The sequence below is a fragment of the Pseudarthrobacter woesei genome, from assembly GCF_055412745.1.
In genome coordinates this window covers 1-57,671 of the sequence record NZ_JBVAYU010000005.1, presented here as the reverse complement: position 1 = coordinate 57,671, position 57,671 = coordinate 1, and the positions used below count along the sequence as shown (strand labels likewise).

The 57,671-nt window shown below is 68.6% G+C and carries 37 protein-coding genes and 1 pseudogene (1 of these 38 running past the window's edge); 9 read left to right on the top strand and 29 right to left on the bottom strand.

Annotated features, from left to right (window positions below):
* A protein-coding gene (gene tdh, locus ACZYZE_RS09060; protein WP_459319609.1) for an L-threonine 3-dehydrogenase crosses the window boundary here: on the bottom strand, positions 1–547 show its 5' portion. It extends 500 nt beyond the left edge of the window; only the first 547 of its 1,047 coding nucleotides appear in the window; it begins with the start codon at positions 545–547; its stop codon lies off the left edge, out of view.
* A 146-nt stretch (positions 548–693) separates the two neighbouring features.
* Here tdh and ACZYZE_RS09055 point away from each other — a divergent pair, with 146 nt between their 5' ends.
* Entirely contained in the window at positions 694–1,599 is a 906-nt protein-coding gene (locus ACZYZE_RS09055) for a LysR family transcriptional regulator (RefSeq protein WP_459319610.1), read from the top strand.
* Positions 1,600–1,702: 103 nt separating this feature from the next.
* Here ACZYZE_RS09055 and gatB read toward each other — a convergent pair whose 3' ends face one another.
* The 23 genes and pseudogenes from gatB to ACZYZE_RS08940 all read right to left on the bottom strand — a co-directional run bounded on the left by gatB (position 1,703) and on the right by ACZYZE_RS08940 (position 42,617).
* A complete protein-coding gene (gene gatB / locus ACZYZE_RS09050) occupies positions 1,703–3,208 on the bottom strand; it encodes an Asp-tRNA(Asn)/Glu-tRNA(Gln) amidotransferase subunit GatB (protein WP_459319709.1) in 1,506 nt (501 codons plus the stop codon).
* Positions 3,208–4,773 (bottom strand): Asp-tRNA(Asn)/Glu-tRNA(Gln) amidotransferase subunit GatA, encoded by a 1,566-nt coding sequence (gatA, locus tag ACZYZE_RS09045; protein WP_459319710.1) that lies wholly within the window; start codon positions 4,771–4,773, stop codon positions 3,208–3,210. The genes gatB and gatA overlap by 1 nt, the downstream gene beginning before the upstream one ends.
* A gap of 4 nt (positions 4,774–4,777) precedes the next feature.
* Positions 4,778–5,074, bottom strand: a complete 297-nt coding sequence (gene gatC, locus ACZYZE_RS09040; protein WP_056432749.1) for an Asp-tRNA(Asn)/Glu-tRNA(Gln) amidotransferase subunit GatC — start codon at positions 5,072–5,074, stop codon at positions 4,778–4,780.
* 189 nt (positions 5,075–5,263) lie between these two features.
* A pseudogene (locus ACZYZE_RS09035) lies at positions 5,264–5,530 on the bottom strand (citrate:proton symporter); the annotation flags it as partial.
* Between the two features lie 111 nt (positions 5,531–5,641).
* Complete coding sequence (locus ACZYZE_RS09030) at positions 5,642–6,145, bottom strand: GNAT family N-acetyltransferase (RefSeq protein ID WP_463907396.1); 504 nt, start codon at positions 6,143–6,145, stop codon at positions 5,642–5,644.
* An 89-nt stretch (positions 6,146–6,234) separates the two neighbouring features.
* The gene (locus tag ACZYZE_RS09025) at positions 6,235–7,077 is read right to left on the bottom strand and encodes an inositol monophosphatase family protein (protein WP_463907395.1); all 843 of its coding nucleotides are present in this window, start codon (positions 7,075–7,077) and stop codon (positions 6,235–6,237) included.
* Positions 7,074–9,368 (bottom strand): NAD-dependent DNA ligase LigA, encoded by a 2,295-nt coding sequence (ligA, locus tag ACZYZE_RS09020; protein ID WP_463907394.1) that lies wholly within the window; start codon positions 9,366–9,368, stop codon positions 7,074–7,076. The genes ACZYZE_RS09025 and ligA overlap by 4 nt, the downstream gene beginning before the upstream one ends.
* 119 nt (positions 9,369–9,487) lie before the next feature.
* Complete coding sequence (locus ACZYZE_RS09015) at positions 9,488–9,751, bottom strand: hypothetical protein (protein WP_459319714.1); 264 nt, start codon at positions 9,749–9,751, stop codon at positions 9,488–9,490.
* Between the two features lie 231 nt (positions 9,752–9,982).
* Positions 9,983–14,428, bottom strand: coding sequence for a type VII secretion EssC family protein (locus tag ACZYZE_RS09010; protein WP_463907393.1), 4,446 nt, complete (start codon positions 14,426–14,428; stop codon positions 9,983–9,985).
* Positions 14,425–15,201 (bottom strand): hypothetical protein, encoded by a 777-nt coding sequence (locus ACZYZE_RS09005; protein ID WP_463907392.1) that lies wholly within the window; start codon positions 15,199–15,201, stop codon positions 14,425–14,427. Before ACZYZE_RS09005 ends, ACZYZE_RS09010 begins: the two co-directional genes overlap by 4 nt.
* Positions 15,202–15,226: 25 nt before the next feature.
* The gene (locus tag ACZYZE_RS09000; RefSeq protein WP_463907391.1) at positions 15,227–16,864 is read right to left on the bottom strand and encodes a serine/threonine-protein kinase; all 1,638 of its coding nucleotides are present in this window, start codon (positions 16,862–16,864) and stop codon (positions 15,227–15,229) included.
* Positions 16,861–18,612, bottom strand: coding sequence for a hypothetical protein (locus tag ACZYZE_RS08995; RefSeq protein WP_463907390.1), 1,752 nt, complete (start codon positions 18,610–18,612; stop codon positions 16,861–16,863). Before ACZYZE_RS08995 ends, ACZYZE_RS09000 begins: the two co-directional genes overlap by 4 nt.
* Positions 18,599–19,639 carry a PP2C family protein-serine/threonine phosphatase gene (locus ACZYZE_RS08990; protein ID WP_459319719.1) on the bottom strand — a complete coding sequence of 347 codons (1,041 nt, stop codon included), beginning with the start codon at positions 19,637–19,639 and terminating at the stop codon, positions 18,599–18,601. The genes ACZYZE_RS08995 and ACZYZE_RS08990 overlap by 14 nt, the downstream gene beginning before the upstream one ends.
* Entirely contained in the window at positions 19,636–21,207 is a 1,572-nt protein-coding gene (locus ACZYZE_RS08985; protein ID WP_463907389.1) for an RDD family protein, read from the bottom strand. The genes ACZYZE_RS08990 and ACZYZE_RS08985 overlap by 4 nt, the downstream gene beginning before the upstream one ends.
* On the bottom strand, positions 21,204–23,768 hold the full coding sequence (locus ACZYZE_RS08980) for a transglutaminase-like domain-containing protein (protein WP_463907388.1): 2,565 nt from the start codon (positions 23,766–23,768) through the stop codon (positions 21,204–21,206). The genes ACZYZE_RS08985 and ACZYZE_RS08980 overlap by 4 nt, the downstream gene beginning before the upstream one ends.
* The gene (locus ACZYZE_RS08975; protein ID WP_463907387.1) at positions 23,765–25,096 is read right to left on the bottom strand and encodes a DUF58 domain-containing protein; all 1,332 of its coding nucleotides are present in this window, start codon (positions 25,094–25,096) and stop codon (positions 23,765–23,767) included. Before ACZYZE_RS08975 ends, ACZYZE_RS08980 begins: the two co-directional genes overlap by 4 nt.
* Before the next feature lie 74 nt (positions 25,097–25,170).
* The gene (locus ACZYZE_RS08970) at positions 25,171–26,142 is read right to left on the bottom strand and encodes an AAA family ATPase (RefSeq protein ID WP_463907386.1); all 972 of its coding nucleotides are present in this window, start codon (positions 26,140–26,142) and stop codon (positions 25,171–25,173) included.
* Positions 26,143–26,233: 91 nt separating this feature from the next.
* Positions 26,234–32,302 carry an Ig-like domain-containing protein gene (locus ACZYZE_RS08965; protein WP_463907385.1) on the bottom strand — a complete coding sequence of 2,023 codons (6,069 nt, stop codon included), beginning with the start codon at positions 32,300–32,302 and terminating at the stop codon, positions 26,234–26,236.
* Positions 32,303–32,489: 187 nt separating this feature from the next.
* Complete coding sequence (locus ACZYZE_RS08960) at positions 32,490–38,657, bottom strand: Ig-like domain-containing protein (RefSeq protein ID WP_463907384.1); 6,168 nt, start codon at positions 38,655–38,657, stop codon at positions 32,490–32,492.
* Between the two features lie 141 nt (positions 38,658–38,798).
* Positions 38,799–40,121, bottom strand: a complete 1,323-nt coding sequence (locus ACZYZE_RS08955; protein ID WP_459319729.1) for an adenylate/guanylate cyclase domain-containing protein — start codon at positions 40,119–40,121, stop codon at positions 38,799–38,801.
* Positions 40,111–40,716, bottom strand: coding sequence for a PH domain-containing protein (locus ACZYZE_RS08950; RefSeq protein ID WP_459319730.1), 606 nt, complete (start codon positions 40,714–40,716; stop codon positions 40,111–40,113). Before ACZYZE_RS08950 ends, ACZYZE_RS08955 begins: the two co-directional genes overlap by 11 nt.
* Positions 40,709–41,653 carry a biotin--[acetyl-CoA-carboxylase] ligase gene (locus tag ACZYZE_RS08945; protein WP_459319731.1) on the bottom strand — a complete coding sequence of 315 codons (945 nt, stop codon included), beginning with the start codon at positions 41,651–41,653 and terminating at the stop codon, positions 40,709–40,711. The genes ACZYZE_RS08950 and ACZYZE_RS08945 overlap by 8 nt, the downstream gene beginning before the upstream one ends.
* Positions 41,654–41,726: 73 nt before the next feature.
* Complete coding sequence (locus tag ACZYZE_RS08940) at positions 41,727–42,617, bottom strand: SDR family oxidoreductase (RefSeq protein ID WP_463907383.1); 891 nt, start codon at positions 42,615–42,617, stop codon at positions 41,727–41,729.
* Positions 42,618–43,078: 461 nt separating this feature from the next.
* Here ACZYZE_RS08940 and ACZYZE_RS08935 point away from each other — a divergent pair, with 461 nt between their 5' ends.
* From ACZYZE_RS08935 to ACZYZE_RS08920, 4 genes are all read left to right on the top strand, one after another.
* Positions 43,079–44,662 carry an acyl-CoA carboxylase subunit beta gene (locus ACZYZE_RS08935; RefSeq protein WP_459319733.1) on the top strand — a complete coding sequence of 528 codons (1,584 nt, stop codon included), beginning with the start codon at positions 43,079–43,081 and terminating at the stop codon, positions 44,660–44,662.
* Positions 44,659–44,910, top strand: a complete 252-nt coding sequence (locus ACZYZE_RS08930; protein WP_459319734.1) for an acyl-CoA carboxylase subunit epsilon — start codon at positions 44,659–44,661, stop codon at positions 44,908–44,910. The genes ACZYZE_RS08935 and ACZYZE_RS08930 overlap by 4 nt, the downstream gene beginning before the upstream one ends.
* Positions 44,911–44,991: 81 nt before the next feature.
* On the top strand, positions 44,992–46,686 hold the full coding sequence (locus ACZYZE_RS08925) for a DUF885 domain-containing protein (RefSeq protein WP_463907382.1): 1,695 nt from the start codon (positions 44,992–44,994) through the stop codon (positions 46,684–46,686).
* 187 nt (positions 46,687–46,873) lie between these two features.
* The gene (locus tag ACZYZE_RS08920) at positions 46,874–48,337 is read left to right on the top strand and encodes a dicarboxylate/amino acid:cation symporter (protein ID WP_463907381.1); all 1,464 of its coding nucleotides are present in this window, start codon (positions 46,874–46,876) and stop codon (positions 48,335–48,337) included.
* Positions 48,338–48,417: 80 nt separating this feature from the next.
* Here ACZYZE_RS08920 and ACZYZE_RS08915 read toward each other — a convergent pair whose 3' ends face one another.
* Positions 48,418–48,996, bottom strand: coding sequence for a hypothetical protein (locus tag ACZYZE_RS08915; protein ID WP_463907380.1), 579 nt, complete (start codon positions 48,994–48,996; stop codon positions 48,418–48,420).
* 217 nt (positions 48,997–49,213) lie between these two features.
* Between ACZYZE_RS08915 and ACZYZE_RS08910 the strand changes: the two genes are divergently transcribed.
* From ACZYZE_RS08910 to ACZYZE_RS08900, 3 genes are all read left to right on the top strand, one after another.
* On the top strand, positions 49,214–49,684 hold the full coding sequence (locus tag ACZYZE_RS08910; RefSeq protein ID WP_459319738.1) for a YbjQ family protein: 471 nt from the start codon (positions 49,214–49,216) through the stop codon (positions 49,682–49,684).
* A 98-nt stretch (positions 49,685–49,782) separates the two neighbouring features.
* Positions 49,783–50,508, top strand: a complete 726-nt coding sequence (locus ACZYZE_RS08905; protein WP_463907512.1) for a TetR/AcrR family transcriptional regulator — start codon at positions 49,783–49,785, stop codon at positions 50,506–50,508.
* A 1-nt stretch (position 50,509) separates the two neighbouring features.
* Positions 50,510–53,089 carry an MMPL family transporter gene (locus ACZYZE_RS08900; RefSeq protein ID WP_463907379.1) on the top strand — a complete coding sequence of 860 codons (2,580 nt, stop codon included), beginning with the start codon at positions 50,510–50,512 and terminating at the stop codon, positions 53,087–53,089.
* A 194-nt stretch (positions 53,090–53,283) separates the two neighbouring features.
* Here the strand turns inward: ACZYZE_RS08900 and ACZYZE_RS08895 are convergent, their stop codons facing one another.
* The 4 genes from ACZYZE_RS08895 to ACZYZE_RS08880 all read right to left on the bottom strand — a co-directional run bounded on the left by ACZYZE_RS08895 (position 53,284) and on the right by ACZYZE_RS08880 (position 56,627).
* Entirely contained in the window at positions 53,284–54,726 is a 1,443-nt protein-coding gene (locus ACZYZE_RS08895; RefSeq protein WP_463907378.1) for an HNH endonuclease, read from the bottom strand.
* A gap of 559 nt (positions 54,727–55,285) precedes the next feature.
* Complete coding sequence (locus tag ACZYZE_RS08890; RefSeq protein WP_459320392.1) at positions 55,286–55,630, bottom strand: type II toxin-antitoxin system PemK/MazF family toxin; 345 nt, start codon at positions 55,628–55,630, stop codon at positions 55,286–55,288.
* Entirely contained in the window at positions 55,627–55,872 is a 246-nt protein-coding gene (locus ACZYZE_RS08885) for a ribbon-helix-helix domain-containing protein (protein WP_459320393.1), read from the bottom strand. Before ACZYZE_RS08885 ends, ACZYZE_RS08890 begins: the two co-directional genes overlap by 4 nt.
* Positions 55,873–56,105: 233 nt before the next feature.
* Complete coding sequence (locus ACZYZE_RS08880; protein WP_463907377.1) at positions 56,106–56,627, bottom strand: winged helix-turn-helix transcriptional regulator; 522 nt, start codon at positions 56,625–56,627, stop codon at positions 56,106–56,108.
* A 52-nt stretch (positions 56,628–56,679) separates the two neighbouring features.
* Between ACZYZE_RS08880 and ACZYZE_RS08875 the strand changes: the two genes are divergently transcribed.
* Positions 56,680–57,324 carry a maleylpyruvate isomerase family mycothiol-dependent enzyme gene (locus ACZYZE_RS08875; RefSeq protein WP_459320395.1) on the top strand — a complete coding sequence of 215 codons (645 nt, stop codon included), beginning with the start codon at positions 56,680–56,682 and terminating at the stop codon, positions 57,322–57,324.
* The last annotated feature ends 347 nt before the right edge of the window (positions 57,325–57,671 follow it).

Below are 57,671 nucleotides of genomic sequence, written 5' to 3'. Positions count from 1 at the left end.
CGGCGATTGCCATCAGGCCGATGGGGCCGGCACCGGTGATCAGCACGTCTTCGCCGACCAGCGGGAAGCTCAGGGCAGTGTGGACGGCGTTGCCGAAGGGGTCAAAGATGGCGCCGAGCTCCGGCGTCACGGAGGGGTCCTGGTGGACCCAGACGTTGGTCTCGGGGATCACGACGAACTCGGCGAACGCGCCGTCGCGCTGGACGCCGACGCTGACGGTGTTGATGCACATCTGCTTGCGGCCGGCGCGGCAGTTGCGGCAGATCCCGCACACGATGTGGCCCTCGCCGGAGACGCGGTCCCCGACCTTGACGTCCAGGACGTCCTCCCCGATCTCCACGACCTCGCCGTAGAACTCGTGGCCGGCGATCAGGGGTGCGTTGATGATGCCCTGCGCCCAGGCGTCCCACGACTGGATGTGCAGGTCCGTGCCGCAGATTCCGGTGGTCATGACGCGGATCTTGACATCGCCTGCGCCGGTTTCCGGCTCCGGGCGGTCGACCAGTTCGAATCCTGCGTGGGCGCCGGCCTTGTAGAGAGCCTTCATGACTTTCCTAACTGTGCGGTTTGACCTGCCGTTTGGGGCAGGCCGTGTGGGACAACCCACCCTATTAGACCGGGAGTAAAGCATTAGCACAACCGGGATTTTCTCAATCGACGATTTAGCTTTTACTTGCGCTTAGAATGGTCGGCATGGAAATCCACCAGCTTGAGATGCTCCGGGAACTCGGGGCCCTCGGCAGCGTCAAGGCCGTCGCCGAAACCCTGCTCGTCACGCCCTCGGCGGTGTCCCAGCAACTTGCCGCCCTGCAGAAGACTGTGGACGTGCCGCTGACCCGCAAGGAGGGCCGCAACCTGGTCCTGACCGAGGCCGGGCAGGTGCTCGCGGACGCCGGGGCCGCCGTCGTCAGCGCCATGGCGGATGCCCGGACGGCGATCGGCGCGTACCACGGCTCCCCCGTGGCGCCGGTGACGCTCAGCGGCTTCCACAGCGCGGGGCAGGCACTGTTTGCCCCGCTGGCCCGGGCCCTGGCCGGTCCGGGCCAGCCGCGGATTCTGCTGTCCGACGAGGACGTGGCCCAGCAGGACTTCCCGGCGCTGACCGCCCGCTATGACCTGGTGTTGGCGCACCGGATGGACCACAGCCCGCGCTGGCCCCAGGAACGCGTCGCGGTGATCCCGCTCGCGCACGAACCGCTGGATGTGGCGCTGCCCGCAGGGCACCGGCTGGCCGGCCAGCGGACGGTGACGGCGGACGACGTCGTCGGCGAACCCTGGGTGACCAGCCACGCCGGCTACTCCCCCGCGGATGTGCTCTCCGCCGTCGCCGCCGTCGCCAGCAAGGAACTGAACATTGTCCACCGGATCAACGACTACTCCACGGTGGCCGCGCTGGTGGCAACGGGGGGCGTGATCGGGCTGCTGCCGCGGCACACGGCCCGGCCGGTGCTGAACCCGGACATCGTGCTGCGGCCGCTGGAGGGCATCAGCACCCGGCGCCGGATCGACATCCTGGCCCGGCCGGAGAACCTTAAACGCACCTCGGTCAGAAAAGTCTGCGACGCGCTGCAGACCATCATGACCGGGCTGGTCACCTGACCCGTCCGTTAACCCAACTGGCTCGCAGCAGGGGCCGTTTTGGGGGCTCAAAACGGCCACAACTGCGAGCCAGTTGGGCAGGTCGGGGGCGTCAGCCTTCGACTTAGCCTTCGACGCCGAGGCGCTCCAGGATCAGCTCGCGGACGCGGCCGGCGTCGGCCTGGCCGCGGGTGGCCTTCATCACGCCGCCCACGATCGCGCCGATCGCCTGGATCTTGCCGCCACGGATCTTGTCCGCGACTCCGGGCTGCGCGGCGAGGGCCGCGTCGATGGCCTCCAGGAGTGGGCCGTCGTCGGAGACCACTGCGAGGCCGCGCTTGGCCACGATTTCCGCCGGGGTGCCTTCGCCGGCGAGGACGCCGTCGAGGACCTCGGTAGCCATCTTGTTGTTGATCTTGCCGTCCTCGACCATCGTGTTCAGTTCCACGATGGTGGCCGGTGCGACGCCGAGCTGGCCGGGGTCGACGTCGGCGATTTTGGCGCGTCCGACGATCTCGCCCATCCACCATTTGCGGGCCACCGTGGCGGTGGCGCCGGCGGCGATGGTTTCCTCGATCTCGTCCATAACGCCGGCGTTGACGACGTCACGGAACTCCAGGTCGGAGTAGCCCCAGTCGGCCTGCAATCGTTTGCGGCGGGCAGCCGGCGGCTCGGGCAGCGTGGCCCGGAGCTCCTCGACCCATTCGCGCGAGGCGACGATCGGCACCAGGTCCGGTTCCGGGAAGTAGCGGTAGTCATCGGCGTCGGACTTGGGCCGGCCCGAGGTGGTGGTGCGGGTGTCCTCGTGCCAGTGGCGGGTTTCCTGGATGATGGGCTCGCCGGCGTCCAGCACGGCGGCGTGCCGCTGGATTTCGTAGCGGACGGCGTGTTCGACGGCGCGCAGCGAGTTGACGTTCTTCGTCTCGGAGCGGATGCCGAAGCGTTCACGGCCGTGCGGGCGCAGCGAGACGTTGGCGTCGCAGCGGACGTTGCCGCGTTCCATCTTCGCGTCCGAGACGCCGAGGTTTTTCACGATCTCGCGGACGGCGGCCACGTAGGCCTTCGCCAGCTCGGGTGCGCGGCTGCCGGCGCCCTCGATCGGCTTGGTGACGATCTCGACCAGCGGCACACCGGAGCGGTTGTAGTCCACGAGGGAGTAGTCCGCGCCCTGGATCCGGCCGGTGGCGCCGCCCATGTGGGTCAGCTTGCCGGCGTCCTCCTCCATGTGCGCTCGTTCGATTTCCACGCGGAAGATCGTGCCGTCGGAGAGCTCGACGTCGAGGTAGCCGTCGTACGCGATGGGCTCGTCGTACTGGGACGTCTGGAAGTTCTTCGGGGTGTCCGGGTAGAAGTAGTTCTTCCGGGCGAAGCGGCAGGTCTCGGCGATCTTGCAGTTAAGCGCGAGGCCGATCTTGATCGAGGACTCGATCGCGGTCTTGTTCACCACGGGCAGCACGCCGGGCATGCCGAGGTCCACCTCGTTGACATTGGTGTTGGGCTCGTCGCCGAAGACGTTCGGCGCGGAGGAGAACATCTTGGTCCTGGTGTTGAGCTCCACATGGACCTCGAAGCCCAGGACGGGATCGTACTTCTCCATCGCCTCTTCGAAACTGAGGGTTGCATCAGACATTAGTGGGAACCTCCGTGGCTCGCGACGGCGTCATTAAGGGCAGAGTCCGTCAGTGAAGGAGCACGGTCCAGCAGCGGGCCGCCCCACTGCGCCTCGAGCAGGGATTCGAGGACCGCGCCGACCCGGTACAGCCGGGCGTCCCGGCGGGCCGGGGCCAGCAGCTGGATGCCGACCGGCAGCCCGTCCTCGTCGGCCAGGCCGCCAGGCAGGGACAGCCCGGGGACGCCGGCCATGTTGGCGGGGATGGTGGCGACGTCGTTGAGGTACATCGCCAGCGGATCGTTGAGCTTCTCGCCGAGCTTGAACGCCGTGGTGGGCGCCGTCGGGGAGATCAACACGTCCGCCTTGGCGAACGCGGCCTCGAAGTCGCGCTGGATCAGGGTGCGCACCTTCTGGGCCGAGCCGTAGTAGGCGTCGTAGTAGCCGGCGCTCAGGGCATAGGTGCCCAGGATGATGCGGCGCTTGACCTCGTCGCCGAAGCCGGCGGCGCGGGTGGCCGCCATGACGCGTTCAATCGTCATCGGGCCGTCTTCGGGGAGCACCCGCAGGCCGTACCGGACGCCGTCGAACTTGGCCAGGTTGGAGGAGGCCTCGGAGGGCATGATCAGGTAGTAGGCGCCCAGGGCGTACTTGAAGTTGGGGCAGGAGACCTCGACGATTTCTGCGCCGGCGCCCTTGAGCAGCTCGAGGGATTCGTTGAAGCGGTTCTCGACGCCGGCCTGGTAGCCCTCGCCGTGGAGTTCCCTGATGATGCCGATCTTCATGCCGTCGACGTTGCCGATCGAAGCGGCGGCAACGAGGTCCTCCAGCGGGTCCGGCAGCGAGGTGGAGTCGCGCGGATCGTGCCCGCCGATGACCTGGTGCAGCAGGGCGGAGTCCAGCACCGTGCGCGAGACCGGGCCGATCTGGTCCAGCGAGGAGGCCATGGCGATGGCGCCGTAGCGGGATACCCCGCCGTAGGTGGGCTTCACGCCCACGGTGCCGGTGACGGCGCCGGGCTGGCGGATGGAGCCGCCGGTGTCGGTACCGAGGGCCAGCGGGGCTTCGAAGGCCGCGACGGCGGCAGCGGAACCGCCGCCGGAGCCGCCGGGGATCCGGTCCAGGTCCCACGGGTTGCGGGTGGGGCCGAAGGCGGAGTGCTCGGTGGAGGAGCCCATCGCGAATTCGTCCAGGTTGGTCTTGCCCAGGATCGGCATCCTGGCGGCGCGCAGCCGTTCGACGACGGTGGCGTCGTAGGGGCTGTACCAGCCCTCGAGGATCTTCGAGCCGGCCGTGGTGGGCTGGCCAATCGTGACGATAAGGTCCTTGACGGCGATCGGCACACCGGCGAGGGTGTGCAGCTCGTCGGCCGCGGCGCCGCCGGCGGCGCGGATCGCGTCCACCTCGGCTGCGACGGCGAGCGCCTCGTCCGTGTTGACGTGCAGGAAGGCATGGACCTGGCCGTCGACGGCGGCGATGCGGTCCAGGTGCGCCTGGGTAACCTCGACGGCGGAGACTTCGCGGGCGGCCAGCTTGCCGGCGAGCGCTGCGGCAGAAGAGCGGATCAGTTCGTTGTTGTCAGTCATGTTCTTAGCCCTCATCCAGGATTGCCGGGACCTTGAAGCGGCCTTCATAGGCGTCGGGGGCGCCGGAGAGTGCCTGCTCGGCCGTGAAAGTGTGGCCCACAACGTCTTCGCGGAACACATTCGTCAGCGGGATCGGGTGGGACGTTGCCGGGACGTCGTCACCGGCGGCTTCGCTGACGGACTTCACCGAATCGACGATGACGGCGAGTTCGCCGGCCATCCTGTCCAGCTCTTCAGCACTCATCTCGATGTGCGCGAGACGCGCGAGATGCGCGACGTCGTCGCGGTTGATCGCAGCCATGGATCTCCCCTGCAGGTTCGGATTATTTTCCGTCCCAGTCTACGTGTCCCAAGGCCTGCCGCCGTCCGGCGCCGGGAGGGACGATCCGTTGGCTGCCCGCCCGTCCCACCAAGCAACGCGGGGTCACTTACGGCCCATCCGGAGGGCCGGAATGGGCGGTAAGTGACCCCGCGTTGCTCTGTCCGGGTGCTAGCCGATGCCGATGGCTCCGGTGAGTACTCCCACGGCGAGCATAACTAGGGAGATTACGGCGGTGCGCCAGAGGACCTTTTTGTGGTGGTCGCCCAGGTCCACCTTGGCGAGGGAGACAAGGAGCAGGATCGCGGGGACCAGGGGGCTCTGCAGGTGGAAGGGCTGGCCGGTGATCGAGGCCCGGGCCATATCCGCGGCGCTGACCCCGTAGTGGCCGGCGGTTTCGCTGAGCACGGGGAGGACACCGAAGTAGGAGGCGTCGTTGACATCCAGCTGCGCTACGGCACCACCGGGCGGCCCGAACACCGCTACGGGCTGCCGCCGGCCGCAAACGGCTGAGCTGCGCCCGGGAAAAGACGCGGCCGGGAAGATCGGCTAGACGTCCTGCCGGTACACGAGCAGTTTGATGTCGGTGTCCGGCACTACCCAGTCGCGCTCGGGGGCGCGCTGGAATCCGGTCTTGAGATAGAGTCCGTGGGCGCTTTCCCAGGTCAGGCCGGTGGTCAGCGCCACGGCGCGGATACCGGGCAACGACCGGGCATGGTCGAGGATGGCGTGGACCATGGCTTTGCCTGCACCACTGCGCTGGACGGCCGGGTCCACCACGAGCATCCGGAATTCCAGCTCGTCGCCCTGGGCGATGTCCGCGTAGGGTTCGCCGGCGACGGCCAGGGTTACGGAGCCCACGACGCGGCCCGCGCGTTCCGCCACCCAGATGGTGGCGTGCGCAGCGCGCAGGTCCACGTCCTGAATCTGCCGCATGTACGGGTGGTCGGCGCTCGCAAAGTAGCCCGCGGCCAGATAGGCGTCCCGGGTGATGCGCGCGATGGCGTCGTAGTCGGCCGGAGCTGCGGGGCGGATGAGGATCTGGGGATGCACCTGTCCATGCTACGGGCGGGTACGCCGACGGGATCACGGAACGGCGCTTTCCGTGACTGAACTATCAGAACGGGCCTGACTGGCCAGTGTCAGAGCGGGAACTTACCGGAGAGTTCCAGCGTCGCGGCGCAGGTCCACGCCGAGAGGCGTTCGTCGTCGGACGGGCCGCCGGCCAGCGGGCTGGTCAGCCGCGGACGGCGCACCCAGCAGCCGGCCTCCTCGGCGATCAGGGCGCCGGCGGCGAAGTCGTGCTCGTTGAGGCCCCGTTCACCGTAGGCGTCGTGGGTGCCGTCCGCCACGAGGCAGAGGTCCAGGGCGGCGGAGCCGAGCCGGCGGACGTCGGCGAAGCCGTCCATGAGGCTGCCCAGCCCGGCGGCCTGTTCGGCCCGGACGGCCGGGTCGTAGCTGAAGCCGGTGGCCAGGATCTGCCCGGTGCGCCCCGCGGCCGGTCCGAACAGCTGGGTCCGCCGCCCCTGCTCCTCGAGCCAGGCGCCGTTGCCGCGTGAGGCGTAGTAGGTCCGGCCCAGGGCCGGGGCGTTGACGACGCCGGCCTGCCAGACGCCGTCGGGATCGGCGACCGCCACGGAGGTGCCGTAGTAGACGATGTTGCGGATGAAGTTCGTGGTGCCGTCGAGCGGGTCGACGGACCAGCGGTAGCCGCTGGGCGACGCCGGAAGGACGGTACCGCCTTCCTCGCCCGTAATGGTGTCGAACGGCCTTGCCGCGGTAATGACGTTCCGCACGGCGGTTTCCGCGGCGAGGTCGAAGGCGGTGACCCAGTCCCCCGAGTCGCCCTTGTTGCTGACGTCCAGCCCGGCCGTGTTCCGGCCGGCCAGGACGGCCGCCCCGGCCGCTGCCGCCGTCCGCGCCAGTTCCAGCAGCGCGGCCAACTCCGGCCCGGCGTCCAGCGGGGCGGTGGGATCGGCGCTCATTCGGTCACCACTTTCTGGTGGTCTTGGTCGGCATCCTCAAGAGCGCCGGCGTCGGCGTCGTTCTGGTCGGCTGATTCCCCGGAGGCGTCCCCCGCCCCGTCCCCCGCCCCGCCCGCCGGGCCGTTGGCCAGCAGTGCGCGGAAGCCATCCTCGTCCAGGACCGGCACGCCGAGCTGTTCGGCCTTGTCCAGCTTGGTGCCCGCGTTCCCGCCGGCCACCACATAGCTGGTGTTCTTCGAGACCGAGCCGGCCGCCTTGCCGCCGCGGATCAGGATGGCTTCCTTCGCCTCGTCCCGGCTGAAGCCCTCCAGACTGCCGGTCACGACGATGGTCAGTCCCTCCAGCGTGCGCGGCATGGACGCGTCGCGCTCGTCCTCCATCCGGACGCCGTCGGCCGCCCAAGTGTCCACGATCTCGCGGTGCCAGTCCTCGGCGAACCATTCGGTCAGGGCAGCGGCGATCACCGGCCCGACGCCGTCGACGTTGGCGAGTTCCTCTTCCGATGCCTGCCGGATGGCGTCCATGCTGCCGAACGCGGTCGCGAGGGCGCGGGAAGCCCGCGGGCCGACGTGCCGGATGGACAGCGCCACGAGCACGCGCCACAGCGGCTGCGTCCTGGCCTTTTCCAGTTCCCGGAAGAGCTTGACCGTGGTGGCCGTCGGCTTCGACGGGGTCTTGGCGGTGCCTTTGCTGTAGAAGTACGGCACCAGCTCGAACTCGCCGGTGGCCACCCCCTTGGACCGCTTTTCCCGCCGGATCCGTACCTCGGCGAGGTCGGCGGGGGCGAGCCGGAAGAGCTTCGCTTCGGTGGTCAGCGGCGCATTTTCCGGCTCGGCCGGCTGGGTCAGGGCGATGGCCGCTTCCCAGCCGAGGGCCTCTATGTCGAAGGCGCCGCGGCCGGCGAGGTGGAACACGCGTTCGCGCAGCTGCGCCGGGCAGGAGCGGGAGTTGGGGCAGCGGATGTCCACATCCCCCTCCTTCGCCGGGGCCAGGGGCGTGCCGCAGGCGGGGCACTCAGTGGGCATCACGAAGTCGCGGACCGGCGGGTCCTGCTGGTCCCGCAGGGCCAGGACCGGCCCGACGATTTCCGGGATGACGTCTCCGGCCTTGCGCAGCACCACGATGTCGCCGATCTTCACGCCCTTGGCCTTGACGACTTCCTGGTTGTGCAGGGTGGCCATTTCCACGGTGGAGCCGGCGACTTTGACGGGTTCCATCACGCCGTACGGCGTGACGCGGCCGGTGCGGCCCACGTTGACCGCGATGTCCAGCAGCTTGGTGTGGACTTCCTCCGGCGCGTACTTGTACGCAACGGCCCAGCGCGGCACCCGGGAGGTGTAGCCGAGGGCCCGCTGGGTGGCGAAGTGGTCCACCTTGACCACAATGCCGTCGATTTCGTGGCTGAGGCTGTGCCGCTTGTCCCCGTAGCGGGTGATGAATTCCAGCACGTCCTTGAGCCCGGGCAGGACCTCGAAGTACGGGCTGGTGGGCAGCCCCCACTCGGCGAGCTGGCGGTAGGTGTCCGATTGGCTGGCCGTTTCGAGTCCTTCGCGGGCGCCGATGCCGTGCACGTACATCCGCAGCGGCCGTTTCGCGGTCTCCGCCGGGTCCTTCTGGCGCAGCGAGCCGGCGGCGGCGTTGCGCGGGTTGGCGAGCGGCGCCTTGCCGGCCTCGATCAGGGCCTCGTTGAATTCGGCGAAGGCCTTTGAGGGGATGAAGACCTCGCCCCGGACCTCCATCTCGGCCGGGAAGCCGTGGCCGTTAAGCTGCTGCGGGATTTCCTTGATGGTGAGGACGTTGTGGGTGATGTCCTCCCCCGTGGTGCCGTCGCCGCGGGTGGCGGCCCGGATCAGCACGCCGTCGCGGTAGAGCAGGTTGACGGCCAGGCCGTCGATCTTGAGCTCGGTCAGCCACGCCGCCGTCCCGTTGCCGAGTTTGGCGATGTTGGCTTCCGCCTTGGCGACCCAGGCCTCCAGCTCTTCGAGCGAGAAGACGTCCTCGAGGCTGTACATGCGCTGCAGGTGTTCGACGGCGGCAAACGCCGCGGACACTTCGCCGCCCACCTCTTGGGTGGGCGAATCGTTGGCCACGAGTTCCGGGTGCAGTGCCTCGATCGTTTCCAGCCTCCGGTAGAGCTCATCGAACTCGGCGTCGGAAATGATCGGCGCGTCCTCCTGGTAGTACGCGAAGCGGTGCCTGCGCACCTGCTCAACCAGGTTCTCGTACTCTTCGCGGATGTCCTCGGACGGGGTCTGTGTTTCGGTGCCTGCGGCAGTCTTCCCTGTGCTCACAGACCTATCCTGCCTTAGATCGCCGACATTGTCCGGTCAGGATTGTGGGCCCGGGACGCCGGAGTTAAACAGCCTTGGCCCGGACACTGCTGCGTCCGGGCCAAGGCTGTGATCTCCGTCTAGCGCGAAGCGCTTTCCTGCTCGGACGCGTTGCGGCTGGCCTGCTTGCCGGCCTCCTGCAGCGCCTGGGAAACCTTCGCCAGCGACGCGACGTGCTGGCCGTTCCACTCACTGCGGAACTTGTCCGCGTCCGGGCCCTTCCAGTCGGTGCCCTCGAGCACCTTGGTCAGCAGCGACTTCTGCTTGTCGATCTCCGACGAACCAGCCTGCAGCTTCGTCCCAAGAGTCTTGAGCTGAGCAATGTCTGCACCCCAAATAGCCATACGAAAATCTCCTCAATAATAGAAACGGACCCGATCCAGGCCGGCGTCCCCCAAACGGCCCCCGGCTGTTCCGGAAGATCCAGTGCCTAGAACCTATCCCGCCCGGCAAAAAACTGTCGATGGGCACCGCTCCCCATCCACCCGCCGTCGGACCCAACTAACTCGCAGCAGGGGCCGTTCTGAGCCTCCAAAACGGTCCCTGCTGCGAGCCACTTGGGAGGGACAGGGTGGTTAGTTCCGGTTTTCCGGCGGCAGGGCGATCTGGAGCTTGCGGACCTTGCCGCGGCCCACGATGTAGCCGCGGCCCGGGATGAAGTCGGTGCTGATCCGGCCCAGCGGGGTGCTGAGCAGGCTGTCGCCTTCGATGTCGCCGGGGTTAAGTAGCAGCCCGCGACGGCCGGATTTGAACGGCTGGGCGAGGGACCAGGCCGAGGACCAGGTGGAGGTCTCGGATTCGCCCACCACCCACTGTTCGGCCTTGATGGAGGCCGTGACGAGCCGCTCGATCCCGGACTCCGCGCCGGTGTCAGTGAACTCGGTCAGGCCCTCGATGAAGATCGCCAGCTTGCCCGGCGTCCCCGTCGAGTAGTCCACCAGCCCGTCGATCGCTTCCTCGACGTCGTCCGCGCCCACCACGGAACGGTCCCAGATCTTGAGCGCCGCCGCGGCGGAACGCCGGGAGCCGACGTAGATCAATTCGACGCCGGGGTTGGACCGCCGCAGTGCGTACGCCAGGGTCACCAGGGCCACGGTGCGGCCGGAGCCCGGCGGACCGGCGAGCAGGAGCGGGCCCTTGGCCAGGATCTCGGCCGGCTGGAGCGTCTCGTCGTCGACGCCGATCACCGGCAGGTCCGGGCTGCCCGCGGGCAGGATGTCGAGGTCGATCTGGTCCGGCAGGCGTTCGATCTGCGGGGCGCGTTCCACACCCTGGCGCAGCATGGCCTCGCTGAGCTTGTGCACCTCGCGGGCCTGCACGGCCAGGTTGGAGTTGCCGCCGAGGACGGCGAGCTGCACCTCGAGGTTGCCCAGCAGGCCCCGGCCCGGAGGCGAGGCCTGGCCCAGGACGTCCTTGGGCACGTCCATCGACAGGTAGTCATCCTCGGAGGAGAGCCGGAGCACCAGCCGGCGCTGGATCGAGGCCAGCAGCGACGCCGGCACCGAGTTGGGCCGGTCCCCGCTGACCACGAGGTGGATGCCGAGCGGCCGGCCGTCCGTGGCGAGCTGCAGGAAGATGTCCCACAGCGCCGAGAGCCTGCTGTATTCGTAGGCTTCGCGGAAGGCGGACATGCCGTCCACGAGCACGAAGATCCGCTTTTCCTCCGGCCGGTGCGCCAGTGTGCGGTACTCCACGATGGTGGACGCGCGGACTTCCGAGTACCGTGCCGAACGGTCGTCGGCGAGCTCGCGCAGCCAGCGCAGCAGCCGGCCGACGCGTTCGACGTCGTCGCCGTTGATGATCTCGCCGACGTGCGGGAGCTCGTCGAGCATCTTCAGCCCCGAGGAACCGCAGTCGATGCCGTAGACGTTGACCGGGCCGCCGCGCGGGGTGACCGCGGCGGCGATCGCGATGCCTCGCAGGGCCGCGGACTTGCCCGAACCGCCGGTGCCGTAGACGGCCATGTTGCCGTCCCGGTCCGGCTCGTAGAACACCGTGGGCTGGTCCTGGTGCGCCGGGTCGTCCGCCACACCGAGCAGGAGCCGCTCATCGGTGCGGGGGTTCGGCAGCCGGGAGAAGTCGTAGCTCGTGGCCAGTTCGTCCAGCCAGGGTTTGCGCGGCGGCTCGATGGAGAGCACATCGGCGGCCTTGATGATGTTGGCCGTCATCCGGGCGATGTCGTTCAACCCGGCAGGTTCTTCCTTGACCGGAGTCTCGGGCGCCGGGGCGGCCCAGGCCGGACCGGAGCCGAACGCCATCTCGACGATTTCGATCTGCGGCCGCTGCGGCTTCTCCGTGGTCCAGCCGCCGGCGTAGCCGGTCTGGAAGCCCTGGATCCGGCCGGGGCCGGTCTTCGCCGCGCCCCGTCCTGGAATCGACGGGTCGAAGTAGGCGGCGGTGGGCACACCCAGGATGTCGATCGCGTCGTCCTCATCGGCCATCCGCAGCGCCACCCGCAGGTTGGTGTTGGCGCGCAGGCTTTCCTTGATCACTCCGGCCGGGCGCTGGGTGGCCAGGATCAGGTGCAGGCCCAGGGAACGGCCGCGGGCGGCGACGTCCACGACGCCGTCGACGAACTCGGGCACTTCGGTGGCCAGGGCAGCGAACTCGTCCACGATGATGATCAGGTACGGCGGCGCTTCGGGGTCCGCCTCGCGCTGGAGTTCCAGCAGGTCCTTGGCCTTCTTCCGGTTGAGCAGGCGCTCCCGGTAGTGCAGCTCGGCCCGGAGCGAGGTCAGGGCGCGGCGGACGAGGTGCTGGGAGAGGTCGGTGACCAGGCCCACGGTATGCGGCAGCTGCAGGCAGTCAGCGAACGCGGCGCCGCCCTTGTAGTCCACGAACAGGAAGCTGACCCGGTCCGGGCTGTAGGCCGCGGCCATGCCCATCACCCAGGACTGCAGGAACTCGGACTTGCCGGCGCCGGTGGTGCCGCCGACCAGGGCGTGCGGACCCTCGTTTTTCAGGTCGAGGTAGAGCGGTTCGATGCCCTTGGACCCGACGAGCGCCCGGAGAGTGCCGTTGTCCTTGCGGTTGGGCACGGCGGAGGCGCGGACCGAGTTGTTTTCGGTCCAGCGCTCGGCCACGGCGGCCGGGTTGTCCAGGAAGTCCTTGCCGATCAGGGTCGCATAGGAGACGGCGCGCGGCAGGTCCGAGTCATCCTCCAGCGGCTTGCCGACGTCGACCACCGGCGAGAGCATGCGGGCCAGCTGGGCGGCGAGTCCGGCGTCGAGGCTTTCGCAGCTCACCGGGAAGGTGTGCCGGGCAAGCCGGACCTGCCCGGTGGTGGTGCCGTGTTCGCCGTCGACCGCCATGAAATCCCGGCACGCGGCCGGAAGCTGCTGGACGGAGGTGGCCACCCACATGACGTGCACGCCGGAGTCCGGGCCGCGCTCCAGCATCCGGGTGAGCCGGCCACGGTCCACCGGGGCGTCATCCTCGACGACCACCAGGACGGCGGGCAGCAGCGGCGCCGGAACCTCGGCGGAGAGCGGGTCGACGCCGGGCCGCAGCACCGGGCGCTGCCCCGGGGCGGCCGCCTCGCGCGTCTCGATCAGGTCCTCGAGCCGGGACAGCAGGGCGGACCCGCCCGCGGGTCCGGAGGCAAGGTGGTCGCCGCTGAGCGGGCTGTGGCCCGAGCCCACGTGCGGGAGCCACTGCAGCCATCCCCAGCGTTCCCTGGACTGCGCCGAGGTGATGGCAGTCAGGACCACTTCCGCGGGCGAGTGCAGCCCCACGAGCTGCAAGATCATGCCGCGCGCCACGTCGTCCACCAGGCCGCGGGAGCCGGCGAGCCCGAAGGAACCGGCGGAGCGCAGCTGCGAAACAACCGGCACCCCCTCGACATCCCGGAACTGCGCCATGCACTCCTGGATTTCCTGCATGTACTCGGCTTCGGTGTCGTTGCTGTTCGGCTCCTCCAACAGGATCCGCGACGGCGAGGTGCCCAGGCCAAACCGCAGGCCCAGGAAGCCGGCGTGCTCGGGACGGTGCGTCCAGAGCAGCGGCCCCAGCTTGTAGATCGAGTCCACGGTGTCGCTGACCGAGGGCGCTTCCTGCAGCCGGACCGAGCGTTCCACATTCTGCAGCCGCGTGATGTCCTGCCGGAACGCGGCCATCGACTCGCGGAACTGCTTGAGCTGCTGCTTGCTCTCCCGCTTGGCCTGCAGCTTCTGGTCCACGTAATGCCCCACGATGAACAGCGGCATCATCATCATGAACACCACAGAGAGCACGTTCTGGGTGACGGCGAACAGGATGCCGCCCATCATGAGCGGCGCGAGCAGCATGATGTACGGGAAGGCGTGGGGATCCTGGCGCTTCGGCCCGGCCGGCAGCATGCGTTTCTGCGGCTCGAAGCGCGGCACCACACGGGGCGAGCGGTTGAAGTCGATCAGCGGGGAGTTCGGGGCCGAGCTGTGCCCGGTGCCAAGCGAGACCACGGAAACGGTGGTGTCGCCGAGCGTCACGGTGTCCGAGGAATTCAGCGTGGCACGGCTGACGGGGAGCCCGTCCATCAGCAGGCCGTTGGCCGAATTCGTGTCCACGATCTCCACCGTCTCGCCCACCGTGATGCGGGCGTGCCGCTTGGAGGTGAGCGGGTCCGTCAGCCGGAGGTCGACGTCGTGGTCCCGGCCGATGTAGCTGGTGCCCGACGGCAGCGAGAATTCGCGTCCGACGTCGGGGCCGGACAGCACGCGCAGCGTCGCCGCCGCAGGACCCCGGTTCGCGCCGGGCGTCCCGAACTGTTCACTCACCTGGGTCAGGGACACGATGGACCCCGGGCGCAGCCCGGATTCCAGCAGGTTGTCCTTGCGGTCCAGGATGCTGCCCTTCATGCCTCCGGCGGCGAAGGCCTCCTCAATGCTGAGGGACAGGGTGGACGGCGGCGGGGTCCCCCGCCGTGCCGGGTCGGCCGCCCAGAGCTGGGTGGCGATGTCCGCAACGGTGGCGAGCCCGTCCACGGTCACGGCAAGGTCTTTGGCAGCGGCGGGGTCGCGGCGCAGCGTCAGTCGGATTCTCACGCTTCGTCGGTTCCGTTCAGTTCTTTGGCGGCGTGCTTGTCAGCGCGCTTTTCAGTGCTGTGCTTTTCAGTGCTGTGCTTTTCAGTGCTGTGCTTTTCAAGCAGGTGCAGGTCAGCGGCCGTCACCAGGTGCGAGGTGACGGCATGTTCCACGAGCCGTGCGCGGCGGTTGGTGGCGAGTTTCCCGCCGCCGCCCCGCAGCCCGGCCACGCCCACCCTGTCGAGCTTGTCGCACACGTTGTCCAGCTTTCGGTTGAACCGGGTCAGCGCCCAGCCCAGTGTCCTGGCGGCGTCCGCGGATGAGGGGATGGCGCTGAAACCGGTCCCGTCGCGGCGCAGCATGGGTTCGGCGAGGGCCACGATCAGGGCCTTCTGCGAGTCGGTGAAGACCACCGGGCCGATCGTGGTGTCCCCGCCGCTGTCCTCGTCCCGGACTTCCTGCCGGAACGCGGGCGTCCGGAGGTGCACGGCGAACTCGTACGTGGTGGGGCCGGCGGTGAAGATGACGTTGGTGTGGCTGAAGACCAGCGGGATCCGGGCGCCGGGCGAGAGCCAGGCCTGCATCCCGCCGGAGGCATCGGCGATGGTCGCGCAGAGCATGCTGCCGACGTTGTTAAGCCACCAGATGCCGTCATACCGCGCAATCTGCAGGAACTGCCGGTGCAGGTACGGGTTGTCGTCCACCTCGAGGTCGCCTTCGCGGCCGATGCTGAAGACGTCCTCGTCCGAGGGCTCATGCCACTCGCCGCAGAAATCTATTGCCAGATCCCCCATCAGACGTGCCTCCCTGAATCGATACTCATTTGCTGACGCAGCCGATGGAGTCTTCACCCAGCGGGGAGGATGCCCCGTCGCTGCGGACGATCATGACCTGGATGCAGCTGGGCTCCGCCGGGTTGGCCGCCATTTCGGCTTTCGGCTCGGCGGTGGCCTGGTACGTGCCGTCGCCCTTGAGCGTGTGGACCCGCCACTTGTAACTGTCGCCGGGTTTCGGTTGCGGGTTGGTCCAGCTGAACAGGATCTTTCCCGAGGGCCCGGCCACGCCCACGAGGTTCGCGGCGTCGGGAACGGTGCCGCTGTCCAGGGCATCCGCCGGCGGCTTGCTGACCTGGTCAGCGGCCTTGGGTGCCGGCTCGGGCCGCGTGGTGCCCGCGACGATACCCAGCACGACGGCGACCACCAGCACGGTGCCGCCGACGATGGACAGCATCAGGTTCCGGCGGCCGCGGCCGGCCAGGCGCTCCGCCGCCCCCTTGTCCCCGTCGCGTGCGGGAGCCGCCGCGCTCGAGCGGTTGACCGTCGCGGCGAGGTCGTCGCCGGGGGCGGCCGTGCCGGCGGCTGTCCTGGGAGGTCCGGGCACGTCGAAGGCGGGCAGCGCCGGGGGGCGCTTGATGGTTGCGTGGTTGTTGGTGGTGTTGCTGTCAACGGTGGAGCCGGCGGAGTCGCCCAGGACCCGGGCAGGGAAGGTGGGGGCGTGGCCGGTGGCATCCGGGTCGATCGAGGCGACGCTGCGGACGCGGGTTTCCTCGAAGCCGTCATCGCCGCGGCTCTCTTCCGGCCGCGGCTCTTCCAGGACCTCGAAGGGCGTGACGGCGAGGTTCAGTTCGGCCTGGATCCGCTGAAGGGCCAGGGCGAAGGCGTGGGCCGAGGAGTACCGGGAGGGCGCGGACTTGGCCATCGCCGTCGCCAGGGCCAGTTCCAGGGACTCCGGCACGTCGGCGCGACCCAGTTTGGGCACCGGGGTGTTGGTGATCCGCGAGATCAGCTCGCGCTGGGAGTTGTCCGCGCCGGGCAGCACAAACGGCGAACGCCCGGCGAGCAGCGTGTAGAGGGTGGCGCCGAGCGCCCAGACGTCCACCAGGACGCCGTCGACGTGCTGGTCGGTGAACTGTTCGGGCGGGGACCAGGGGATGGACATACCCGCGTCCTCGTCCGCGTCCCCGGCCAGGGTGCCGGAGATGCCGAAGTCGGTCAGGGCGGGCCGGTTGTAGTCGGTGACCAGGATGTTGGCAGGCTTGATGTCGCGGTGTGCGATGCCGGCCCGGTGGGCGGTTTCGACGGCGGACGCCACCTGGATGCCGACCGTCAGGACCTCATCCACACTGAAGCGCTGCCGGCGGTAGCGGACATCCAGGCTGGGCCGGGAGCAGTACTCCATGGCCAGGTAGGAGTGCCCGGCGTCGGTGATCTGGGCCTCGAAGATCGTCACGATGTACGGGTGCGAGGACAGCTGGGCCATCAGGTTCGCTTCGGATTCGAAGCGGCGGCGCGCGCCCTCGGTAGTAAGGTCCGAGAGCAGCACCTTGACGGCCACCTTGCGGCGCGGCCGGTCCTGCTCATAGAGGTAGACGTCGGAGAAACCGCCGGAGCCGAGCAGGCTGATGTAGCTGAACCCCGGGATGACTGGCGGCGGGGCTACGGGCCGTTTTGAACTCACGGAATCTCCTCAAAGCGCAGCGAAATGCCGTCGCCCACTTCTGCGATGTCCCCGTCGAGCAGGATCGCCATTTCGCCCTGGGCCAGCCGGCGCGGGGACTGGCCTTCGCGGACCAGGACGGTTCCGTTGGTGGCCTTGAGGTCGCACAGCATCACGTGCCAGCCTTCGAGCCGGACCTCCACATGCGAGCGGGAGATGTCCCCGCTGGGGCTGGCCACCTGGACCAGCCTGGGCATCACGGCGCCCTGCACGCGGGACACCGAGGGCTGGCGTCCGACGATGAGCGACTGGTCGAGGTCGATCAGTTCGCCGGTGGACAACCGCATCCGGCCCAGCCGGGGCCGCCGGACCTGGACCCCTTCGCCGGGCAGCGGCAGGCCGCAGCGGCCGCACTGCGCGTAGGTGGACGGGTTGGCGTGGCCCTGCGGGCAGACCCGGGCCAGCACCATGGGGCCGGTGGTGGATTCCGTGCCGCGCGGGACCCCGGGCGCGGTTCCGGCCGGCCGGGGACGGGCTGCGCCGAGGTCGCCCTTCATGATCGTCTGGCCGTCGTGGTCCGCGTCCGGCACCGGCTCCACACCGACCGGCCGCGCGGCGGCTGGCTGGTCGGAGGCTGGCTGTTCGGCGGCTGGCTGTTCGGCTGGGAGCTGTGGCACCGGCAACTGCCGGACCGACGGCGGCAGCGGTGCGGCTGGCGCCGCTGTAGCGGCCGGGGCCGGCGCCGCTGTCCGGGACGTGGACGACGACGACGAGCCGTTGCCGCCGGTGTGCCACGGCACGGAGTCGATCAGCCCGGCGGGGACCACCGGACGCGGCGCTGCCGGCGCTTCCGGCGCTTCCTGGGCAGCGGCGGCTTCCGCGGGCCCCTCCCCCGGGACCGGCTCGGGGGCCGCGGGTTCCGGAGCGGCTGGCTCGGGGGCGGAACCTCCGACGGCGGGTTCCGCGTCGGCATCGGGGTCCTCGCGCACGGCGGCCTCTTCGATGGTGCGCATCACCGTCTGTTCCCAAAGATGGTCGTAGCTGTCGGCCGGTTCCGGTGCGGACGCCAGCTCCGATTCCTGCATGGTCCCGGAGAGGTCGGGGTCGATTTCCTCGTCCTCCTCCGGAAGCTCCAGCACGGTGTCGGCGGAGGCTCCGTGCTCGCCCGGTGCGGCGATGTTGGCCCCGGGGGCGGCCGGCACGGCGAGGGTCCGGACCACCTCGACTGCGGCTTCGGCTTCGGCTTCCCGCGTCGATGCGGCAGGAGATGCCTGCGCCGGCGCGGCAGATCCGGAGAGGTCAATCCGCAGCCCCTGCAGCTGCACCACCCCGTCGCCCAGCGGCAGGTCCAGGCGTGATCCGCCTGGAACGGCGGCATCCGCACCGGCACCGGGAATGCCCAGGGTATAGCCGGCGGCCGTGACAAAGCGCCGTTCCGTCCAGGTGGTCACGTCGCGTCCGCTCAGTTCCATCGGCCCGGCCGGCAACTGAACGCTGAGGTCGATCCCGCCGCGCAGGAACACATGGACCGCGTGTCTGGCGTCCACGATCCCAAACCACGGCATCCGTGACAAGGAAACGCCCGAGGCCGAGGTCACGGCGTCCAGCACCTCATGGACCTCGGGTCCGGCGGCCAGAAGTTCCCACAGCGACTCGACGAGCGCGGGAGCAGTATCCGGAGGCAGCAGCACCACGGTTCCGGAGCGCACCACCCCGAGCCAGGCCCCGGGCGTGTACCGGGCGGAAGCCGGAGCGTTATTGCTGGCCATCATCCGGGCCCTTGCCACGTCGGAGGTCGGCGGCGCGCTCGATGTCCGCGGCAGGTTCACTGTCCGGGACCTGCCCGGTCCCGGATACCGCGCCGGTCCCCGCTACCGCTTCCCCGTCGGGGGCAAGTTCCAGCACATCGGTGCGCGGCAGGGTGTCCTCGTCCTCGGCCGCCGCGGCGGTGCGCGGCGCCGTCCGGGAGGCGCCGTCGTCGTTCGTGACATTGGACGCGTCCAGCACGATGCAGGTGACGTTGTCCCGGCCGCCGCTGCGAAGGGCCGCCTGGATGAGTTCGTCCACGGCCGCCTGCGGGTCCGCGTGGGAGCGCAGGATGTTGGAAATGTGCTGGTCGTCGAGTTCCCCGTTGAGTCCGTCGGAGCAGACCAGGAGCCTGTCGCCTTCCTCGACGGGCAGGAGCCAGTAGTCGGCCTCGGTCTCACCGCCGGTGCCGAGGGCCCGGGTGACCACGTGGCGGCGCGGGTGCACCGCGGCCTGGGCCAGGGTGATCTGCCCGGCGTCCACGAGCTCCTGCACCTCGGAGTGGTCCACGCTGACCTGGCTGAGCCTGCCGTGGCTGAGCCGGTACGTGCGGGAGTCGCCGATATTCATGACCAGCCAGTACGGGACCCCCAGCTGTTCCACCACGACGACGCCGGAGAGCGTCGTCCCGGCGCGGGAACCGGTGGCCTCGCGGATGCTCTCGTCAGCCATCAGGAGGTATTCCTGCACGACGCCGGCGGTGGCGTCCCGCTCCCCGCTCGCCAGCTGGGGGATCCGGGCAAGGGTCCGCACGCAGATGCCGCTCGCAATTTCGCCGGCCTCATGCCCGCCCATACCGTCGGCGACGGCGAACACGGGATCGGAGGCAATGAAGGAATCCTCGTTCATCTCGCGGCGCAGGCCGCGGTCGGTGCCGTAGCCGCAGTTGAGCCGGAGGCCCGGGGGTGCGCCGGCGGCGGGGCCTCCGGCGGCGGCGGTGGGCGCTGCTGACTCAGCAGAAGGGGGAACGGCGGCCGGCTGGGAATTCATGCCTGTCCTAAGTAGAAGGAGCGGTCACCGAAGTGGACGGTGGATCCTGCACGGACGTGGGTGGGCTCCCCCGCCGCGAGGGCGGTACGGATCCCGTCCGGGGTGCTCACGGCGCTGCCGTTGGTGGAGTTGCGGTCGGTGACCCAGACGCCTCCGTTGCCGGCGAGGAGATGCAGGTGCGTCTTGGAGATGGACCGGCCGGGATCGGCAACCGGAATCAGCTGCACGGACTCTTCGCCCGGGTGCCCGGCGGGATTCCGGCCAACCAGCACGGTGCGGTCCAGTTCGATGTCCCGGCCGTCGTCGAGCCGGATCCGGAGCATGGCCACCGTGACCGGGGCGTGGGTGTCGCCGCGGACCTGGGTGCGGTCGTGGTCATCGTCGGGGTGGGCCGCCGGTGGCAGGGGAGCCGGCTGGAAGGCAGCCGGCTGCGCGGGAGCCGGCCGCGTGGGAGGTGCGAAGGATGCCGGCGCAGGCTGCCCCGGAATCGGCTGCACGGCAACAGGCTGCTGCCTGACGGCCGGCGGCGGGGGCTGCGGCACTGCCTGCTGCGGTGCTGCGGGCGGCTGCCACTGGTTCGGGTTGTGCACGGCAGCGACCGGCACGGCAGCGACGGGCGCAGCGCTGTTCACCGGCGCGGCGCCCGCGAGCGGCGAGGCGACCTGCTGGACTGCCGGGAGGTCGAGGGGGGCGAAGCTGTACGGGCCCTGGATGCCGCCGGTGGTGATCGGATTGCGGCCGGCCAACACATCGAAGACGAGGGACTTGGCGGCGGCGTCGTGCCAGCCGCGGAGTTTGCCGTTGCGGTCCCACTTGCTGGACAGCACCACCAGGACGGCCCACGCCGAACCGAGGAACACAAGCGGCCCCAGCACCAGAAGGGTGGCGCCGAACCACTGGAAAATGACCAGGACGGCGGCCGCGAGGACGGCAAGCAGGATGCCGGCGCCGGTGATGAGGCCGCGCAGGAAGACGGCTCCCCCGCCCGGGGCGTCGCCGTCGGCGTCTGTGCTGCGGATCCCCATCAGGCGGTTGCCGAGGGTCATGCCGGAACGGGCTTCGAGCACCGCCAGGACGCTCATGTAGACGAGGGTCAGCCCCACGCCGATGCCGCCCAGCAGCACCAAGGTGGAGGTGTCGTACACGATGAAGCCCCCGGTTTGGCTCCGGGTGATGCCGGCGAATCCGATCGCGAACAGCACCGTGAGCACAACGAGCGGCGGAAGCCAGTCGAGCACCGCGGCGCCGAACCGCTTTCCGGTGTCGGCCGGAACCAGCTCAAGTCTGCCCGGCATGTGCGGACCTCCCCCTTGTCCATGGCCCGTGGCCGGGCCCTGCGCTACGGGGATACTACCGGGGATCGGGCCGGAGCGCCCGACGGCGGTGTTCCCACCGTCCGCGACCCAGGCATCCGATGCGTTCGCCCCCTGCGGCTGGGGAAGCTCCTGCGCGTTCCGTGAACTCCGTGCGGAGCGGTTGCTCAGCGGCGCGCCGCAGGAGGTGCAGAAGGCAGCTCCCGGGCGGATCGGCTGCTGACAGCGCGGGCAGCGCTCGGCGTGGTCGGTCATGGCTCGTTGCGGTTCTTCCTGGCGGTCTGGCTGGCGGCGGCTGCGGCGTCGGCGGCAGCATTGATGTGTGCCTCCGCCACCGGACCGGTCTCCACTGTACCGGCGGGCTCTGTGCCGGCTGGCACACCCGCGGGCGTTGCGGGCCGTTTCCGGCCCGGCAGCACGGGCCGGAGTCCCCGCAGTGTGAGGGAAGCCCTGCCGTCAGCCAGCAGGGAGCGCGGCGAGAACCGGGCACGCTGCCGGCCCCAGAATCCCAGCGTCCCCGTCATCTCCTTGAGCGAGCCGTCCACGATCTCCCAGTACTGCGTCACCTCGTCCTCGCTCGGCTGGCCGGCGCCGAAGATCGCGGCGTCGGCACGGTGGGCCAGCAGGGTGGTGGTGCCCTGCGTCGCCGGGAAGGCGTCGGCGAGGACAACGGCGGACTCGCGCCGGGTGGCGCGCTGGTCCATCCCGGCGCCAAGGTCGGTCGCCAGGCTGACAACCTCGTTCCAGCCGCCGCCCACACGCTGCGCCGGGTGGCCGGCGCTGAAGCGGGCCTTCCGGCGCCGGGACTTGAGCAGCGCGATCAGCAGCAGCGGCAGCGCCAGGATTCCGATCGGGATCAGCGCGAAGCCGATCGCCGCGAGGAGAGGACCCCAGAACAGCCAGGGGTTGTTCTTCTTCTCGTCGGCGTCCAGCGCATCCGGGGAGGAGTCCGGCGGAAGATCCGCGGGCTCCTGCGGCGGGGGCGGCGGCTGCAGCACCTGCGGCTTGGGCTTGGACTTGTTCTCCGGATCCGGCGGGATAGGCACATTGTCCTTGGGCGGGGTGGGGTCGAAGGACACCCAGCCCACCCGGTCGAAGGCGACTTCCACCCAGGCGTGGACGTCCTTGCCGGTGATCTTTACCTCGCCGGCACCGTTTTCCGGGCTCTTTGGATCCGGGTAGAAGCCCATCACCACACGCGACGGGATGCCCAGGTGCCGCAGCATAAGCGACATCGCGACGGCGTACTGTTCGTCGTCGCCGAGCATCTGCTTGGCTGTGAGCAGGCTGCGGATGCGGTTGGCGCCGTGGCCGGAGACGCTGGGCAGCTGGCCGTCGGCGATCAGCCCGTTGCTGAAGGCGCCCTTTTTCTGGAAGTGCGCCTCAACCTGGCGCACCCGGTCGATCGCGGTGGGCGCGTCGGCGGCGAGGTCGTTGGCCTGGGACCCGACGACGGGCGGGACCTCGGCCGGGTCCGGGAGGGACAACCTGGCGAAGTCGTACTGGGTGAGCTGCCCGTGCTCCAACCCGGCGGGGTCGGCCACCTGGACCCGGTAGGAATCGCCCTTGGCGAGTCCCTTCGTGGTCACGGCCGTGTCCGTTCCGGCGTTGAAGTACAGCCCCGAGGCGGCGCCCGATCCGTCGCGGGCGAAGCTGATTCCGGTGGTCTTGCTGCCGCCGGGCAGGAAGTAGCCCTGGTAGTCCTCGATCGTGATGTCCAGGGCGTAATTGGTGCTCGGCACCATCCCGGTAGAGTCCGCGAGCGTGTTGATGGACTTCGCGTCTCCCACCTTGCTGAAGCTGCCGGAGCCGTTCGGGTCCATGTTGTAGTTGGTCCCGTTGAAGGAATCGAGGGCGGCGAGGCGCACCCGGGCGTCCTTGGGCAGGCCCTTCACCACGAAGAGGCTGTCGTCCTTCTGGTCCTTGACGAAAGTGCGGAAACTCGCCAGCGGGGTGACGTAGTCCTTGGGATCGAACGGCGGGACGATCGTGTTGCGCAGCACCCGGCGGTCGTCCCCGGCGGCGACCAGCGGGGAGGCGACGGCGGCGATCCCGACGGCGGCCGCGATGACAGCGGCCGCAGTGCCCAGCCGGCGGAGTTTCGCGGCACGGGCCGTGGCCTGGTCCGTCTCGCGCCGGTTGACGGACACCTTGCGGGTGTCGCTGCGGCGGAGCACATCACGGCGGAACGTGGCCCAGGCGATCGCGGCGACGGTGAGCGAGATGCCGCGTTCCACGGTCAGGAAGCCGGCGTTGGTGCTGAAGGCGATGCCGGTGACGAACAGGACCAGCACCGGCAGCAGCGGCCAGTACGGGCTCTTGAGCCGCCAGATCAACAGTCCGGCGGCGAGGGCGGTGATGAGCGAGCTGAGGAACGGCACAATCAGGGTGCCGCCGGCCGTCCCCACGGGCACGCCCACCGTGAGCATGTCCTTCCAGGCGAACACCACGCCCAGCAGCAGGGTTCGCAGCGAGTCGAGGGATGGGACAACGCCCGCGATCGAGGCGTCCGGGACGGCCAGGGCCGTGCCGAGGACGAGGTAGCCGCCGAGGGCAAGGGCGGTGGTGATGAGCAGGCCCAGGCGGAGGTGCACATTGGCCGCGGCGACGGCGAGGCCCAGCAGGATGCCGCCGAAGCCGGCGATCAGGTAGTAGGGGTCCCCGCCGAAGCTGAGGCTGAAGCCGAGCACACCGAGGCCGAGCAGCACGGTGAGGGCGCCGGCGTCGAGCGCCACATGCCAGAGCGGCTGGCCGTCCGCGAAACCGGACGGCTTCGTGTTGTTCCGGCGGGTGGAGGTCCGTGGTGCGGTGCTCATGCTGCCGCCTTCCTCAGCACAATGGCCAGGTCCGACAGGTCGCCGAGGGTCAGCACGGTCAGGTCGCCGATGTTGGCCCGGGCCGGCGCGGCGCCGAGTTGGAGCCGGATGGCCAGGCTGCGGACGCCGACCGGCACCCAGGCCGAGGCGGAGCGCAGCTGGCCGGGGGTGATGTTACTGCCCACCACGAGGAACACCACGGAGGCATTGGGGACGGTGTCCGCCAGCGTCCGGGCGAGGTCGACGGCGGTCTTGCGCAGCGGTGCCCCGACGATCCGGGTCATGTCATCGAGTAAGTTGCGGCCGGTTTCGCAGCGCAGAGGGCCCTTCTGGGTCAGCACGTCGAGGTCCCGCTGTTCCCGGATGGCCTGCCGACCAATGGAGGCGGCGGCGGAGATGGCCAGCTCGAACTCGTGTTCCGAGGCGTATTCGTCCGTATTGATGGACAGTGAGATGGCGAGGTGGGCGCGCCGGGTTTCCTCGAACTGGCGGACCATGAGCTTGTTGGTCCGGGCCGTGGTCTTCCAGTGGATGTGCCGCCGGTCATCCCCCGGCACGTAGTCGCGCAGGGCGTGGAAGGACACGTCCGCGCTGGAGAGCTCGGTGGTGGGCATGCCCTCAAGGTCGCGGATGAACCCGGCGGCCGAGCCGGCCAGCGCCACGGTCCTGGGGTGCACAAAGAGGTCCTCCGGTTCGGTCCACAGGACCTGTCGGCGGAGCAGGTGCAGCGGGTCGGCGCGGACGGAGCGGACGGGGCCCACCACGATCACGGCGCGGCGTGCGGTGGGGATGGTGAACAGGTCCTCTTGGACCTGTTGCGGCTTCATCCTGGGGAGGTGGAACACTGCGGTGTTGCCGCCGACGGGAAGTTCCAGGTCCGCGGGCAGCAACCGACGCGCGGAGGTGTTGGAGACGGCGATGCTCCCGACGGCGCTGTCCCCCACTGCCACGCGGGTGCGGGCCAGGTCCAGGACCACCCCGTAGGAGGAGCGGCCCAGGATGAAGCCGACGGCGAGGACGAACAGCACGAAGGCTGCGATCGCGGCGGCCTTGGCTTCCTGCCAGCCGAAGGCCTGGCCAACCGTCCACAGCAGGATCGACGCGGCCAGCACGGACCAGCCCAGGACACTGACCACCGCCAGCACCGGCCACGCGTACCGCAGCCAGAGACCACGGACTGTTCGCCAGGCCGGCGTCAGGGCGAGGCCGGCGGTGCTGCCGGCCTCGCTCCAGAGGGAGGCCGGATGCAGCCGGGTGGGCCTGCCGTCCCGGTGGAAGGGACGTTTCAGGCGGTCAGCCACCCGGGTCAACGGAGTGCTGGTGGACATATGGGTGCCTTTGTTCGTGCTGGGATGCGGGGGTGCCGCGTTGCCGGTGGACCTGTTGGCCGGTTGGGATCCGGCTAGACGGAAGCGCGCTGCTGCGGGGCCGCGACCTCTGCCATAACGCGCGTCAGTACGGCGTCGGCGGTGGCTCCGGAGAATTCGGCTTCCGGGTCCATTACCAGCCGGTGCGTCCAGACGACGGCGGCGATGTCCTTGACGTCGTCAGGCAGGACGAAGTTGCGGCCCTGGCTAGCCGCCCACACCTTCGCGGCACGGACCATGGCGAGGGCGCCGCGGACGGAGACACCGAGGCGGGTTTCCGGGGCGCTGCGGGTCTCTTCGCAAAGCCTGGAGATGTATTCCAGCACGGCGGTATCCACGTGCACGGTGGCGGCGAGGTCCGCCATGTCCGCGATCGCCTGGGTGGTGATGACCGCGGTGATGTCCTTGGACCGGTCCTTGAGGTTGGCGCCGCCAAGCAGCTGCACCGTGGAGGCATGGTCCGGGTAGCCGATGGAGGTCTTGATCAGGAAGCGGTCCAGCTGGGCCTCGGGCAGCCGGTAGGTGCCCGCCTGTTCGATCGGGTTCTGGGTGGCCATCACCATAAACGGCCGGCCCGCCTCGTACGTGGTCCCGTCCACCGTGACCCGGGACTCCTCCATCACTTCGAGCAGCGCCGACTGGGTCTTGGGCGAGGCGCGGTTGATTTCGTCGGCCAGGACGATGTTGTTGAAGATGGGGCCCTTGTGGAACTCGAACTTCTGCGTCTTCTGGTCGTAGATGGTCACGCCGGTGACGTCCGAGGGCAGCAGGTCCGGGGTGAACTGGATGCGGTTGTTGGAGCCCTGCACGGTGGCGGCGAGGGCGCGCGCCAGTGAGGTCTTGCCGGTGCCCGGCGCGTCCTCGAAGAGGACATGCCCCTCGGCCAGCATCGCCATCAAGGTCAGCCGGATGACGTGGGCTTTGCCGAGCACGGCCTGGCCCACGTTCTCGACGAGTTTCTCGAAGGTGCCGGAAAACCATTCGGCCTGTTCGGTGGTCATGGTCATGGGGTGGTCCTGTCCTGTTCTGGGTGGAAGATTGTGGTGCGCGGCCGTTGGGGAGGCCCGCAGCGTCCGGCGGCCAGTTTACCGGCCGGCATCAGCAGGGACCGGGCCGCGGACCGTAGAGATCCACTGTGGTTGATTTCACGAACCAGTCCGGGTGGCTGCCCTGGGTGACACGGAACCAGGGGGTGCCGTTGTTGTAGATGTCCTTGGTGCAGTTGATGTTGAGCCTGCCCTCGGCCCGTTCCACCCAGCCGGCGCCGCAATCCTTGGGCGGGCCGTCGCTGTAGGAGTCCGTGACTCCCGGCCGGCCGGGGCAGGTCCGGACGGTGGAGGCTTCCACCTGGATCTGGGACAGCGGCGGGGTCGGGTCTGCCCCGGATCGTGCCGTGGCGGTATCGGCACCGCTGCAATCCTTGATCCCGTCCGTACCGTTGCAGGCCCGGACCTTCAGGCTGTGATCTTGGCTCCAGCCGCCGGCGTTGCGGTCATAGCGGCGGTTCAGGCCGACGCTCGTCCAACCGGTGCTGTCGTAGTTCACTTCGTACCGGTTAATTGGCCGCCCGTTGGCATTCGGCTCCGTCCAGGTCCAGTGCACCTGGCCGTCCCCGACGCCGGAGGTACCGCCGGTGACCCTGGGCGCTTCCGGCGGGCCATAGGGCACGGCCGAACCGATCGCCTTCGCGTCGCCGGCCACGTTGTTCTTCGTGGAGGTGGCAATGATGTTGACGGTGACGTTCTGGCCGTTCGGCTGGCCGGTGATGGTGCCGCCGCCGGCGTTGATCGGGCCCGAGCCATGGGCCGTGGACCAGCGGTAACTGATCTCCGTATCCTGGGAGCCGTTGCGCTGGGCCGGGGTCAGCGGCGTAAAGGTCACCGTCAACTGACCACTGCTTCCCGGCGCCGACACGGTTCCGCTGCTCACAGTGCCGGGTTTGCCGGCCGCCCGGATCCGCGCGGATTGGGGGCTCACCCCGGACGTGCCGGCCTTGTTGGTTGCCGAGACGGTGAACGTGTAGTCCGCCTCGGAGTTGTCCACCGTGACGTTCTGCGAGGTGCCTGCCACCTGCTGGCTGCCCATGGCGGCCCCGCCGCGGAGGGTGGTCAGGGTGTACGCGGAGATGGCGTCACCGTTGTTGTTCGGCGCCGCCCAGGAGACCTTGAGCTGGCTCTGTGCGCCCACGGAACCGGCCTGGCTGGCGCTGGGCGCCGCCGGGGTCACCGGCACCCCGGCCGGGGTTTCTGCGGCCGAGTAGCCGCTCCATTCGGAGGGTTCCTTCGCGTCGTTCCGGGCCAGGACACGGACCTTGTAGGCCACCCCGTTCCTGAGGCCCTTCCAGACGTAGCTCATCGCGGTGAGGTTCTGGACCTGGGCGTTCTGCCCGGCCGGTGCCGGCGAGATCTCCAGGTCATAGCTCTTCACCGGCGAGCCTTTGGACGCCGGGGCCACCCACGTGACGGTGAGCTGCTGGTCGCCGAACTTCACCGCCGCCGCGGCCGGGGTGTCCGGCTTGACGTCCGGGCGCACCTCGGCCGAGGCCGGAGAGCGCTCCGATTCGCCGAACTCGTTGCTGGCGGTGACCTGGAAGTGGTACTTGGCGTTGTTGCTCAGCCCGTTGAGGGTGCAGGAGTTGGCCGGGCAGTCCTGGCGGTAGCCGCCTTCCCCGTACACCGTGTACTTGGTGATCGCGGAGCCGCGGTCCGCCGGGGCGCTCCAGTTCAGCAGGGCGGTCCGGTCACCCACGCTCTGCGCCTGGGGTGTGGCCGGGGCCAGGGGTTTGTCCTTGACCGTCAGCCGGATCCGGGCCGTCGCGTAGCGGGAGGATTCCCCGGTCTTGTCGGAGACAGTGTAGGCAACAATCATGGTCCCCGAGAACCCTGAAGCGGGGGTCACCGTCACGGCGTCGCCGTTGACCGCTGCGCTCCCCTGGCCGGTCTCTGTGACGGCCGAGATGATCTTCAGCGCAGAATCCGGGAACGGGTTGGCGTCGTTGTCCAGCACCCGGACGGTGACGGGCTTTCCGGCGGCGGCGTTGGGTTCGACGTCGTCGTTGGCCACCGGCTTGGGCCGGTTGGAGGCGGTCACTGCCAGCTGGTACGTGGCGGTCGCCTCCAGCCCCCGCGGGTCCCTGGCCTTGACCTGCACGGCGCCGGTGGTTCCGGCGGCGGTGCCGTCCTTCGCCGAGGCTTTCAGCGTCTTCCCGTCGATGCGCGCGTCGAAGCCTGCGGGGACGTTGCCCACCACTTCGTACTTCATCCGGTCCAGATCGCCGTCGTCCGGGTCCGCGGTCAGCCTTGAAAGGTCAGTGCTGGCCGAGTCAGCTTTGGGTACGTCCATCTGGCTGCCCAGCAGCACGGGCGGGTTGTTGCGGTTGGGGTCAGGCAGCACCTTCGTGCGGATGCTCAAGGTCGCCTTGAGGCCGGCGGGATCGTCCGGGCCCGAGCCGTCGGTGACTTCGAAGCTGAGCGATCCCGGGCCCACATAGTCCTTGCCCGCGGTGTACTTCAGTGCGGTTCCGTTGTTGGCCACCGGGTCCGAGCCGTCGGCACCGATCAGCTTGATCCGGTCCGTCTGGGTCAGGCGCGGCGAGCGTCCGTCGCGGACCTTGACCCATTCGTTGAGGTCCACGGTGACGGACTGCCCGGCCACCACCTCAATGACGTCGTCCTTGGCCAGGGTCGGCACCTGCTGGCCCAGCCCCGGGACCCAGATGATGGCGGTGGACTTCTGCCCGTCCACGTCTTCCACAGTGTAAGGGATGAGCTGCGGCTGTTCGGTCAGCTCCACGATCATGGTGCCCTCGGTACCGGGCCGGGCGGTCTTGGCTTCCGTGGCGATCTTGAGGTTTTCGCCGACGCCGTCGGGGTCCTCGTCGTTTTTGAGGACGGGCACGTCGACGGCGGTCCTGCCGAGCGTCTGCGCGGAGGTCACCCGGTCATCCCGGGCGATGGGGGCCAGGAGCGGCACATCCTTCAGGACCTTGACGGCGATGGCGGCCCGGGCCGTGGCGCCGCGGTCATCGGCCACGGTGTAGCGGACGTTCACGGTGCCTTCCTGGTCCGGCGCCAGCAGGATGATGCGTCCGCTTTGTTTGCTGACGGTGGCCTGGCGTTCGGCGGCGGCCTCGATGCCGTCGCCGAGGATCCGGATGGGGTCGCCGTCGGGATCGGTGTCGTTGCCGGTCGCGTCGACGGCGATCTGCCGGCCCGGCCGGACCTTGACCTCGTCGTCCACCGGGGTGGGCAACTGGTTCGTGTCCCCGCGCGGGGCGATACCCACGGTGACGGTGCCGGTGTTGACGGCGCCCTGCCGGTCCACCACCTTGTACCGGAAGGTGTCCGTGCCGGCGCCGTCGCCGGCGGCGGTGAAGTCGATGAAGTTGCTGCCCACGGTGGCGGTGCCCATGCCAGGGGTACTGTCGATGCCGGTCAGCTGGACCGAGTCGCCGTCGGGGTCGATCCCGTCCAGTTCCACCGGGATGCGCACGGAACCGGCGGCCACCACCCGGGCGGTGAGGTTTTTCGGCTGCGGCCGGGAGTTCTCGGCACCTTCCAGTGGCAGGATGTGGATGGTGACGGCCGCGGCGCTCTTCTGGCCCTGCGGGTCCACGGCGTTGTAGATGGCGCGGACCGTCTTGGGTACCGGTCCGGCGATGAAGCGGAGCGTGTTTTCGGAGACGAAGCTCTTGCCGTCAGCCTCCGGAACGGGCTGCGGGAGCACCGGGTCCACGGTCAGTTTCTCGCCCTGCGGGTGGGTGTCGTTGGCCAGCACCGGGATGGTGACCACATCGTTGACCCGCACGTTCACCTCATCGGGCTTGGGCTGCGGGGCCTCCACGACGGCGGGGGCCGGGACGGGGACCACCGAGACACTGCCGGTGGCCGACTTGGCGCCGTTGGACATGGTGTAGCGGAAAGTGAAGGGGTCCTTGGTGCCCACCACATCGGTGATCCGCAGGACACTGTGGTCGATCACGCTGACCGAGGCGGTGGAGTTTTCCGGGAGCTGCACGGACTGCAGGACCAGCACTCCGCCGGAGGGATCGGAGTCGTTGGCCAGCGGGTTCAGCAGGACGCTGCCGCCAACAGGAAGGAGCGCCACATCGTGCACGGCGACGGGGTTGCCGGTGTCCTTGCCCGATTCGACGTCCACCCGGATCAGGCCCTGGCTGCTTTGCGGGCCGTTGCTGGCGATGTAGGTCAGGTAAACGGGGCCGGGGGTGTCGCTGCGGAACGTGAAGGTGCCGCCGTCGGTCACCGGGCCCAGCTGCGCCGTGCCGGCGGCTTCCACCTGGGCGAGGCGCAGCGCGCCGCCGTTGGGATCGACGTCGTTCTTCAGCGGAGCGATCACGAGGTCCTGGCCGACGACGGCGGTCACGTGGTCCGCGTTGACCACCGGTTGCAGGGCGCCGGGCGGCTGCACGTTCACCACAACCTTGCCTGTGGTGGTGGCGCGGCCGTCCCAGACGGACACGGTGACGGATTTATTGCCCGGGGCGGCACCGGAGTCCTGGTAGGTGAGGAGCCCGTCGCGGCGGATCTTGACCTGGTCCTGGTCGTTGTCCGCCTTGGCGTCCATCAGGACGAGGTCGTCGCCGTCCGGGTCGGTCCAGTCGGTGAGGATGTTCTGGCTGACGGTTTTGCCCTGCTCCACGAGCATGGTGGTGGGATCCCCGCGTTTAAACAGCGGCGGCTTGTTCTCGTCCGGGCCTACCACATTGAGCGTGATGCTGCCGGCGGCGGTGAGACCGCGGCCGTCGGCGGCGTTGTACGGGAAGGTTTCGGTGCCGGACTTCGCATCCGCCGGCACTGTGATCTGGAAGGCCGTGCCGCCGTAGATGGTTTCGAGGCTGCCCGCCTTCGGCCCGGCGTTGCCGACACTCGCCGTGAGGACGTCGCCGTCGGGGTCCGAGTCGTTGTCCAGCACGGACAGGATGGTGGTGCGTCCCGGCCGGACGCCGACGGCGTCGGGCTTGGTTTCCGGCGGCCGGTTGGGTTTGGTGCGGTCCGGCAGGATGTTGATGGTGTTGTTGTCCGCCGACTCCTGGTCCTGGTCATTGGACTGGTTCTTGGGCGGGATGACGTCGTCCCAGTTGTTGACCAGCTGCATGTTCTGGTTCACCAGCCACACGTTGCCGGAGTTCACATCGTTGAGGACCACCAGGTCCCGGTTCACCCGGAACGCGTACGACGGCGACGCGGACGCCTTCGGGACCGCCACCGTCTTATCATCCGCATCATTCACGCAGTCCCGGACATACTTGTTCGCCCCGGACCACGCCGCATGGATACAGCCGCCCAGCTGCACCGGCGCCGCCGGCACCCCCTGCCCGCCGAAGGTGACGGTCTTCGCCGTCGAACCGTCCAGCGGCTGCTTCAACAGCGCCTTCGGGGTGGCAACCGCCACCGCGTCCGCCGCCGGACCGGAGAGCTGCAGCTTCGCGTCCCGCGCCTCCGCCAGCACCAGCTCACGCCCGCCCGGCAGGAACAACTTCCCCCGGCCCGCGTCCAGGACCACCGGCCGGTCCCCCACGACAGCGAGCTGGAGATCCCCGGCGCCCTTGAGCCCGTCCCAGGAGCTGGCCTTGGTCTCTGTGGCCTTGCCATCGGCGTCCACCGAGGTCACCGTGACCTGCCCGGTTTTCGGATCCGCACTGTAAATCCGGTCATCGGACCCCACCGCCGAAACGGTCCCCTCCGAGCCCTTCAGGACCGGCTCGGAGTTCTCCTCGTCGAAGCCGTTCACCGTGGAGGGCGAGAGCGCCCACACCGTGCCTTTGGCCGCATCCGTCACCGAAATGACCTTCGAGCCAAAGCTCACCTCGGCCGAGCCGGGCAGCTTCTTGTCCCCGCCCAGCCGCATCTGGGCCGCGGACACCTGATTCAGGGTGGACCCGGAGCTGTCGTCGACAAACACCGTCCCGGCATCCTGCAACACATCAAAGGTCGCCGACGCCGGGGTGACAGCACCGTCCAGGACCCGGGAGGGATAATTGAGCCGGCCCACCGCATTCTTGGACTTGGACACCACCCACACACCGCCGTCGTTCAACTCCACCTCCGTGGTCTTGAACCCCGGATAAATGATGGCGCCAGTGATCAGCACCGCCGCCGCTACGGCGATGGCCGTACCGGTGATGAACTTTTTGCGCCGTTTCGTCAATCCCGGCTTCCCCAACGTGCCAAACAGACGTCCCACAGCTTCAGATTTCCTTCAAGATTGCATCGTGTTTCCCCCGACAGGCCCGAGACACGGCCGCCCACTCCCCGCGACAGCCTACCGAACGGTCCGGAAGCGCGCGATGGGGAGGTCTCCCCGCCGGCCGGTGGCCGCCCGGGGCCCGGCGCGGCTATGGCGTTGCTCCTACCGGGAAGGTGCACCGCGGAACGCCGCTTTGGCCGGGCGGGCCAATCAAGGTGTGCGTGGAATTGATCCAGCGCGTCGCGTTCGGGGAGCCGCGCATGATGTAGTACCACTGGCCGTCGCCGCTGTAGTAAGTGCCGTGCGGCTTCCAGCACATGACGTCGAACGAATCGAACCGCGACATCCAGGGTCTGGTGTAGCCCGACTTTCCGTCACAGGTGCGGCTGCTTGGGTCGCTGTCGTCGTAGGACGTGGCGCCCGGCAGATCAGTGCAGCTGCGGTCCATTCCGGTGTTGAGCCGTGTTGCCCAACTGGTCTTCTGCGTCCCGGATTGGGCGGTGGCCGTGGCGATCGGACCGCCGGTGCCCACGGAGTTGACGGTCTGGACCTGGATCCGGTGTGGTTCGCTGAAGCCGCCGGTGTTGATAGTCCGGCTTCCCGAGGCCGGGACGCGCTCCCAGCCGCCGTTGTCGATGAGGATCTGGGTGTAGGCGACGTCGTTGGTCGTCGTCGACGGCGAGCTCCAGCTGAAACTGAGGTTCCGCTGGTTCTCGGCGCCGTTCTGACCGGACGCCGCGGGCGTCCCGGCTGAGCCGTACGGCGTGGCGGTGGCCCCGGCGCTGGCGTCGGAGCTCGGCGCGACGCTCGAGTTGGCCGTCACGGTAACCGTGGTGGCCTGGCCGTTGTTGAAGCCGCCCACCTTCTGGCCGGGAGTGATCGCGCCGGTCATTCCGCCGGGGCTCGCGTAGTAGGTGTAGCTGACCTCACCGGGCTGGGAGCCGTTCCGTCCAGCGGCGTCCAGTTCCCGGAAGTTGATGACCACGGCCCTGCCTGCGCCGCCGGTGTCCGCCGCCGTCGCGCTCACGCCGGAGACCTGGCCGAGCTTGCCGGTGGCGCGGCGGGGTGCCGAGGCGGCGCTGACCGCCCCCTTGCCCGCCTTGTTCTCGGCCTGGACCGTGAAGGTGTAGCCGGTTTCGGAGTTGTTCGCGGTGAAATTGGCGGTCCGCACTGTCCCGGCAATCATTTGGGTCTGGGTGGTGCCGCCGCCGCCGTTCATGGTGACGTAGTAGTTCCTGATGGCGTCGCCGTTGGTGTTCGGCTCGCTCCAGTTCACCTTCAGCTGGTTGGAGGTCCCCACAGCGGACGCGACCGACGTCGTCGGAGCTGCCGGGGCGGCCGGGACGCCGGCCGGGTTGTCCTCGGCCGAGTAGAGGCCCCACTCGGACGGGCCGAGTTCGTTGACGGCCTGGGCCCGGACCTTGTACCGCACGCCGTTGGTCAGTCCGGGCCAGGTGTAGCTCAGGCCGGCCACACCGTTCTTCACCGCGATGCCGCTGGCCGGCGGCGGGGAGATCTCCAGGTTGTAGTTCTTCACGGCCGACCCCTCGGTCTTCGCCGCGGGCCAGGTGACCACCATGTTCTTGTCCCCGGCCTTGACCGTGGGAGACTCCGGCGGCGAGGGCTTCTCATCCGGCCGGATTTCGTTGGAGGCCGGAGACGGCACGGACTCCCCCACCTCGTTGGTGGCGGTGACGGTGAAGACGTACTTGACGTCGTTGGTCAGTCCGCTGAGCGTGCACGTCGTGGTGGCGCACTCCTGGCTGAAGCCGTTGCTCGAACGCACCGTGTACTTGCTGATGGTGGCGCCGTTGTCCGAGGGCGGAGTCCACTTGAGCACCGCGGTCCGGCTGCGCACGTCCGTGGCGCTGGGTGCCGACGGGGCGTCCGGCTTGTCCCGGACCGTGATCCGGACCCGGCCGTCGGTCTGCCGGGAGACGTCGCCGGTCTTGTCCATGACGGAGTAGCGGAGCACCATCACGCCCTTGAAGCCGGGGGCCGGGGTGAGCGTGATCGAGTCACCGGCAACGGCGGGCTGCCCGGCGGCGGAACCGGTTTCCACCGTGGCGGAGACAATCTTCAGCGGGGTCTCACTGAAGGGGTTGAAGTCGTTGGCGAGCACGTTGATGGTCTCGGTCTTGCCGGCGTTGGCCTTCTCGATCACGTCCTCGTTCGCGACCGGCAGCGGCCGGCTGGAGGCCACGACCGCTACCGTGACGCTGGCCTTGACCGGCTCGGAGCGGCCGTCAGTGACCTTGAGCGGGATGCTGCCCTTCCAGCCGGCGGCCTTGGCGGAGTCCGCCGTGACCTTGAGGGTGGCACCGTCCACGGAGGCCTTGAAACCCTCGGGCAGCGTGCCGTCCAGCTCAAACGAGAGCTTCTCCTGATCCCCGGAGTCCACGTCCTTGGCCAGGCTGCCCAGCTCCAGGCTTGCGGACTCGGCCTTCGGCACCTCAAGGGAGGCTCCGCTGAAGCTGGGCTGGTGGTTGGCGTCCGGATCGGGGATCACCTTGGTGATGATGCTGAGGGTGGACTTGAGGCCCTGCGGATCATCCGGGCCGGTACCATCGGTCACTTCGAAGGTGACGGAGCCGGGGCCCACGTAGTCCGTGAGCGCGGCGTAGCGCAGCGCACTGCCGTTTCCGGCCACCACGTTCTGCGGGTCTGCGCCCTGCACGCGGACCTTGTCCACCTGGGTGATCCGTGGCGTGCGCCCTTCCCTGACCCGGACGTACTCGTTCAGGTCCAGGTTGAGCTGCTTGCCGGCCATCACTTCGGCGGCGTCGGTCCTGGCCAGGGTGGGGTGCTGTTCGCCCTGGCCGGGGACCCAGATGACCGCCGTCGCGCTTTGGCCGTCGACGTCGGTGACGGTGTACGGGACCAGCTGGTCCTTGGGCGCGAGGGCCACCCGGACGGTGCCGTCGCCCGCGCGGGCGTTCGGGTTGCCGTCGGGCAGGCTGATCCTGAGGTCGGCGGCGACACCGTCCGGGTCGGCGTCGTTCTTCAACACCGGGACGTCGACGGCGGACTTGCCCAGCGTCTCAGCCGGCGTGACCACGTCGTCTTTGGCGACGGGGCGCTTCAACGCGGCGTCCGGGCTGACCCGGACCCGGATGACGGCGCTGCCCTGGGCCTTCTTGTCGTCCTGGATCTTGTAGCTGACGCTTTCGTTGCCGGCGGTGCCGGGGGCGGTCAGGAGCACCTTGCCGCCGTCGGCCGCCTCCACCCCGAGCTCGGGGCGGGCCTCGAAGCCGTTGCCGACCAGGCTGATCGGGTCGCCGTCCGGGTCCGAGTCGTTGGTGAGGGCCTCGACGGCGATCTTGCGGCCCGGCCGGACATCGATTGAGTCATCGGCGGCGATGGGCGTCTGGTTGTTGGCTTCCTGCGGGGCGATGCCGACGATCACCGTGCCGGTGTTTTCGGCGCCGATCCGGTCGCGGACGCGGTAGCTGAAGGTGTCCGTGCCGGCGCCGTTGCCGGCCGCGGTGAATTCCAGGTAGCCGTCCTTGACCACGGCTGTGCCCATCGCGGGGGCCTTGTCCACGCCCGTCAGCTGGACGGAGTCGCCGTCGGTGTCCACGCCGTCGAGCGGCACGGGGATGCGCACGGTCATGCCGGCCACCACTCGTGCGGTGAGGTTCTTCGGTTCCGGGCGGGTGTTGCGTTCGTCGTCGCGTGCCCGGATGCGGATGGTGACCTGCTGGGAATCCGATTGCCCGGAGGCGTTGGTGACCTTGTAGATCGCGTAGACCGTCTTGGGGACCTCGCCGGCAATGAAGCGCAGCGCGCCGCCGGAGGTGAAGATCCGGCCGTCGGCGGGGTCCGGCTGCTGGGCGAGGACGGGTTCGAGGGTGAGTTTGCCGCCGTTCGGGTCGGTGTCGTTTTCCAGCACCGGGATAGTGACGACGTCCCCGGCGCGCACCGTCGCCTCGTCCGGTTTCGCCTGCGGCGCCTGCAGCTTCGAGGGTGCGGGGACCACCAGGACGGCGATTTCCCCGCTCGCGGAGGATTTGCCGTTGGAGATCGTGTATTTGACGCTGAGCTGGCCCTGGGCACGGACGTCGGTGATCCGGACGACGGAGTGGTCCAACACGGACACGCTCACCGGCAGCCCGTCCGCGGCGGTCACGGACTGCACCACCAGCACGCCTCCCGAAGGATCGGAATCGTTGCCGAGGACGTCCACCAGGACGCTGCCGCCGCTGGGCAGCAGGGCAGTGTCGCGGACCGCCACCGGGGCTCCATCGCCGCCGCCGGGGACGACGTCGACGCGCACCAGCTGCTGGGCGCTGGCCGGTCCGTTGGTGACGAGGTAGGAGACGTAGTGGGCGTTCAGGGCCGTCGAGTTGAATGTGAACGTCTGCTGGTCCGCCCCCATGGTGGCGGTGGAGTTGCCGTCCGGGGTGACCTGCGCGAGGCGGAGCGCCCCGCCCTGCGGGTCCGAGTCGTTCTTGAGCGGGGCGATCACGGTGTCCACCCCGGCGACGGCGACGAGGTGGTCGGCGTTGGCAATCGGCGGCAGCGCGCCCGCGGCGCGGACGTCGACGGTGACTTTGCCTTCGGCGGTGGAGCGGCCGTCCGAGACGGTGACCGTGACGGTTTTGCGGCCGGGCTCGGAGCCGGCGTCCTGGAAGCTGAGCAGTCCGTCGGGCCGGACCTTGACCTGGTCGCGGGGGTCGCTGCCGGCCGCGCCGACGACGAACAGGTCGTCGCCGTCGGGGTCGATCCAGTCGGTGAGGATGTTCTGGCTGACAATCTTGCCGGCCTGCACCACGAGGGTGGTGTTCCGGCTCGGTTTCTGCCGCGGGGCGGCGTTCTCCCCCGGCGGCACGATGTTGAGGGTGACGTCGGCGGTGGCGGTGAGTCCGCGGCCGTCGTCCACCGTGTACTTGAAGGTTTCCGAGCCGGACTTGTCCGCCCCGACGCTGGCCTGGAAGCCGGTGGCGCCGTAGATCGGCGCGAGCAGCCCGGATTTGAGCGGGTCCGGGGTGCGGACGGTGAGGATGTCGCCGTCGGGGTCGGTGTCGTTGTCCAGTACGGGAAGGATGGTGGTTTTGCCGGCGCGCACGCCGTACGTGTCGGGCTTGGCGGCGGGCGCGCTGTTGGGTTTGGTGCGGTCCGGGAGGACAGTCTGCTGGACCTCGTCGGCGGAGTCCTTGTCCGCGTCGTCGGAGGTCTGCTGCGGCGGGATGACGTCGTCCCAGTTGTTGACCAGCTGCATGTTCTGGTTCACCAGCCACACGTTGCCGGAGTTCACATCGTTGAGGACCACCAGGTCCCGGTTCACCCGGAACGCGTACGACGGCGACGCGGACGCCTTCGGGACCGCCACCGTCTTATCATCCGCATCATTCACGCAGTCCCGGACATACTTGTTCGCCCCGGACCACGCCGCATGGATACAGCCGCCCAGCTGCACCGGCGCCGCCGGCACCCCCTGCCCGCCGAAACTGACGGCCTTCGCCGTCGAACCGTCCAGCGGCTGCCTCAACAGCGCCTTCGGCGTGGCAACCGCCACCGCGTCCGCCGCCGGACCCGAGAGCTGCAGCTTCGCGTCCCGCGCCTCCGCCAGCGCCAGCTCACGCCCGCCCGGCAGGAACAACTTCCCCCGGCCCGCGTCCAGGACCACCGGCCGGTCCCCCACGACAGCGAGCTGGAGATCCCCGGCGCCCTTGAGCCCGTCCCAGGAGCTGGCCTTCGTCTCTGTGGCCTTGCCATCGGCGTCCACCGAGGTCACCGTGACCTGCCCGGTTTTCGGATCCGCACTGTAAATCCGGTCATCGGACCCCACCGCCGAAACGGTCCCCTCCGAGCCCTTCAGGACCGGCTCGGAGTTCTCCTCGTCGAAGCCGTTCACCGTGGACGGTGAGAGCGCCCACACCGTGCCTTTGGCCGCATCCGTCACCGAAATGACCTTCGAGCCAAAGCTCACCTCGGCCGAGCCGGGCAGCTTCTTGTCCCCGCCCAGCCGCATCTGGGCCGCCGACACCTGATTCAGGGTCGACCCCGAACTGTCATCAACAAACACCGTCCCGGCATCCTGCAACACATCAAACGTGGAGCTCGCCGGGGTGACAGCACCGTCCAGGACCCGGGAGGGATAATTGAGCCGGCCCACCGCATTCTTGGACTTCGACACCACCCACACACCGCCGTCGTTCAACTCCACCTCCGTGGTCTTGAACCCCGGATAAATGACCGCACCCGCGACCAGAACCGCCGCCACAGAGGCGACGGCCGTACCGGTGATGAAGCGGCGGCGGGCGGCGGGCCTGCGCGCCGTTTTTGGCCGCAGGCGTGCCAGGAAGCTCTTCATGGTTGCGTGGTCCCCCAGGTGTCACGGCATCAGGCATGGCGAAGCGCGAATGTATAGCCTAATACCCCGACTATCCCATATAAACCATCGAATTGAGAAACGCGTCCAGGTGGGGACCCGGCCCGGGCCCTGGTCCAGTTGCTAGTCCAGGACCAGGCCGCGGCCGCTGCCGCGCAGCAGCTGGACCGGATGGATTTCGCCGAAGCCGCGGACGTCCTCGGCCGGTCGCGGCAGCAGGACAAAGCGTTCGTCGTTTTCCAGCGCGGCGGCGGTCATGGAGTCCACCAGCACCGTCCCGGGATCGGCCAGGGCGGTAAGCCGCGCCGCGAGGTTCACCGTGGGACCGTAGATGTCGCCCAGACGGGAGAGGATGCGGCCCCAGACCATGGCCACGCGGGCCTCGGGGAGGATCTCGTCCTCGGTGAAGGCGTGGCAGAGGGCCAGCGAGATCTCGGCGCCGGCCGCCGGCGTCTCGGCAATGTAGAGGACTTCGTCGCCGACCGTCTTGACCAGGCGTCCGCCGCCGACGGAGATGATCTCGGCGCACTTGTTCTCGAAGCGCTGCACCAGCTGGGCGAGCGTCTTCTCGTTCATCCGGCGCGACAGGCTGGTGTAGGAGACCAGATCCGCGAACCCGACCGCCCGTGCCAGCGGCAGCGGTGCGTCGTCCTCATCCCCTTCGCGGCCTTCCTCGCTGGACGCCAGGCCGGCTTCGGCGCGCACGGCCAGGCGCTGGACGCCGGCGTTGAGCTGGCGGCGCCAGGAGTAGACCAGCATTTCCTCCAGCGCGTCCACGAGCGTCGGCAGCTCGCTGACCAGGCGCTTGCGGGCCACAGCGTCGGAGACGCCCTGCTGGTGGACCATGTCCTCCACGAGGGCTTCGATCTGCCACACCACCATGCGGTCCGTCATCTGGCCGATGGCACGGGTGACGGAAATCGCGGCTTCCTCGGTGAGCTTGCCGGCACGGACCAGGTCCACCACGGTGTTCAGCGCGGCCTGGTCCCGTTCGGTGAAGGCAACGTCCTCGTCCCCAATGTTCGGAAAGCCCAGGGCCCGCCAGAGTTTCCGGGCCGACAGCAGGGACAGCCCCGCGCCGGATGCCACTTCGCGGCGGCGCAGTTTGCGCTCCCCGCCCAGCAGCCGGTGTTCGAGGGCCTTCAAGGCAACGCGTTCGGCTGACATGGTGCCGGTGGGAGGCGCGACGGCGGGAGCCGGCTCGTCAGCTGCTTCCGACCCGTCGTCGTCGTCGGCCGCGGCGGCGTCGTCGGCGGACGGCTCCGAATCCGTGTCCACGGCGTCGGCGGGTGCGGCAACTGGCTCCGCGGCCGGTTCGCCGGCGCTCTCGGCCACGGAGTCCAGGACTGCTGCTTCGAGGCTGGCGGTCTCGACGACGGCGTCCGGGACCTGCGACGCTTCTTCGGTCAGGAGTCCGGTCTTATGGTGGACGTTCTCAGCGCTCATCTCTTCCACCTTCTCTCGTCTCCCACGGCCATGCCGCATTGGGGTTATGCATTGTGCCCTCGGCACCAGGGACCTCCCGCGGGAGGTCATTGACGGCGTCAAGGATGAAGTTTTGGAACGTCGCGACTTCCGGGACGTCGGGGACCACCGTGGCGGAGGGGTACCCGGTATCCAAGGATATATTCCCGGACCGCATTAGCCGTTGGAGCAACGACTGGTGGACCACCACATTACGGACGGCGGCCAAGGAAACCTGCTGATCGCGGCGCCTTAACATGCCATAACGGGCAATGAGTCGCTGACTGGTCAGTGTGTACCGGGTGGCCTGCCAGGTCATGACCCGCGGCAGGCAGTAGCCCAGCAACACCCAGGCCGCGAGAGCCACGCAGACGCCGATCAGCCACGGCGTCCACTCCTTCGTCTCCTTCGCGATGATCGGTGCCAGCTTGGCCGGGCCGCCTTTCACGATCCAGGCGCACGCAAAGGCGGCCAGGGCGGGAACAACTATGAACAGCAGCGCCGGAACAATCAGAGTCCGGGGCTGCGGCCGGGTCACCACAATCACTTGCTCGCCCGGGAGGAGCTCTTTACGCATAGCCGCTTTCGGCGCTGCCGGCGCTACCGCTACTGCCATCGTTTCCCTCGCCCGGCGGGGTCCAGGGGCGCAGGTGCACCACGTCGCCGGCGGTCACCACGTGCTCGTGACCCGCGGAGTCCACCACCATAAGGGAGCCGTAGTCGTCCAGGCGCGTGGCGTGGCCGATGATTTCGTGGTCGCCGGGAAGCTGGGCGCGCACCTGCTTGCCCAGCGTCGTCAGGAGGTGCTCGACGCGCTTGTGCAGTGAAGGGCCGCCGGCCATCCCCGCGGCGGGGTCGCCGTCGGCGTTGCAGAAGCTGCGGTAGAGCATGGCGAAACGGGAGAGGTAGCTCTTCAGCAGCGCAGTCCGGTCCACCGTCGTCGGGTGTTCCAGGAGCACGGAGGTGGCGGTGGGGACCGGCAGTTCGGCGTCGGTGAGCGTCACGTTCAGCCCGGTGCCGAGCACAACAGGGGGCACGGCGCCGCCCTCCAGCGGCCCCAGCTGGGCGAGGATTCCGGCGATCTTCCTGCCGCGGACCAGCACATCGTTGGGCCACTTGAGCTCCGCCGGGATCCCTGCCGTCTCCAGCAGCGCCTCGCGCAGGGCAAGCGCCGCGAGCAGCGAAAGCCAGGAGTAGCTCTGGGTGGGCAGCGGCCGGCCTTCGGCGTTGAGCGGCCGGAGTACCAGCGAGACGGAGACGGAGCTGCGGGCGGGTGCTTCCCAGCGGCGGTCCAGCCGCCCGCGGGCGGCGCTCTGGTATTCGGCGGCGAGCACGGTGAGGTCCGGGAACGCGCGGGGATCCTCGGTGACACCGCGCAGCAGATCCGCGTTGGTGGATCCGGTGGTCGCCACCACTGTGAGCCCCGGAATGCCGTTGGCGGAGAGAAACGCCTCATCACTGAGGGCATTCAGGTCAAGGGGCGGACGTTCCGGGGTTTCCTGCGCGGCTTCCATGCTTTGAATCCTACCGAGTTACGGCCCCGGCGGCTCCGGCCGGACGGGCCGGGCGCCGGGATCCGCAGGAAACTCAGAGGAAAATGTCAGGCACCAGCCGGTTTTCCGGGGCGCCAAGGCTGTACGGGGTGAAGTCGGTGACGCCGGCTGCGGCCAGGACCTGCTCGTCGGTGTAGAAGTTCCCGCTCCAACTGCCCGATTCGGGGATCGCGTTGCTGGCGGTCAGCACGGCATGCGCCGCGTCCGCCATGATCTCGGGGCCGCGGGCACCCTTGACGATCATGTCCCCGCCCGGCATATTCCGGATGGCGGCCGTATTGATCAGGGTGCAGGGCCACAGGGAGTTGACGTTGATGCCGTCGACCTTAAGTTCCTCGGCGAGGCCAAGGGTGGTCAGGCTCATGCCGTATTTGGCCATGGTGTAGGCAAGGTGCAGGCCGGCCCATTTGGGGTCCAGGTTCAGCGGCGGGGACAGCGTCAGGATCTGCCCGGCGTCGGATTCGCGCAGTGCCGGCAGGGCAAGCTTGGAGAGCAGGAAGGTGCCGCGGACGTTGATGTCCTGCATAAGGTCGTAGCGCTTCATGTCCACCGCGTCCGTCGTAGACAGGTCGATCGCGGAGGCGTTGTTGATGACGATGTCGATCCCGCCGAAACGTTCGATCGCGGCGGCAACCGCGCCGGCCACGTCGTCGTCGTTGCGCACATCCCCGACCAGCGGCAAGGCCTGGCCGCCGGCCGCCTCAATCTGTTCGGCGGCGGAATAGACCGTGCCTTCCAGCTTGGCGTGCGGCTGGCCGGTCTTGGCCATCAGGACGATGTTGGCGCCGTCCCGCGCGGCCCGGGTGGCAATCGCCAGACCGATGCCGCGGCTTCCCCCGGAGATGAGGATGGTGCGGCCCTGGAGGGAACCGGCGGCCTGGTACGGCCCTGCAGCGGCGCCCGAAGCATCATTGCTCGAAGTCATGAGGACACTCTAGCCCATGTTACTGGCTAGTAACATTTCCGGCCGCTGCCCCCGCCGTCGTTCCGCGCGGCCCCTGACGCTCCTGCCCGGTTACTTCCCGCCCCGGCACAAAAATCACCGGCCAGCCCCGAGAAAATCAGGGGTCGCCCCGGGCTTTCCGCGAGCAACCGGGCAGGAGCGCAGCGCGCGGGCCGCACTGCCACCCAGCGCCGCCACCCCGCCCTGCCAAGCAGTGCACTGGTTACCCCGCGCCACCCCGGCCCTGCCACCCGTTGCGGTCACGGTGAGAGTTGGAGCGAAAATTGTAGGTTTTCTACAGCGGTATGGGCCAATCGCGTCACTAGACTTGCCATCAAGGCCTTGCTTTTGTGGATTCCAACTAAAGCGCCACGCGGGACAGGGCCAGCGAACTTCAGCAGTAACAGTGCCAGAACAATCAGCGACAGAGCCGGAGACACTTGATGAGCCACGATCTGACCACGACTGCGGGAAAGATTGCCGACTTCCGCGACCGCCAGGCCCGTGCCGAGCAGCCCTCCGGCCCGGAAGCGATCGAGAAGCAGCACGCACGCGGCAAGAACACCGCCCGCGAGCGCATCGACCTGCTGCTGGATGCCGGCTCCTTCGTCGAGTTTGACGCGCTGGCCGTGCACCGCTCCACCGCCTTCGGTATGGAGAAGAAGAAGCCGCTGGGCGACGGGCTTGTCTCCGGCTACGGCACCGTCGACGGCCGCCCCGTGGCGGTCTACAGCCAGGACTTCTCCGTTTACGGCGGCTCGCTGAGCCAGGTTAACGGCGAAAAGATCGTCAAGGTCCAGGAATTCGCGCTGCGCAACGGCTGCCCTGTGGTGGGCATCCTCGACGGCGGCGGCGCCCGCATCCAGGAAGGCGTCGCCTCGCTGGCCATGTTCGCGGATATCTTCCGCAACAACGTCCACGCCTCCGGCGTCGTCCCGCAGATCTCCCTCATCATGGGCCCCTCGGCCGGCGGCGCGGCGTACTCCCCGGCCCTGACCGACTATGTGGTCATGGTGGACAAGACCTCGCATATGTTCATCACGGGTCCGGACGTCATCAAGACCGTCACGGGTGAGGACGTGGACATGGAGACCCTCGGCGGCGCCCGCCAGCACAACGCGAACACGGGAACCTCCACCTACCTCGCCTCCGACGAAGCCGACGCGATCGAGTTCGTCCGCGAACTGCTCGACTTCCTGCCCTCCAACAACCTCGCCGAGGCTCCCGTGCTCGAGCACACCCAGGAGCTGGAACTCGACGACGACGACCTCGCCCTGGACACGCTGATCCCGGACTCCGCCAACCAGCCGTATGACATGCGCAAGCTCATCGGGCAGATCGTGGACGACGCGCACTTCCTCGAGATGCAATCCCTCTACGCCCCGAATGTGATGATCGGCTACGGCCGGATCGAGGGGCACACCGTGGGCATTGTGGCCAACCAGCCGATGCAGTTCGCCGGCACCCTGGACATCGCCGCCTCGGAGAAGGCCGCCCGCTTCGTGCGGCACTGCGACGCCTTCAACGTCCCCATCATCACGCTCGTGGACGTGCCGGGCTTCCTGCCGGGCAAGGACCAGGAGTTCCAGGGCATCATCCGCCGCGGCGCGAAGCTGCTCTACGCCTACGCCGAGGCGACCGTGCCGAAGCTGACCGTCATCACCCGCAAGGCCTACGGCGGAGCGTACATCGTGATGGGCTCCAAGAAACTCGGTGCAGACCTCAACCTGGCCTGGCCCACCGCGCAGATCGGCGTCATGGGTGCCCAGGGCGCGGTCAACATCCTGTACCGCCGCGAGCTCGCCGCGGTGGCGGAGTCCGGCGGCGACGTCGAGGCCAAGCGCTCCGAGGTCATCCGGCAGTACGAGGACGAGCTCCTCAACCCGTACCAGGCTGCCCAACTCGGCTACGTGGACGCGGTTATCGCCCCGTCCGAGACCCGGGTGCAGATCATCAAGGGCCTGCGTGCCCTGCGGGATAAGCGCGCCAGCCTGCCGGCCAAGAAGCACGGGAACATCCCGCTGTGACCACGGTCGAGCCCGTCGATGCCCCGCTGGTCGAGCCGGCCGCGCCTCGCATCGAAACCCTTCTCTCTGTCGTCAAGGGCGAACCGACGGCGGAGGAACTGGCGGCGCTGACCGCCGTCGTCCTCTCGCTGGGCGGCGGCGAACCCGCGGCGCCCGAGAAGCCGAGCGCCCGGCACTGGATCCGCCGGCAGCAACTGCAGCTGGCGCCGAAGCCCGGCCCCGGCTCGTGGAAGCGCAGCCGCGGCTAGTCTTCACGGCGTCCGAAGGGTCCCGCGGGAAAAGTTCAGCAACCCTTTCATAACCGCCGTCGTCCGGCTAGTCTTTTTCGGGTGACTACCGAAACCACTGAAAATACAGCCCCCGTACGCCCGAAGACGGCCATCGACGCTGTCGCCGATGCCTACACGGACACCCTGATCCGGCTTGACCCGAGCTTCGCCACCGAGCTCGGGCTCCCCGGCCACGAGACCGAATACCAGGACTTCTCCCCCGCCGGGCACGAGGAATTCGCTGTCGCCGCGCGCGCGGCGCTTGCCGCGCTAGACGGGCTGGAGCCGGCGGACGACGTCGACGCCGTCACCCTCGATGCCATGCGCGAACGCCTGGGCCTGCAGCTGGAAATCCACGCGTCAGGCTGGGACACGGCCGAGCTGAACAACATCGCCTCCCCTGCCCAGGAGATCCGCGCGATCTTCGACCTTATGCCAACGGACACCGCCGGACAGTGGGACCACATCGCGGGCCGCGCGCGCAATGTCCAGTCCGCGCTCGACGGCTACATCGAGTCGCTGCGTTCCGCCAAGGAGGACGGCCGGGTTGCCGCTGCCCGCCAGGTGTCGATCGTGATCGAACAGGCCACGAACCACGCCGCGGACGACGGCTTCTTCGCGAAACTGGCCGCCGAGGCAAAAACCGAGGAAGGGCCGCTGCCGGTGGATGTGCAGTCAAGGCTCGACGCCGGTGCTGCCGCCGCCCGGGTTGCGTACTCCCGGCTCGCCGGCTTCCTGTCAGCCGAGCTGCTGCCGGCCGCCCCGGAACAGGACGCCGTGGGCCGCGAGCGCTACGCGCTGGCCTCGCGCGACTTCCTCGGCGCCACCGTGGACCTTGAGGAAACGTATGCCTGGGGTGTGCAGGAACTCGACCGCCTGATCGCCGAGCAGGAGCGTGTGGCCGGCGAGATCCGTCCCGGCGCCACGGTCGAGGAAGCCAAGGAGGTCCTGAACAACGATCCCGCCCGCCAGCTCAAGGGCACCGACGCCCTGCGGGCCTGGATGCAGGGGCTCTCCGACAAGGCCGTGGCCGAGCTGGCCGGTGTGCACTTCGACATCCCGGAGGTGATGAAGACGCTGGAGTGCAAGATCGCACCCACCCAGGAAGGCGGCATTTACTACACCGGCCCCTCGGACGACTTCAGCCGCCCGGGCCGCATGTGGTGGTCCGTGCCGCCGGGCGAGGACACCTTCACCACCTGGTCCGAGACCACCACGGTGTTCCACGAGGGCGTCCCCGGCCACCACCTGCAGGTCGCCACCGCCACCTACCGCCGCGAACTGCTCAACAACTGGCGGCGCAACGCCTGCTGGACCTCCGGGCATGGCGAAGGCTGGGCGCTTTACGCGGAGAAGCTCATGCAGGAACTGGGCTACCTCGGGGACCCGGGCGACCACATGGGCATGCTGGATGGGCAGCGCATGCGGGCCGCCCGCGTGGTGTTCGACATCGGCGTCCACCTCGGGCTGGAGGTGCCCGAGCGCTGGGGCTCCGGCACTTGGACCCCGGACAAGGGCTACGAGTTCCTCAAGCAGAACCTCACCATCAGCGAAGGCCAGCTCAAGTTCGAGTTCACCCGCTACCTCGGCTGGCCCGGCCAGGCACCGTCGTACAAGGTGGGCCAGCGGCTGTGGGAGCAGATCCGCGCCGAGCTCGAATCCCGGCCGGGCTTTGACCTCAAGGCCTTCCACACCAAGGCCCTGGACATCGGATCGGTGGGCCTGGACACGCTCAAGCGCGCCCTGCTGGGGTAAGGTCCTCGGCAACCCGCCGTCCCGGAGGTCGAGAGACAATCGCCACACCGCGGGCCGGAATAACTTCACAAACGGGTAGTCTTCCGGCGGATTTCCCTTGATTCCGCGGCGGGGGCCGGAAACTGGACGCGTAACATTTCTCAACATCCGTTCGTCGTGCTAGGCGGCCCGGACCTAGCGTATTCAGGTGAGCACTCAGACAAACACCCCCGATTCCGCAGGAAAGACCGGCTTCCAGCTGCCCAAGTGGGCCGGCTCGTTCGGCTTCCAGATCATCGCCGCCCTCATCGTCGGCCTGGGCCTCGGCCTCCTGGCCAAGTACACGGGCAGCACCAAGGCGGCCCCCAACGCCCTCGGCACCACGCTGGCAACCATTGGCTCGAGCTACGTCTCGCTGCTGCAGACCGCCGTCGTCCCCCTGATCTTCACCGCCGTCATCAGCTCCATCTCCAACCTGCGCGCAGTCTCCAATGCCGCCCGGCTGGCCTGGAACACGCTGCTCTGGTTCGCGATCACCTCGTTGATCGCCGTCCTGATCGGCATCGGACTGGGCGTGCTGCTGCAGCCCGGCGCCAACACCGGGATCACCCAGGACGCCAAGTACGCCGGCAAGTCCGGCGACTGGTGGGCGTTCCTGACCGGACTGTTCCCGAAGAACTTCCTGGGCCTCGGCGCCACCACCACCGTCACCGAGGGCGTCGCCACCACGGCCGTGAGCTTCAACGTGCTCCAGATCCTGGTGATCGCGATCGCCGTCGGCATCGCAGCACTGAAGGTGGGCAAGGCCGCCGAGCCGTTCCTGAACCTCAATGCCTCCGCCCTCGCCGTGATCCAGAAGGTCCTCTGGTGGATCATCCGGATCGCCCCGCTCGGCACCGTCGGCCTGATCGGCAACGCCGTGGCGATCTACGGCTGGGACACCATCGGATCCCTGGGCAAGTTCACCTTCGCCATCTATGTGGGCCTGGCCCTCGTGCTGTTCGTGGTCTACCCGGTCCTGGTCCGCACCCACGGCCTGTCCGTCAAGCAGTACTTCTCCGGCGTCTGGCCGGCCGTGCAGCTGGCGTTTGTTTCCCGGTCCTCGGTGGGCACCCTGCCGCTGACCCAGCGCGTGACCGAGCGCAGCCTGGGCGTCCCCCGCGCCTACGCCTCCTTCGCCGTGCCCCTGGGCGCCACCACCAAGATGGACGGCTGCGCCGCCATCTACCCGGCCATCTCCGCGATCTTCGTGGCCCAGTTCTTCGGCATCCAGCTCGACTTCACCCAGTACCTGCTGATCGCCCTCGTCTCCGTGCTGGGCTCCGCCGCGACCGCCGGCACCACCGGCGCCGTCGTGATGCTGACCCTGACGCTTTCCACGCTGGGACTGCCGCTGGCCGGCGTCGGACTCCTGCTGGCGATCGACCCGATCCTGGACATGGGCCGCACCGCCGTCAACGTGGCCGGGCAGGCGCTCATCCCCACCATCGTGGCCAAGCGCCAGGGCATCCTGGACGAGGCGCTGTACAACGCGCCGCGCACCGGTGACCCGTTCAGTGACGAAGTCGACAACACAGCGGACGACGCCGGCGCCACCGCCGTCGACCCTTCGGCTGCCGCAGCTCCCGCAGCCACGCCGGAAGGCCGCGAACTGGCCGGCGCCAAGGCATAACCACCGCCTGACGCACCAAACGTAAGAAGTCCCCGGGAATCTCCCGGGGACTTCTTTTTATGCGTCGGTTATGAAGCGGCCTAGTGGCCGCCTCCGCCGATGACGCCCTTTTCGACGGCCTTGGTGACGGCGTCGGCCTCGGCCTGGGTCAAGGTGCCGTCGGTGACGGCCTTGTCCAGCTTGGTCTTCAGCGCTGCGGCACGCTCGGTCTGGGCCGCGGTGCGGAGTTCCTCGAGGGCCGCGGTCACTTTGGACTCGTCAATGCCGAGCGACGATGCGAGCGACTTGGCGAGGGCCGCCTCCATGGCTGCACGGTCCGGCCTGGTGCCTTCAGCCGGCGGGGTGGTGGGCTTGTTGGCGTCGCGGAATGCTTTGAGCGCTTCGGTCAGCTTGGCCTCGTCGACGCCGAGCTTGGTGGCAAGTTCGGCAGCCCGGATGCCGCCGGGGCCGCCGCGCTCCCCGCCCTTGTGGCCGTGGCCGCCGCGCATGCCCTGGCCGTCACCGGGTGTGGTGCCGGTGGAACTGTCGGGCGACGCGGTGGAACTGGGGCTGGGGCTCGGAGTGGTGGCTGCGGACGCCATCCCGGTGACTCCAAGGCCGGCGCCCAGTGCCAGTGCAGCGGCCGAAATGCCGAGCGTGATTCTCTTCGTACGTGACATGTGATGTCTCCTGGCTCTGCCGTGCGTGACGGCTCCGTAGTGGTGGATGGTCTCTTTCGAGACTCAAGTTCAAGTCTGCTCCGGGCAGTTCGCGGTGGGCTGTTCGGAACCTTTCATCTTCCTGTGAAAGTTTCCGACGGGTTGCGGGCGGATAGTCGGCCGCAATTTGCCGCGGGATATTCGCTCCGGTGAGCCCGGCAGTGGGTAGGCTCGGGTCATGCTGATCGTGACCTCCAACGACATCCCCGGCCACCGGATCGACGCCGTTTTCGGCGAGGTGATGGGGCTTACCGTCCGCGCCCGGGACATCGGCGGCCAGGTGATGGCCGGCTTCCGCTCGCTCGGCGGCGGAGAACTGCCGGAGATGACCCGCATGCTTTATGAGAGCAGGCAACAGGTCATGGCCCGGATGGTCACCGAGGCGGAGCAACGCGGGGCCAACGCCATCATTGCCATGCGCTTCGACAACTCGCAGCTGGGGACCACCTGGACCGAGGTCTGTGCCTACGGCACGGCCGTCTTCGCCGTCCCGCTCGCGGAAAACGAACCCGGCGCCACCGGACAGTCTGTTTTCCTGGCGAAGTCCGCTTTCCCGGCGAAGTCCGCAGCGGGCACGGATTCCGGCCGCGTTCCCGCGCCCACGGCGGACCCGGCAAACCCTGATCTGCGGCCGGATCCGCCGTCCTGATTTACCTCGGCACTTACCCCCGGCAATTAGCTCCGGCAATTTCCTCAGCGAAAATGTTGCCCTGCGTGCAAACATGCACGTAGTGTAATTGTGTGCCCATCACCTCGTCCCCTCCTGCAGCCGCATCTGAGGTGCCGTCGCGCCGTGAGCTGAACAAGGCGGCCACCCGCCAGGCCATCACGGACGCTGCCCTCACACTGCTCCGGTCCAACGGCCCCGGCAACTTCACGGTCGAGGACATCGCCGACGCCGCCGGCATCTCCCGCCGCACCTTCTTCAACTATTTCGGCAGCACAGAAGCAGCCATCGCCTCGGTGACCTACGGCTTCCTGGACACTGCGCTCCAGCAGTTCCGGCTGCGCCCGGCCGGCGAATCGTTCATGGAATCCGCACGGGCGGCCCTCGTGGAACTCGCCGATCCGATGGCCGTGGCTCCGATCGCCGAGCTGTACAGCCTGGGCCAGGCCAACCCGCAACTCAGCCGCTCCGAGTTGGAGGCCTGGGACCACTGCACCGAACAAATCGTCAACGCCGCCCGTGAACGATTCAGCCAGGGCGCCGGCGTCGAGATCGACGAACTGTACCTCCGCGCCCTGGCCGGCTCCGTCATCGCCTGCGGGCGGGCGGCCATGGATCTCTGGCTGGCCCGCTGCGGCGGCGACCTCACCGCCACATCCCTCTCCGCCCTGCGCCAGCTCCTGATCGATGCCATGAGCCTCCTCGGCTCCGGTTTCGCCCGCCCGGACGCCGCCCCGGCTGCCCCGGCCGCCTCAGCCACTCCGGCACCGCACCCCACCGCCACTCCTTCCCCAGAACGGCACTGACATGGCACTGATGCTCTACCGCCTCGGCAAATTCTCCTACCGGCACCGCTGGCTCGTGATTTCCCTCTGGCTCGCCGTTATGGTGGCTGTCGGCGGCGCCGCAGCGGCCTTCCACGGCACGCTCTCCAACAACTTCCAGATCCCGGGCACCGAGACCCAGCAGATGGCGGACAAGCTCAAGAAGGAACTTCCGTCCTCCTCCGGCGGCTCCGCGAGCGTTGTCTTCGAAGCCAACGAGGCCCGGTTCAGCCAGGCCGGCAGGGACGCCGTGTCCGCCGCCCTGGCCAAGCTCAGGACCGTCCCGGATGTGCAGGGAACCGTTGATCCGTTCGAAACCCAGGCCCGGCTGGACAAGGCCGCCACGGATCTTGCGGCCGGTGAGCAGCAGGCAGCCGCCGGCAAGGCCCGGCTGGACCAGTCGGCCGCGGAGCTCGCGGCCGGCAGGGCCCGGCTGGCCGCCGCGGAGCAGCAAATGACCGACGCCGGGATGTCGCCCGCCGCCATCGAGGCGCAGCTCGGCCAGCAGAAGGCAGCCCTCGCCGAAGGTCAGGCAAAGCTCGACGCCGGCACCGCGGAACTCGCGGCCGGCTCGACGAAAATGGCCCTCGGCAAGCGCCAGCTGGAGGCCTCGACGGGTCTGCGTTTCGTCTCCGAGGACGGCAAGGCCGCAATCGCGCAGGTCCAGTTCAAGACCTCGATCAACGGCCTGGCGCCCGAGGTCCGGCAGGAAGTCCAGGACATCGTCAAGGAGGTCTCCTCCGCGAACGTCACCGCCCTGCCCAGCAAGGAAATCAGCGAGGACATCTCCGAGCTCTTTGGCACCGCCGAGATTATCGGCATCGCCGTCGCCGCCCTGGTCCTGATCATCATGCTCGGCACCCTTATCGCCGCAGGGCTTCCGCTGCTGATGGCAATCGTCGGCGTGGCCGTCGGCGTCGGCGGCACCTTCGCCCTCAGCGGCGCCGTCGACATGAGCTCCATCTCCCCGATGCTGGCGCTGATGCTCGGCCTTGCGGTCGGCATCGACTACTCGCTGTTCATCGTCAACCGGCACCGCGGCCAGCTGCTGAGCGGTATGGATCCCGAGGAGTCCGTGGCGCTGGCCACCGGCACCTCCGGCAATGCAGTGCTGTTCGCCGGCCTGACCGTCATTATCGCCCTTGCCGCCCTCGTGGTCCCGGGGCTGCCGTTCCTGGCCGTCATGGGCCTGTCGGCCGCCGCCACGGTGGCTGTCGCAGTCGTCGTCGCCCTGACCCTGACGCCGGCCATCCTTTCCCTTATGGGCCAGGGGCTCATCTCCAAGCGCGCCTGGGCCAAGGCCGACAAGCACAACGCGGCCCCCGGCCACGAGACCGAGGACCGGGTCAAAGATGAGTACCGCGGCAGCCACGGCTGGGGCGGACTTGTCACCAGGCACCCCGTGCTGGCCCTGCTGGCCGGCGTTGTGCTGCTCGGCATCGTGGCGCTGCCGGCCAGCCAGCTCCGGCTCGCCCTGCCGGACGCCAGCTCGGAGCCGGTCGCCTCGCAGGCCTTCAAGGCGTACGACGTTACTAAGCGGAGCTTCGGCGAAGGCATGACCGGACCGATCATCGTGGTCGGTGACCTCCCGGCCGGGCTGAGCGAAGCCGAGGCCCAGGCCACGCAGCTCGACGCCGCAGACATGCTCCGGGACACGAAGAACGTCGCCGCCGCCGTCCCGCTGGCACTGAGCGCCGACCGCCGTACCGCGGTGTTCCAGATCATCCCGAAGGAAGGCCCGGCCAGTGCCAGCACTGTCCAGGTGGTCTCGGAACTGCGCGCCGAAAAGGGCCAGATCAAGGACGCCACCGGGGTCAGCATCGGCCTCACCGGCCAGACGGCCGGCAATGTGGACGTCTCCACCAAGCTCGGCGACGCCCTGCCACCGTACCTGGCGATCGTGGTCGGGCTCTCCCTGATCCTGCTGCTGCTCGTGTTCCGCTCCATCTGGGTGCCGCTGCTGGCCACCGGCGGCTTCCTGCTCTCGCTCGCCGCCGCGTTCGGCGCGGTTGTGGCGGTCTACCAGTGGGGCTGGCTGGGAGCCATCTTCGGCGTCGAGAACCCGGGGGCCGTGCTGAGCTTCCTGCCGATCATCCTGATCGGTGTCCTGTTCGGACTCGCCATGGACTACCAGGTGTTCATCGCCTCCGGAATGCGCGAGTCCTACATGCACGGCGAATCGGCCAGGCACGCGGTCCGCTCGGGCTTCAGCCACGCCTCCGCGGTGGTCACCGCGGCAGCGATCATCATGGTCAGTGTGTTCTCGGGCTTCATCTTCTCGCACCTGAATATGGTTCGGCCGCTGGGCTTCGCGATGGCTTTCGGTGTGCTGATCGACGCGTTCGTGGTGCGGATGACGATCGTCCCGGCCGTCATGTACCTGCTCGGCGAGAAGGCCTGGTGGCTCCCGCGCTGGCTGGACCGTGTCCTGCCGGATGTGGACGTCGAAGGCGCCAAGCTCCGCACGCCGGGAACGACGCCGGGCGAAGGCTCCGCTGCCGAGCCCACCGGGGTCACCGGGGTCGCCGGGGTCGCCGGGGTCGCCGGGATCACCGCGCGCTGACAGCCACAGGTTCCCCGCGCCGATTCGCCAGGCCGCCCGCTGATCACTCTGATCGGCGGGCGGCTTCCTGCGTTCTGAGGACACGCTCCTCACTGCAACGCGGGGTCACATACGGCCCGTTACGCCCTGTCGGATGGGCCGTAGGTGACCCCGCGTTGCTGTTGGCGCTGCTGACATTAGTGGTCAGGCCGTCATCAGCCCCGGCTGGCGCTCCGAAGGATCTTGGCCCGGTGCCGGAGTTTGCGGCGGTGGTTGCCACGGCGGCGGCGGGGCGGGGGCTGGTCCAATGTTTTTTGGCTGAGACTTGTTCCCGGCAACGGCGGCGCGGTGGAGTGGTAGGTATGGCCGGTGGGGGTGGTGAGTTCGATGGTGTGCCTGTGGTGGGAGGCGGCGTCGAGTCCGGGGCGGGGGCGTGCCGTCCAGCCGGGGTTTTCTTTGGTGTGGTTGCAGGCTTCGCAGAGTCCGGCGCCGTTGGCCCCGGTGGTGGTGCCGCCGTGGTGCCAGGGGATGATGTGGTCGTAGTGGCGGATGGGGGCGTCGCAGTAGGGGGTGCGGCAGGTGTCGTCGCGGGCCTTCAGGAAGCGGCGCAGCCCGGGCGGGAAGAGCCGGGCGCGGGAGTCCATGCCGATCAGGTCCCCGGTGCCGGGGGCGGTGTAGAGCCGGCGGAGCCATAGGCTGAACGCCGCGTCGTGGTTAGCCGTGGCTTTTCCCTTGCCCGGGTGGGTGAGGATGTTTCGGGCCCAGCCGGCGGGGACGATGCCGTAGCCGGGGAGCCGGGCGGGTTCGGAGTCGCCCTGGAGGAGGGTGCGGTCGGTCATGATGAGCTGGAGTTCGATTCCGGTGATCCCGCCGGGGGTGCCGGTGGTGCGTTCGACGAGGCCATCGGCCATGAGTTGGCCGCGGGAGCGGGGGTCCCCGGCGGCGCGGAGGGTGTCGGCGTGCCGGGTCAGGGCGGTGTACACGGCGACGCCTTCGGCGACCGGGAGCAGCGCGGTGAGGCAGGTCATGGTGTCCGGGGCGGGGCGGAGGCTGACGTGCCGGTCGGTGGCGGCGTGGGCCGCGCGCTGAGTGACGGTGCGGGGGTCGCGGCGGTAGGCTGCGGTGCGGGCGAGAGCAACAATTGCCCGGTCTCCGGCGCCGTCGAAGGTGCCGGTGTCGGCGGCGAGTTCCTCGTCGACGGCGGCCCGGTCGGCGGCGGACAGGCAGGCGGTTTCCCGCACCAGCAGGGTGGCGCGCCATTCGTTGAGCCGGCCGGTCTGCAGGGCAAGGAACGTGTGGGGCATTTCGGTGACGAGGGCTGTGGCCAGGCCCAGGAGCCGGCTGCCGCGGGCGGGCGATTCACGCCTGGCCAGCGCGATCTGCGCACCCACCCCGGACCCGTGCTCCGCGCCGGTCTCCGCGGCAGGAACCCCGGGGGCTCGCTGTTTCCGGCGCTGGATGAGTTCGAAAGCGACGGCGATCCGGGCCTGCAACGCTGCCGCGGCGGATTTGAGGTCCTCGAGGTCCCGGAGCTGACAGATCAGCCCGGCTCCGCCGTCGTCGTCGTGGCAGGGCCGGACAGCGCCAAGTGAGCGGGCAACCTCCGTTACCGTCACACCGCGTCCCGCCGGATCCTCGGACTCCTTATTGCCGTCCATGTAAAAAGGCTATCGGGCACCTGTGACATTAAGACCCGGCCCACGTGGCGTGCGTTGAGGTGCCGTCCGTCCGCACCGTGCGATTCCTCGACATGGATGCGAAGGCCCGGTGAACTAGCTAACGATGTCATCGGTGCGGGAGGAACGGCTTAGGATCGGAGCCGGACTGTCGATGGCCGGACTGGGCGTGCTCTCCACTGTCATGATTCTGGCCTCCGTCCCGGACTGCAGGGCTGATGTCGCCCTGATCATAATCGGCGGCATCCAAGCTTTCATAGTTCTCGGACACGGAACGCTTGGGCTCGGACCGCTGGCGCAACCTGGCAGAGCATCGGCACCACACTCGGGATGACTAAGCAGGCAACGCAAGAGCGATTTGCACATCCCCTCGCCCCCGCCCATGACGTCACCGCGATGATTGGCCACGCATGGCTATGGGATCCATTGTTTTTCATTTGGGCTACAGCCTTGGTTTTATCGCTCTGGTACTCGCGCAAGAGCTCAGCGGCAGTTGCGTAAGCCGGTCGGCTACTGGCGACTGCGCAGGCGGAATGCGCGTTCAGATGCCCATAGCCAGGCGGATGCCGGCCGCGACCTTGGAGAGTACGTAACTGGGCACGTGCCCGACGGGGTACGGCTCTAGGAATTCGCGGCTGACCGGACCGACCTGCGACACCACCGCGATGGAGTCCTTGCCAAGACCGGAAGCGTCGACCGGTATCAGCACGTTACCCGGGAAGGCTTCCAGTGCGACGTTCGACGTCAGTGGCACGACGAGGATCGTCGCGATCTGGGTCGCAAGCAACCAATCCTCCTGCATGACGACGGCCGGCCGACGCTTTGCTGGTTCTGATCCGCGGGGCGAACCGAAGTCGACCCAAACGACGTCGCCGTGCGAGATCACCAGTCGGTGCGTTCGAGCATCGTGCTCTCCGACTCATGCAGAAACGGGCTGTCCGCGGAGGGCTGCCCGGCACGTTTGATCACCGAGTTCGCTAGCGCCGTCAGTTCCGCTTCGCCCTCAAGCTCCTCGACGAGACGACGACCGGCGCGCCGGAAGAACTCGGACCGGTTCATGCCATGCCGCGCAGCGACCCGCTCGAAGCGTTCGAAGTCGGTGTCGGGAATCGAAATTGCGGTCTTCATAGTTCCAAGTATAACTGGTCATACCGAGAGTTGTCGCTGAGGGAGCCCGCTCCAGGACGGAAACTGCGGGTCCCCAAAGCCGGCGACCGATCGCGGGCGCGTGCCTCCCGTTAAATCTCATGGTCCGGGCTTGATCGGGGCTTGCAGCCGGGTGACGTCGAGCAGGGCAAGGACAGCCTCCCCGTCCCCTTGGACCGCGATGTCCTTGCAGTTTTCGAGCGGATCTCCGCTGATTATGAGGGTCTTCCATGCTGCTTCCGTTGTGAGAGTCGCGAGATACTCGAGTGGCTCCCGGTAGGGGCGACGCAGGAATCTGTCAGCTTGAGCGCGACCCACCAACTCTGTGAGCTTTGGGCGAGCGGTCGCGCGTGTGCCAGCATAGCCAAGACGAGCGTATCGAGGCTCATATCGGCGTGGAGCGGTGGCCGCGGTGAGCGAACTGCCCATAGCGACAGGGCGGTATTGACTGTCTCGAGGTCACGCCCCCAGTCCTTGAGGTCGTACACTGTCGTGTGCGTGGGCATGCGCAGTTTGCGGCGCACCACAATGCCCGCCGCTTCAAGCTCCTGGAGGCGAGGGGAGGGGAGCGCCGCCGGCCCGGTCCCCGGGATGTCGCGTTGGGTTTCTACGAAGAGCTTGGGTCCAAGTATCAGTTCCCGCACGGTGATGAGCGCCCAGCGCTCTCCGATGAGATCGAGGGCATGAGTTGAGGCACACCCGTCGTTGTACGAGCCGTAAGTTCTGCGCGCTGCCATATCTCTACGCTACAAATTGCCAAGAAGTGTCCGCTTTTGTTTTAGTCGTGAAATGAACTCGCGACTCGGCTCCGTCATCTGGCCTGTGGTGCACGACGAACGTCGGGCGCTGATTCGCGACCTCGAGACGCTGCAACCAGAACAGTGGCAGAGGCCCTCGCCTTGTCCCGATTGGGACGTTCACGACGTCGTGGCCCATCTCGTCGATACCGCTAAGACGACCCGCCTGGGGTTCGTCCGCAGCATGGTCGCTGTCGGCTTCGACTTCGACCGGGACAACGCCGCAGGGGTAGCACGGGAACGCGCTGACGATCCTGGTCGCACGCTGGCTGAGTTTCGCGCTGTGCTCACGCGTACAACCGGCCCCCCGGCGCCGCTCGCCACTCGGCTGGTCGAAGCGTTCGTCCACGGGGAGGATATCCGCCGTCCTGTAGGTATCAGCCGCGACTACCCGGCCACCCACGTAATCACCGCACTGGGCTACCAGCTAAAGACGACGGAGAAGATGGGAGGCGGCAAGGAACGTGCTGAGGGATGGCGGCTGGTCGCCTCCGACGCGGCCTTCGAACACGGCACGGGCCAAGAGGTCCGCGGCCCCGCCATAGTCCTTCTGCTTGCCGCATCAGGACGGCCCGTGGCTGCGAACGAACTTACTGGACCGGGGGCCGCGGCCTTCGCGCAGCGTTCTCGCTCCTGACAGTTACCTGACCGTGGGACCACCCCGGACTTATCAGGATCGACACGAGAAAGACCAACAATGACGAACACGAGTGAGTCCACCCAGGCAATTGACACCACCTTCAGGCCGAACATAGTAGCCGATGCAAACAGCGGCTGGCCCTGCGTGCAGATGCCCGACTCGGCCGAGTTCTTCGGCACAGGCAAGTCCGTCAAAATCGGAGGCACAGTTGACGGCCAGGGAGTGTCTGAATAACGGTGGATCCGTGGTTGGCCTGACACGCCAGGCCGTGCCTGGCGGGGAGGACCGATTATGAGCGAAACACTGGATCCCATGGCGACTGATGTGGATCAGCAAGAGTTGGC

Bases quoted from the DNA above. Each gene is read 5' to 3' on its own strand.
- ACZYZE_RS09015 (WP_459319714.1), bottom strand. From the start codon at position 9,751: ATGGCTATTTGGGGTGCAGACATTGCTCAGCTCAAGACTCTTGGGACG.
- ACZYZE_RS09025 (WP_463907395.1), bottom strand. From the start codon at position 7,077: ATGAGCGCCGATCCCACCGCCCCGCTGGACGCCGGGCCGGAGTTGGCC.
- ACZYZE_RS08940 (WP_463907383.1), bottom strand. From the start codon at position 42,617: ATGACTTCGAGCAATGATGCTTCGGGCGCCGCTGCAGGGCCGTACCAG.
- ACZYZE_RS08895 (WP_463907378.1), bottom strand. From the start codon at position 54,726: ATGGACGGCAATAAGGAGTCCGAGGATCCGGCGGGACGCGGTGTGACG.
- gatB (WP_459319709.1), bottom strand. From the start codon at position 3,208: ATGTCTGATGCAACCCTCAGTTTCGAAGAGGCGATGGAGAAGTACGAT.
- ACZYZE_RS08885 (WP_459320393.1), bottom strand. From the start codon at position 55,872: ATGAAGACCGCAATTTCGATTCCCGACACCGACTTCGAACGCTTCGAG.
- ACZYZE_RS08960 (WP_463907384.1), bottom strand. From the start codon at position 38,657: ATGAAGAGCTTCCTGGCACGCCTGCGGCCAAAAACGGCGCGCAGGCCC.
- ACZYZE_RS08880 (WP_463907377.1), bottom strand. From the start codon at position 56,627: ATGGCAGCGCGCAGAACTTACGGCTCGTACAACGACGGGTGTGCCTCA.
- ACZYZE_RS08950 (WP_459319730.1), bottom strand. From the start codon at position 40,716: ATGCGTAAAGAGCTCCTCCCGGGCGAGCAAGTGATTGTGGTGACCCGG.
- ACZYZE_RS08945 (WP_459319731.1), bottom strand. From the start codon at position 41,653: ATGGAAGCCGCGCAGGAAACCCCGGAACGTCCGCCCCTTGACCTGAAT.
- ACZYZE_RS09055 (WP_459319610.1), top strand. From the start codon at position 694: ATGGAAATCCACCAGCTTGAGATGCTCCGGGAACTCGGGGCCCTCGGC.
- ACZYZE_RS08875 (WP_459320395.1), top strand. From the start codon at position 56,680: ATGAACTCGCGACTCGGCTCCGTCATCTGGCCTGTGGTGCACGACGAA.
- ACZYZE_RS08990 (WP_459319719.1), bottom strand. From the start codon at position 19,639: ATGAATTCCCAGCCGGCCGCCGTTCCCCCTTCTGCTGAGTCAGCAGCG.
- ACZYZE_RS08910 (WP_459319738.1), top strand. From the start codon at position 49,214: ATGCTGATCGTGACCTCCAACGACATCCCCGGCCACCGGATCGACGCC.
- gatC (WP_056432749.1), bottom strand. From the start codon at position 5,074: ATGGCTGCGATCAACCGCGACGACGTCGCGCATCTCGCGCGTCTCGCG.
- ACZYZE_RS08900 (WP_463907379.1), top strand. From the start codon at position 50,510: ATGGCACTGATGCTCTACCGCCTCGGCAAATTCTCCTACCGGCACCGC.
- gatA (WP_459319710.1), bottom strand. From the start codon at position 4,773: ATGACTGACAACAACGAACTGATCCGCTCTTCTGCCGCAGCGCTCGCC.
- ACZYZE_RS08935 (WP_459319733.1), top strand. From the start codon at position 43,079: ATGAGCCACGATCTGACCACGACTGCGGGAAAGATTGCCGACTTCCGC.
- ACZYZE_RS08955 (WP_459319729.1), bottom strand. From the start codon at position 40,121: ATGAGCGCTGAGAACGTCCACCATAAGACCGGACTCCTGACCGAAGAA.
- ACZYZE_RS08970 (WP_463907386.1), bottom strand. From the start codon at position 26,142: ATGACCATGACCACCGAACAGGCCGAATGGTTTTCCGGCACCTTCGAG.
- ACZYZE_RS09005 (WP_463907392.1), bottom strand. From the start codon at position 15,201: ATGGGGGATCTGGCAATAGATTTCTGCGGCGAGTGGCATGAGCCCTCG.
- ACZYZE_RS08980 (WP_463907388.1), bottom strand. From the start codon at position 23,768: ATGAGCACCGCACCACGGACCTCCACCCGCCGGAACAACACGAAGCCG.
- ACZYZE_RS08915 (WP_463907380.1), bottom strand. From the start codon at position 48,996: ATGTCACGTACGAAGAGAATCACGCTCGGCATTTCGGCCGCTGCACTG.
- ACZYZE_RS08975 (WP_463907387.1), bottom strand. From the start codon at position 25,096: ATGTCCACCAGCACTCCGTTGACCCGGGTGGCTGACCGCCTGAAACGT.
- ACZYZE_RS08985 (WP_463907389.1), bottom strand. From the start codon at position 21,207: ATGACCGACCACGCCGAGCGCTGCCCGCGCTGTCAGCAGCCGATCCGC.
- ACZYZE_RS08995 (WP_463907390.1), bottom strand. From the start codon at position 18,612: ATGGCCAGCAATAACGCTCCGGCTTCCGCCCGGTACACGCCCGGGGCC.